This is a genomic window from uncultured Adlercreutzia sp. (genome assembly GCF_958431955.1).
Lineage (GTDB): Bacteria > Actinomycetota > Coriobacteriia > Coriobacteriales > Eggerthellaceae > Adlercreutzia.
The window spans coordinates 1-56,529 of the sequence record NZ_CAUASN010000010.1; the positions used below are offsets into that span (position 1 = coordinate 1).

A 56,529-nucleotide genomic window follows, 5' to 3' on the forward strand; every position below is an offset into this window, starting at 1 on the left:
GAGCATCACCTTGCCAAGGTGAGGGTCGCGGGTTCGAATCCCGTTGTCCGCTCCAGAACTTCCAAGCTCCCTTCGGGGAGCTTTTCTTTTTCCGCCGGCTTCTCGCGCGCCGTGCGGGCCGCGCACGCTCGCGCCGACGGGCTGGGGCGCCATGCCGCGGCCTGGTGCAACCCCTACCTGGAGCCCCGCGCACGTTTGCGCTGGCGGCCCGGGGCGAAGGGGGCGGCAGGGGATCCCCGCGTCTGGCTTCTCGTTCCATTCTTCCTTGCTCACGCGCACAAAAAACAGGGGGACGCTGTGGTACCATGGCGGTAGAGAACCGATTCGGCCGTGAGAGGCGGTGCCCGATGGAGACGAGCAAGGTGAAGTGCCGCGAGTGTAAGACGCGCGCGACCCAGTACGAGGGGATGCTGCCCACGGCGGGCATCGCGAAGGTGCTCGTCGCCGGCATCGCCATCTACGTGATCGGCCTGTGGGTGCTCGTGGCCCTCGCGGGGATAACGACCGGCAACGAGGCCGAGGCCGGCTTCATGGACATGCTGATACTGCTCGCGGTGGCCGTGACCGCCGCCACGGCGGGCGTGGTCTGGTGGATGGTGCGCCCCAAGTGGGGGAAGGTGGTCATCTGCGACAAGTGCGGCGCCCGCTACGCGGTCACGTTGCCCCCCAAGTACGCCAACGACTGGGCCTACGACAAGATAGCCCCGTCCAAGGCCCCCGAGCTGCCCGAGGGTACCGATGCCGAAAATTTCCTTTGACAGCGAATGACTTTCTGTTAAACTACTATCTCGCTGCAACGGAGACGTTGCGCGTGCCCTGAATGCGCGATTAGCTCAGGGGGAGAGCACTACCTTGACACGGTAGGGGTCACAAGTTCAAATCTTGTATCGCGCACCATGAAACACCAGGTCGGAAGGCATTTCTTCCGGCCTTTTCTTTTGCCGAAAATCGCCCTGCTGCGAAAAAACTACGAATTTTCGCGGAGGTCACCAGTCCACCACCTTCAGGGCGTTCTTCTTGTCCTCCATATCGACGTGGTTGTAAATGTCCATGGTTGTGGAGAACTTCGCGTGCCCTGCGATGGTCTGGAGCACCTTCGGATCTACCTTCCGCCGCGCCAGCTCCGTGATGTAGCTGTGTCGCAGCTCGTGCAGCGTCCATCTCTCCAGGCCCAGTCCCTTGCGCTCGCGCGTCCACCATCGCGTGGAGGAGTGGGGGGAGCATCCTGTTTCCCAGCCCGTCGCCCACGAGCGGGGTCTCAGGCCCAAGCACGGGGCCGTCCGTCTTGAGGCGCTTGCGGGTGTTGCGGTAGCGGCGCTCGATGTCGGCGATGCGGGCGTCGATGTCCGCCAGGGCGCTCTCCGTGAGGGGGGGAGGTCGCGGACGCCCGCCTTCGTCTTCGGCTCCTTCAGGTTGCCTCCGTCGTCGTAGCTGTGGCGGATGCGCAGCGCCATGGCATCCCTGTCCACGTCGCCAACCGACAGCCCGTGGGCCCTTCCGCGCCTGATGCTGGTCTTCACCATGAGCCGCATGGCGAACTGGATCGGATCCTTGGGGCTCAGCTTCTCCACGAGCGCCACGATGCCGTCCCGGCGCATCGCCTTGCGCTCCACGGTGTCCAGCGACGGGGCGTCGGCGAAGCCGCAGGGGTTCGAGGCCATGTGGCCGTCCTTCACCGCCTAGCGGAACATCCGGTGCAGCGTCACGTGGATGCTGTTGACGTAGGTGCCAGACAAAGGCCTTCCAGAGGGGCTGTGGCCGTCCAGGAGGGCCTTGTACGTCTTTTCGAGGGTCCTGGGGCCGTATCTCGCCAAACGGGCCTTGGAGAGGTGCATCTTGGCGCATTTCATCTGACTGCAATTCTTGAGCCACATCCCGTGGGCGCAGCTCTTGCGCCGCTCCTCCAGCCAAGCATCGGCGTACTCGCCGAAATCCATATCCGATCTGCGCTGCGCGTTGCTCCGCTCGATCTCGGCGATGAACTCCCTAAGGGCGCGGTTGGCCTCCGACGGGGTGCCGTTGAGCTTCCTGGTTCTTGGAGGGTACTTTCCGGTGGCGAGGTCGCGCCCGACGCTCACGCGCAGCTCCCACTTCCTGCACCGGCTCCTCGGCACCGACTTGTCCAGTTGGACGAAGGTGCCCTTTCCGCGCACTTTCACGCCAGCCATGGTGTAGAATTCACCTTGCCTTCCGTTTATTCGGTTGGTATCTCTTTTGAACCCCGCCTCCGTCGCCAAACTGATGCGGGGTTCTATTTTTTGCTTGGTGCTTAGTTGAATTAGCCGAAAGGGGTTCGACTTGAGGCTACGCCAAAGTTAACTCAAGAGGAGAGCGTGACGGTATTGCTATCGATGAGGGGCGCTGTCCGTACTTCCGCCTGAAACCCTCGATCTCGATGCCGACAACATCGTCCCTGCGCTCGGTGTCGTAGGCGTAGAGCAGATGCACGCCAGGATAGATCTCTTCCTCGTCCGAGAACGGCGACTCGCCGAGGCGGAAAAACATCACGTCAGTGGCGTCGTCGTAAACGGCGTCGTCGAATCTGGCGCTCAGCCTCATCATTTTTCGAGTCCTTTCTTGAATTCCTGGCCCATGTGTACTATAGCACCATCGCTTGAGTACTTGCTGGTTCTGAACGCACTTGTAAGAACACCGGGGTCTTCGCCGTGCTCTACGACCGCTTTCATAATGGGCGGCCCCTGCTCCCACGGCATATGCTTGTAGTATACCAGACGTTTAGCGTGCTCCTCTTCCTCGTGTCCGGTTTTGGCTACGATGTCCGGATCTTCTATGCACTGGATCAGCTCGCCGTCGGTGAACGGCTGCGGATGCTTCAGTCGGTGGGCCGTCAAGGTGGATTCGTAGACCACCACGGTGCTGCTCGTCACGGGGGAGGAGGCGGTCAGAACCACCTTAGGCATTGTCACCCTCCGCGCCTCCGTCGAAGTGCCTGTTCAGCAGGTCGCGCAATTCGGCAAGTTTCTCCGAGGTCATGATTACACGGGATACCACTTTGGCCGGGGCCTCCATTGTGTCAATGTTGGTGTGCGCGAGATCGATGTACATGAAGTCTATCCTTGACTCTCCGCTGTTGGTGTACATCTCGAACCCGTTGGAGAACACTCCGCCGAAATCCGATATGTCCATGTTGATGGCAAGGCTGATCTGCTTCACTTCGTTTACGGTTTCTTCTCTTGCGTCCATGTCTCTTCCTTTCTCTCTTTTCTTCCGGAACGCTGGCGCTAGCTCACGCGCTCAAGCCGCACCGTCTTCGTGGTGCCCATGGCGGACGCCTCGTAGCTGATCTGCCCGTCCTCGTAGGTGAACGCCTTGGTCTCGTCACCGGACGCGAGCATGGCCTTGCTGGTCTGCTCGGTATCGTTCACCGAGTCCCATGCGAACACGTCCTCCACGGTCTTGCCGTCGGTCGGATCGACGGTGCCCGCCCAGTAGAGGGACTTCGTGTCCCCGCCGTCGCTCACCCAGTTGATGGTGATGGTGCCGCCGTCGATGACGGCCTCCTGCCACGAGTCCTCGGACTCGTTGTTGACGGACTTCCATGTGCCGTCCAGGCTCAGCGCCTCGGCCTCCGGCTCTTCCTTCGCGGGCTCTTCCTGCTGGGGGGCGGCCTGTTGCTCGGACGGTGCCGTCTGGGGTTGCTCGGCCGCGGGCTTCTCCTCGGCCCCGGAGCATCCGGCGAGCGCCAGAGCGAGCGCGCCCGATGCGGCGATTGCTACGATCTTCTTCATGGTCTCTTCCTTTCTCGTTTTGCTTGCTATTTGGTAAGGGATCGCTTTAGATTTGCTCTGATTTTTCTGTTCTACAAGTTGATTTTCCCCGGCAACTAATCTGACATACCGCTATTGATCCATTCGTTCATGTTGGTCATGACGACATTGCAGTATCGGGCCCCGAACATAACTGAGTCGCATCGGTGAAACCAACTCTCAGGACTCTTCTCAGGTATGCGCTTATTGTATTCGTCTATAAGGTTAGAATAAGCCATGCTGGACAGGAAGATGCGGCTGTAGCCGTTCTTGTCGCCGTAGCTTGAAAGCTTTGCCGCCTTCGACACGGCGTCTCCCATCCATACAATCGAGTTGATCCCCGTGTCTTTTCTCCCCGCCTTTATGACATGGTCGTTTCCGACCGCTACGCCGATGCCGGCTCGAATCTTGCCGAGGTTTCTGCGTGTCAATATCTTGTTGAGCATATTGATATAGGTGTTAACCCAAACAGCTTTGTCGAATACCTCGTAGATGTCGCTTTTGAGGGGTGTGGTGTAGATCGCGTAAACGCAATCTCCGCGAATGCCCAGTTCCCGTTCCCGGTCGTCTCCCCTCAGTATCTCAATTACCTCGGAAGTGAATGAGCGCACCACTTTTGCGACGTACTCCTGATCCTTATTCGACATTAGCTCAGTCGAGTTACGTATATCGACAAAGATGGCCATTATCCACGAATGGTAGGCGTTATCAAACGTGAAGCTGTCTCCTGATGGAAGCGAGCCTTTCTCCACCACTTCCATCTTGCCATCAAAAATAGCCTCGACGCGTTGTTTTCCTTTTTTGTAGTCATACACCACCATCAAACTCCAATCGCATAGAAAATTGAGAATATGATAAGCGCTCCTATCAAGAAAAGTAGCGCTATGGTTGCCCGCCGGTTCCAGGTAGTCTTTCGTTCGAATATTCTTGAATTTTCGTATATTTGAGAAGCAATGTCGTCATCTAGGCTGTAATCGTTTCTTGCTAACGAATCGAAGTATTTGTCAGCGCTTCCAAGCTCTGCGATCTTTCCCGCGTATATCGAAGAACTGCTGGGACACTTGGATCGAGGGACAATTGAAGCGAGCAGGGAGCCGACAACCAAGACAGTGGCGATTGATGCAATGACCATGGCGAGCATCGCTAGTGCTCTCATCGAAGCAAAAGAGTCGTAGACGGCTTGCGAGAACGACTCGTTTGAGAACAATATCGCCGCGATGCCGGCGAGAACAGCGGTGATGATGCCGTTCTTGGAATCGATGCATCTAACGGCTTCCGTTGTTCTGTCGAGAACCCATTTGAGGTCTGAAGTGTCCATTAATCTATCTCCTTGCTTGCTTGGAACCACACCACTGTGCCGATAAGCTCAACGCTATGCTCGTCACTGGCGGTTATCACGATATCCTCGTGCTCCGGGTTGGCTAGGGTTTTGCTGGTGGTTTGCTTATTCCATCAACCCCATCACGTGGTAATCGAACACTCGCGGGTCGAAAACGAGCATTCCCTCGTCGATGCTGGCGAGACGTATCTCAAGGGGGCAGTTTGTGCCGCCGATCTCCTTCGTGTGCGACTCCACGAGAGCGGGATTCGCGTCGATGGCCGAACGGGCCTCGTCGCTGAGGTTCCATATCGTGCTCATGTCGCCGTGCAAGTCCGTCTCGATGACGGATCCTTCCATTTCCGCAAGAACGCCGGGGTTGCGCTCCTCGATGACGCGCGTCCAACCGCTGCCCGCCGGCTCGATGAACGGGCCGGAGTAGTAGCACATGGCGACGATGAACCTCGCTGTAGGCTCAAGGCCCTTGATCTTCCTCACCATGTCGGCTTCCCGCTGGCGGGCCTCCTCCCGCCCCCGATCCGCGATGTCTCCCAGCCTCTCGTTCTCGGCCTCAAGTTCCGCGATGCGCTCGGCGCTCTTCGCCGCCGACTCCTCCAGCTCCTTTATGCGGGCGTCCCTCTTGCCCAGCTCCCTCGCCGCCAGCAGCTTCCTGACGTTCCACCCCGCCAGGAACGCGAGCGCGGCCACGAGGATCGGCCACATGACGAAGAGCACGTCGTAGGCCTGCCCCCCAACCATCTCCGGCGATATGCCGATCCATGCGAAGAGCCCTATGGGGAAGCCCAGCGATCCGATGATCGCGAGGGCAAGCGCAAGGCCCTTGCTCTCCTTGGCCCGCTGCCACGATCCTTTCTCTTCCTTCCCGCTCACCTACGCGCTCCTTTCCACCGGGGGCGGTACTCGTACATCCCCCGGCTTTTTTGAACGCGCACGGCGTTGCCGTCTGCCGCCAGCTCGGCGATGCCGAGAAGCCGCTCGCGTCCGTCGGCGTTCATGGACTCCCAGTAGCCGTTCAGCGCCTCCTGAGCCGGATCGGAGTAGGACACGGGGGGAGTGTAGCCCGCTATGGCGTCGATGGAGCAGCCGAGGATGACCGCGCAGTCGTAGGCCTGCTTGAGAGACAGCATGCGCTCGCCTCTCTCCCGTGTGCCATATCTACTGGTTTTCACCCCTAGCTTCTCGGCCATTTCGTCTTGAGAAAGACCTTTGAGAGTTCGCAGCTTTTTCAACTGTAAGTCCATCTTCTGCCCGTTCCCTTCAGCGCAAATCATACATGGATATTCGAATGACTTCAGCAGAAAGATAAAATTATTGCTTAACATTCCATCTTTATATTAATTTGATCTGAAATACTTTATCAGAAAGCTGAAGTATCAAGGAGATCCGTGTGAGAAGGAGCAGCATGGGAAAAAGAATCGGCGGAATATCGTCGCCTTCGGCATAGGGGGGTGCTCGGGCACCCTCGCGTTGGCCGCCTTCGTGCCGGCGTGGCCGGTCTTCTTTCTGGCCTCGCTGGCCCTCGTCAGCTACCGGATCGGGAGAGGGGGTGAAGGCAAGTGAGCTACGGCAACGAGAAGGCGGCGCGCAACCTCAAGGTCGAGCGGGCCAAGCGCGGCTGGAGCCAGGAGGAGCTGGCGGAGGCGTGCGGCGTCGGACAGAACAGCATCGCCTGCTACGAGATGGGCGGAACCACGCCCGGCTTAGATCAGGCGCTCAAACTCGCGGAGGCTATGGCATCTCCATTGATGCCATAGTCGACTGGCAACCGCCAGAGGAAACCGGAGAAGACAGCGAAGTGATGAGCAAGATCGCAGCACGGTAGAGGTCACAAGTTCAAATCTTGTATCGCGCACCATGAAACACCAGGTCGGAAGTTTGAACGCTTCCGACCTTTTTTCTTCTCTCCTTTCCTTTTGGAAACAGCGTGGAAGCGAGATCCTGTTCCAGGGAATAAGCTCACCTTCTCCGTCATCTGTTACGCGATGGTTACTTGGCCAAATTGTGGCGATGCTGTGACTGCGCCTGGGGTATCATGGTGTGCAATGTATTCCTATCGAGGAGTTGGTCTTTCCATGAGCAATGAATCTCTGACCACCGGGGGCGCCGCGGCACCGCAGGCTTCCCAAGACGGCGTGACGAATCCGAACGGCATCGGGCTGTTCCGCCTCGTCACCACGGTCATCACCCTCATCGTCGGCGCCGGCGTGTTCACCCTGGCCGGCGATCAGGCCGCAGGAGGGGCGAGCGGCGCGGCCATCATCACCGCCTGGTCCATCTCGGCCATCGGCGTGTTCTGCCTGGTCATGACGTTCTTCGCGCTCTCCCGTGTGAAGCCCGACCTGAAGGGCGGCATCTACACCTACGCGAGCACCGGCTTCGGCGACTTCCTCGGCTTCAACTCCGCCTGGGGCTACTGGATCAGCGCGCTTCTGTGCACCGTCAGCTTCTCGGCCCTGCTCTTCGGCGCCCTGTCCTACTTCTTCCCGATCTTCGGCACCGGCACCGACCTGGCCGCCGTCATCGGCGCGTCGGTCATCATCTGGTTCTACGCCTTCCTCGTGAGCCGCGGCATCAGCGAGGTGACGCTCATTAACGCGGTCATCACCATCTCGAAGTTCGTGCCCCTGCTCATCGCCATCATCGCCATCATCTTCCTGGGGGCCTTCAACCCCGAGATCTTCATGGCCAACCTGCAGACCGGCGCCGATCCCGAGCTCGCCTTCATGGACCAGGTGCAGTCGGCCATGATGGTGACCATCTGGGTGTTCATCGGCATCGAGGGCGCGGTGGCCATCTCCGGGCGCGCCCGCAAGTCGAAGGACGTGGGCAAGGCCACCATTATCGCGTTCGTGTGCGTGCTCACGCTGTACATGATGGTGTCGCTTTTGTCCATGGGCGTCATGCCGCTCTCCGAGCTCGCCAACCTGGAGAACCCGGCGCTCGCCTACGTGATGCAGGCGGCCGTGGGCGACTGGGGCGCCATCCTCATCAACTTCGCCGTGTCGCTCTCGCTTATCGGCGCCATGCTCGGCTACACGGTGCTCGCCAGCGAGTCGCCCTTCGAGGCGGCCGAGGAGGGCGTGTTTATCAAGGCCTTCGCGAAGACCAACGATAAGGGCGCGCCGGTGGTCACGCTCGTGGTGACGAACTGCATCATCGAGCTGTTCCTCATCACGTGGCTGTTCACCGACTCCACCTACCAGTTCTTCTACACGCTGTCGGCCGGCATGATCCTTCTGCCCTACCTGCTGTCGGCGGCCTACTTCGCGAAAGTGGCCTTCAAGGAGCCCGAGGCCTTCCGCGGCAAGCTCGCGGCGCCGCTGTGGTTCTGGCGTATCCTCGGCGTCGTCGGCGTCATCTACAGTCTGTTCTTGTCCTGGGCCGCCGGCGTGCTCGGGCTCATCCTCATGTGCCTTCTGTACCTGCCCGGCGTGATCATGTACATCTGGGGCAAGCACGAGCGCGGCGAGAAGTGCTTCCAGAACACGCGCGACAAGGTGGTGCTCGCCATCATCGTGCTGGCGGCCTGCGTGTCGGTGTACCTGCTCGTCACCACGCCCGGGCTCGTGTAGCGCCGAGGCGCCCGCATCCCGTAAACACAGCGAGGCCCCGGATGATCCGGGGCCTCGTTTGCGTTCTGGCTCGGGTGGGCGCGGGGTGCGCTCGGGCGGCGCAAAGTGGCCGGCGTTTGACGTTGGGGAGTCGCGTGCGGCGGCCGGCGCGTCCCGGCGCCTCTAGTCGAGCCGCAGCGGCTCGGCGCTCTCCTCGTCGTAGAGGGCCAGGCACTCCTCGCTCACCACGAAGCGCGCCGCCTCGGGCAGCATGCGGGCGGTGAAGGGGGTGGCGGTGCCGGTCACCTCGCCGTCGTACTGCACGGCCAGCGGCGGCGTGGCCTCCACGGTCACCTCGCGGCCGCGGTAGACCTGCAGGCTGCCGGGGCGCGTGGGGAACTCCCCGCCGCGGTCGAGCATGCAGCTGAGCAGGGCGGGGATGAGCCCCACCGCATCGTGGGTGTTCATGACCACGATGTCGAACATGCCGTCGCGGGGCATGTTCTCGTGGACCACCGAGATGTCGAACTGCAGCTTCGAGAAGTTCACCACGAGCACCCCCACTCCCTGGGTCTTGATGCGCTCGCCGTCGACGGTCAGCGCGATCTCGGAGAACTGCGGCGAGGGGTTGGCGAAGGCCGAGGTGAAGTAGGCCATGGGGCCGAGCAGCTTCTTCGAGGCCTCGGCGCCTTGCATGATGGTGGCGTCGTAGCCGGCCCCGGCGATCATGGTGAAACCGCGGCGCGTGCCGTCGGACAGCTCTATCTCGCCGATGTCGAAGTCCATAAGGCGGCTCTCGCGCATGAGCTTGGCCAGGGCGTGGGGCTCGGCCGGCGAGGCCAGGTTCAGCGCCAGCAGGTTCGCGGTTCCGGCGGGGAAGGGCAGGAGGGGGATACCGGTCTCGGCCAGGAGGTAGGCGGCCGTGGCCACGGTGCCGTCGCCGCCGGCGGCCACCACGGCGTCGAAGTCCTCGGCGTCGCAGAGGAAGTCGGCCAGATCGGTGCAGCCGCTCGTGCACCGCACGCAGATCTCGTCTCCGTCGCGGCTGAAGGCGCGCATGAAATCGTAGATGGCGCCGTCGCGCAGCCCCGAAGACAGGTTGTTCACGATGAGCAGTTTCACACAAGTCCTTTCCCTTTGCTATCATGGGATGGTACTACAACCGACACCGCGACGAACAAGGACCAACGTGGAATACATTGCGAACCAAGAAAACCTCGAGGCCTTCGCCCGCCGGGCCGCCTCCTCTTCGGTTCTGGCCATCGATACGGAGTTCCTCCGGGAGAAGACCTACTACGCGAACTTGTGCCTGCTGCAGCTGGCCACCGACACGGAGGTGGCCGTGGTGGACCCGTTCGCCGTCGAGGACCTCTCGGTCGTCGTGCCCCTGCTGGAGGATCCCACCATCGTGAAGCTCTTCCACGCCGGCGGCCAGGACCTCGAGATACTCTACCGCGAGCTCGGCGTGCTGCCGAGCCCCCTGTTCGACACCCAGGTGGCCGCGACGCTTCTGGGGCACACCCAGCAGATCGGCTACGGGCCGCTCGTGCACAGCCTGTGCGGGGTGAACCTGAAGAAGAGCGACTCGTTCACCGACTGGTCGCGCCGCCCTTTGTCCGACTCGCAGCTCGAGTACGCGGCCGACGACGTGGTGTATCTGCCGAAAATGTACCGCATCATGCGGGAGCGCCTGGAGGCGAAGGGGCGCCTGTCCTGGCTCGACAACGACTTCGCGTCCATGGCCGACCCGGCCAACTACGTGAGCGACGCGGGCGAGCGGTTCCGGCGCCTGAAGCGCGTCGGCCAGCTCAGCCGCCGGCAGCTCTCGGCGGCCCGCGAGGTGGCCTGCTGGCGGGAGCTTGCGGCCCAGGAGCGCAACCTGCCCCGCAAGTGGGTGCTCACCGACGAGCAGGTGGTGGAGGCGTGCCGGCGCGAGTCGCGTACCATCGACGAGCTGTTCATGGTGCGCGGGGTGCGGGAGAAGCTGTGCACACGGGACGCCCGCGCCGTGGTGGCCGCCCTCGCCCGCGGGCTGGACGCGCCGCCGGAGAAGTGGCCGGAGCTCGACAAGTGCCTGAAGAGCGAGCCGAACGTGGACGCGGAGCTCGACCTCATGGAGGCCCTCGTGCGCCTGCGGGCGAAGGAGAACGACATCGCCATGCAGACCCTGGCGAGCCACGGCGACTTGGCCAAGGTGGCCCGCGGCTACCGCGAGGGGATCGACGTCCTGCACGGGTGGAGGCGGGCCATCGTGGGGGAGGAGCTGCTCGATCTCCTCGCCGGCCGCATCGCCTTGTCGCTGGGCCCCGACGGCCTCGTCGTCACGCCCGTGGGAGCCTAGCCGCTCGCGCGGGCGCGGCGCGCCCTTTACGTATCTTTCACGCATTCGCCGCCGAGCGGGCCGCCGGCCGGGGCGCTTGTCTATAATAGCGTCCAAACATTTTCGGAAGCGTACTTCCCAAGGAGTGAGAGACGATGATTTCCAACAGCTACCTCATGCTCGTCGTGGTGACCCTGATTATCGGCCTGGGCGCCCAGTGGTATGTGAACCACAAGCTGAAGACCTACAACCACGTGGCGAACTCCACGGGGCTCACCGGCGCCGAGGCCGCTCGCCAGATGCTCGCCTACTACGGCATCACCAATGTGCAGGTGTTCCGCGGCGGCCCCGGCCAGGACTACTTCGACCCGCGCAGCAACTCGGTGACGCTGTCGCCGGAGGCCTACGACGGGCGCACCATCACGGCCACGGCCACCGCCTGCCACGAGGTGGGCCATGCCTGCCAGTACGCCCAGGACTACGCCCCCATGAAGATCCGCGGGGCCATCGTGCCGGCGGTGAATTTGGCCTCCAACGCCTGGATCTTCCTGCTCATGGCCGGCATCTTCCTGCATATCTCGGGGCTGACCACGGCCGCCATCGTCATGTACGCCGTCGTGGTGCTCTTCCAGCTGGTCACGCTGCCGGTGGAGTTCAACGCCTCCCAGCGCGCCATGGTCTACATGGGCCAGATCGGGCTGCCGGCCGACGAGCGCAAGGGCGCCTTCGACGTGCTGCGTGCTTGCGCCTTCACCTACCTGGCCGCGGCGCTCACCTCCATTCTGCAGCTGCTCTGGCTGCTCGGCCAGCGCGAGGACTAGGCGCGGTCGGGGCGGTCCGATGGCAGACGCGGCGGAATCCGTGGCAACTGAAGAGGAGGCCGAGCCGGCGCTGTCGGTGTCGGCCGCCATGGGGCTTGCCAAGGGCGCCCTGGAATCGGTGGTCGTGCGCCTGGTGGGCGAGGTGTCCGAGGTGAACGACAAGCCGGGCTACAAGGCCGTCTACTTCACGGTGAAGGACGAGAAGGCGTCGCTGCCCTGCATGATGTGGATGAACCGCTACCAGGCCGCCGGCGTGCAGCTCGCCGTCGGCGCGCTCGTGGAGATGACGGGGCGCTTCTCGCTGTACGCGGCGAAGGGCCGCATGAACTTCGACGTGTTCACGGTAACGCTCGCCGGCGAGGGGCAGCTGCGCCTGCAGGTGGCCAACCTCGCCCGGGAGCTGGAGGCCATGGGCCTCATGGCCGCCGACCGCAAGCGCCCCCTTCCCGCCTACCCGGAGGTTATCGGCATCGTTACCTCGCCGCGCGGCTCGGTCATCCACGACATGCTCCGCACGCTGCGCCGGCGCTACCCTTTGGCGAAGGTGCTCTTCGCCGGGGTGCCCGTGGAGGGCCCCGGCGCGGCGGATGCGATGGTGGAGGGCCTGGCGAAGGTGGTGTTCGCCGGTGCCGAGATGGTGCTTTTGGGCCGCGGCGGCGGCTCCTTCGAGGATCTCATGCCCTTCAACGACCGGCGGCTCGCCCGCACCATCGCCGCGTGCCCCGTGCCCGTGGTGACCGGCATCGGGCACGAGCCCGACACCACCATCGCCGACATGGTGGCCGACGTGCGCGCGAGCACCCCCACCGCCGCCGCCGAGGCCGTGGCCCCCGCGCGCGAGGAGACCGACGGGCGCCTGGCCGCGCTCGGCCGCGCGCTGCACCGGGCCGAGGAGCGCCGCCTCGAGGGCGCCGCCCGCGCCGTCGAGCGTCTCGGCGCCCTGCCGCTGTTCCGCGAGCCGACGCGCCTGTTCGACGCCGAGGCGCTCGCCCTGGATGACCTGTCCGACCGCCTCTCGAGGGCGCTGCCCGCTATGCTCCGGGAGGACCGGCACCGGCTCGAGCTGCTCTCCTCGGCGCTCTCCCGCATGCTGCCCGGGCTGCTCGCCGGACCCACCGGCTCCCTCGGCGCCGCCCGCGACCGCCTGGCGCTGCGCGGGGGCACCCTCGTCGAGCGCTTCCAGACGGCGGTGGCCGACGATCGGCGGCGGCTCCTGAGCGCCGGGGAGCACCTTCCCGAGCGCTTCGGCGCGGCGCTCTCGGTGAACGCCGCACGCCTGCACGACCTCTCGCCGCTCGCGGTGCTCGCCCGCGGCTACGCCATCGCCCGCGACGGGGAGGGGGCCGTCGTGCGCTCGGTCGGGCAGGCAGAGCCCGGATGCCCGCTTGTCGTGGCCGTCTCCGACGGCACGATCGACTGTACCGTGAACGCCGTTCGCCGGGAAGGCGATGCGGCCGAATGACGAAAGGAACGTCCATGACCGAACAGGCAACCGAGGGCGCCGCTGCGCGCCCCGTCGACGAGCTCACCTTCCGCGAGGCCTTAAGCGAGCTCGAGTCCATCGTGGCGGTGCTTGAGAGCAACACGCTCGAGCTGGAGGAGAGCCTGGCCAGCTACGAGCGCGGCGTGGTGCTGCTCGGCTCGCTCCAGAAGCGCCTCGCCGGCGCCGAGCAGCAGGTGGAGGTGCTCATGGGCGAGCTCGTGTCCGCTCCCGACGACGCGGAGCGCGATACGACGCTCTCCTAGTTGCGGATGGCGCCGTCTGCGGGGGTTATCCGCGCTCGATCGGCAATCGAACGTCCGCTCGCCGATGGGGGCGCATCCCGCCGCGGGGCGCTTTCGCGGTGCTCCTACAATAGGTGAATACCCATTGATTAGGAGGTAGGTCCCGTGAACGTCCTCGTTATCAACGCTGGTTCCTCGTCGCTGAAGTACCAGCTCGTCAACGTCGAGACCCAGGAAGTGCTCGCCAAGGGAATCTGCGAGCGAGTCGGAAGCGCCGAGGCGTTCCACAAGCACGGCATCGATGAGAACGAGCTCGTCATCGACGAGCCCATGGAAGACCACAACGCCGCCATGGCCGTCGTGCTCGAGGCGCTCACCTCGGGTCCGAACAAGGCCATCGACTCGCTCGACGATATCGACGCCATCGGGCATCGCGTCGTGCAGGGCGGCAAGTACTTCGATCGCTCCGTCGTCATCGACGACGACGTCATCGCCAAGATCGACGAGTTGGCCGAGCTCGCGCCCCTGCACAACAAGGCGGCGCTCATGGGCATCGAGGCCTGCCGCACCCAGATGCCGGGCAAGCCCATGGTGGCCGTGTTCGACACGTCGTTCTTCCAATCCATCCCGCCGAAGGCCTACATGTACCCGCTGCCTTACGAGCTGTACGAGAAGCACGCCATCCGCAAGTACGGCGCCCACGGTACCTCGCACCGCTACATCTCCGAGCGCGCGGCCGCCATCATGGACGAGCCCATCGAGGACTTGAAGCTCATCACCTGCCATCTCGGCAACGGCTGCTCGGTCTCGGCCATCGACCACGGCGTGGCCGTGGACACCTCCATGGGGCTCACCCCGCTCGACGGCCTCATGATGGGCACCCGCTGCGGAGCCATTGACCCGGCCATCGTGCCCTTCATCATGGAGAAGGAGAACCTCACCACCCAAGAGGTGAACGACCTCATGAACAAGAAGAGCGGCCTTTTGGGCATCTCGGGCATCTCCAACGACCTGCGCAGCGTGCGCCAGGCCTCCGAGGAAGGCGACGAGCGCGCCCAGCTCGCCTACGACATGTACTCCAACTCCGTGAAGAAGTACATCGGCCAGTACATCGCCGTCATGGGCGGCGTGGACGCCATCGTGCTCACCGCCGGCGTGGGGGAGAACTGCGACAAGATGCGCCGCATGATCTTCGCGGGCCTGCAGCCGCTCGGCATCAAGATCGATCCCGAGAAGAACAAGCTGCGCGGCCACGAGCGCGAGATCTCCACCGACGACTCCGAGGTGCGCATCATCGTCATCCCCACCAACGAGGAGTACATGATCGCCCGCGACACCTACCAGCTCGTGAAGGAGGGCTCCCTGGAGGTGTCCGAGCTGGCGTAGGACCATCTGATATACCGCGATCTTTCCGGTCCCGAGAGCACGCCCCCTGTGCGCTCGGGGCTTTTCTCGTGCTGGGACGGATCGGCTGTGCATGGGAGGGCGGCCTCCGCGCGCCGCACACGACAAAGGAAGCGGAGCCTGCGTGGGCGGGCTCCGCTTCCAGTGGGGAGGGAGGGGGCTGAGTTTCCCGCCCCCTTTATCGCATCAGGCTACTTACTTCACCTGGGCGAGGGCGTTGTTCACGGCGTCCTTGAGGGCCGTGCTCGAGACGGTGGCGCCGGCCACGGCGTCCACCTCGGTGGACTGGGTCTCGATGATCTGGGCCGGCAGGGCGTCGAGGGCCTTGCTGCCCACACCCGCGGTCTCCTGCTGCTGCACGATGTCGATGGCCGCGATCTTGTCGCCGTCCATGGTCACCTTCACGGCCAGCTCATTGCCCATGCACAGGGTGGAGGTGCCCAGGTACTCGTTGTCGCCGAGCTGCACGGACTGCGCCGGGTCGGGGTCGACCTGGTGGCTGCCGCTGCCGGCGGTGTAGACGATGTTGGACTCCACGCCCATGGGCAGCACGGGCAGCGGGTCCTTCTCAACCGCGGCGTTCGCACCGGCGATGCTGCCGAAGATGAGGCACTCGGCCATGTTGCCGCCGCCGTTGTACTGATACGGGGTCATGCCGCCGAACTCGCCCGCGGAGTAGAGGTGGGGGATCGGCTCGCCGTCGGTGCCCACGACCTCGGCACGGGCGTTGCGGCGGGCGCCGCCCTGGGTGTTCAGGAAGGCCTGGATCATCTCGATGGCGTAGAAGGGGCCGTCGCCGAAGGCGCGCATGGTCTCAGCGGCGCGGTAGAATGCCGGGTCGTAGCCCTCCTCGGCCATCTTGTTGAAGTCGGTCACGGTCTGCTGGAGCTTGCCGGCCGGGATGCCCAGGGCCTCCTCCAGCTCGGCGATGCTGTTGGCGCTCACGACCTGGTCCTCGAAGCCCGCGGGAATGCCGTGGTACTCCTCGGTGATGGCCTTGTTCTGGGCCGCGTCCCACACCATGTAGGTGTTGCGCGGACGCTTGGGGCTGATCCAGTCGCCGTTGCTCGGCACGTGGCCGTGACGGTTGTACACGTCCTCGCGCAGGTAGCGCTCGCCGCCGTTGCCCACGACGATGATGCTGCCGGACAGGTTGCGCAGGTCGTTGAAGGTCTTGGCGTGCTGGTCCTCGGGCACCACGAAGGAGATGCCGCCCAGGGCGAAGCAGTTGCCCTCGAAGGCCTCCATGTGCCACAGATCGGCGCCCACGCCCATGGCCATCTTGATGCCGTCGCCGGTGTTGAACAGCGTGCCGGCCGGGCTGCTCTTGGTCAGGCCCAGGTAATCCTCGACCATTTCCTTGTTGTTCTCAAAGCCGCCCATGGTCATGACGACGCCGTTCTTGGCGCGCACGTTCACGGTCTCGCCGGCCTTGTCGATCTCGACGCCGATGACGGCCTTGCTCACCGGATCCTGGATGAGGTTCATGCCGGGAGCCATGTACCACACGTCGATGCTGTCGGACATGGACATGACCTTGTTGCGGTACACCTTCCACAGCGCGGAGTTGCACACGTTGTCGCTCACGGTGAGCACGTGCAGGTCCTCGCCGCCCTCGAGCTCGGGATACTCGGGCGCGAACATGCCGATGAGCGGCTGGGCGGAGGAGTCGTACTTCCAGTCGAGGAAGTTCTCCTCGGGCACGCCGAAGAAGTCGCGCAGCATGTTCTTGGTCTGGGTGAGGCCCTCGGCGTACACGTCGAAGAGCTCTTCATCGATGGAGAAGTCGCCGGCCATGGCCTTGTTGTAGGCGAGCATGGACTCCTTGTTGTCGGAGTTCAGGATGATCTGGCCGCAGAAGCGCGAGTTGCCGCCCTCCATGCCCTGGGGCGCCTTGTCGACCAGCAGCACCTTGGCACCGGCGTCGGCGGCGTAGCAGGCGGACACAGCGCCGGCGGCGCCGAAGCCGATGACGACGACGTCGTACTCGCCGTCCCAGGCGATGGTGTCGGCGAAGGTGGAACCCTCGCCGGTGGCGGCCATAGCCGAGCCGCCCTTGCCCTCGGGCGCGCAGCCCGCCAGGCCGAGACCCGCGATGGCCGCGACGCCGGCGGCCGAACCCGTGAGGAACTCACGACGCGAAAACTTGCTCATTTCCACTCCCTTACGTTCGTAGGTTTCGGTCGCCCCTCCCTATAAGTTGCGACCGGTTGAGGGCGGGAGGCCCTCGAGACGACCTCACTATAGCGAGCAGGCGGCGGTTACCGTGAGAGGTAACAGCAGGGTAACAAGAGGTAGAATTCGCTAACCCACCCCGCTAACCCACTGCTCACCCGTGGTATTCCGCGGTAAAGTCAAGGGTGGTAATGGGCTTTCCTTTATGGTTTGATGAAGGCCGCTTATCAAGGGAGGGAACTATGAACCGTTTGGCATCGGCGGCGGCGTCCCTGCGCGCGGGATTCGAGGAGCAGTTCGCGACTCCCGGCGCGGCGAGCCTGTTCGTGGGGCTCGGCTGCAACCTGGCCTTCGTCGGGCAGGTGTACTTCTGGCCGGCGATGTGGCACACCTCCGCGCTCATGGTGTCCTATACCGACGCCACCTACGTCGCCGAGCTCTTGTGCGCCTTGCTGCTGGTGCTGCGGTTGAGGGATACGGCGCGGCCGCCTTTCGGGCGCGCGGCGGTGTGGCTGCTCGCCGCTCTCGTGCAGGCAACGCTCGTGCTGTACTGCGTCCTCTTCGGGATGGGGGTGGAAATTCCCCAAGCGTTCAACTGGGTATGCGGGGCCATCTTCGGGCTGTACCTCCCGGTGGTCATGCTCGCCTGGTTCGCGGTGCACCTGCGCTTGGGCGCGGCACGCATCGTGTGGAACATCATGCTGTCGGCCGTGTTCGCCTCGTTCGCCATCTGGGTCTTCTCGGGGCTCGAGGCGGTGAAGATCTGCGTGTGCATGGGGGTTTTGCTGCTCATCGGCACGTTCGTGCTCACGCGGAAGCTGGCCGCCCTGCCGGCCGCCGCCGAGGCCGCAGATGCCGCCGAGGCGGGCTTCAGCTATCCGCCCTCGGCGACGTTCCTGTTCAGCTTCGCGTTCATCACCGCCATCTCCTTCGCCGGCATCGGCGGCGAGAGCGCGTCGTTTGCCACCGGGGCCTTCTTCGCCCCCATGCTCGTCGTGTGCGCTGCGGCGCTGCTGCTCAACGTCTCGTCGTTCCCGCTGGCAAGCGTGGCCGTGCCCGCCATCGTGATGGCCACCATCGCGGCCTCGTCCCTGAACCTCGATCCCGCCATCTCGTTCGACTTGGCGGCTTTGGGCATGTTCTTGTTCTTGACCTATGCCGTGGTGCTGCTCGTCGCGGGCATGCAGGGGCGCCCCCGCGAGGCGGCCCGGGCGTTTCTGGGGCTTATGGTCGCCTTCGCCGCCGGCTGCATCGCAGGGCGCGTCGTCATGGCGCTCTGCATCGTGTTCGCGGGCTCCTGGTCGTCGGACATCCTCATCATCTTGTCCATCGTCGCCGCCAACGCGGCCATGGTTATCCTCATCCGCCGCGGCGTCACTCCGCGCCGGGCCGAGGAACTGCTGTCACGGGAAGAGAGCGACGGGAGCGGCGGAGCGGGGCGGCTTCCCCTCGCGCAGATCGACCGTATCGCGGCCGAGCGCAACCTCGGCGAGCGCGAGCGGGAGGTGCTCGTGCTCTTGCTGGAGGGGAAGTCGGCTGCGGAAGTGGCCCGGGAAATGGTCGTGGCGAACGGGACCGCGAAGTCGCACATTCGCCACGTGTACAAGAAGCTCGGCGTCCACAGCCGTGACGAGCTCTTCGATATGTTTGGCGTGAGCCGGGGCTCGGTTACTTCCCCTGAGCCTGGACGGCGGTGATGGCCACCACGCCCACGATGTCGTCGGCCGAGCAGCCGCGGGACAGGTCGTTCACCGGCGCGGCGATGCCCTGGAGGATGGGGCCGTAGGCCTCGGCCTTCGCCAGGCGCTGCACGAGCTTGTAGCCGATGTTGCCGGCATCGATGTCGGGGAACACGAGCACGTTGGCGCGCCCGGCCACGGGGGAGTCGGGGGCCTTCGCCGCGCCGATCTCGGGCACGATGGCGGCGTCGAGCTGCAGCTCGCCGTCTACCGTAAGCTCGGGCGCGAGCTCCTTCACGAGCGCCGTGGCGCGCACCACCTTGTCGGCGTCGTCGTTTTTGGCCGACCCGTAGGAGGAGTGCGACAGCATGGCCACCACCGGCTCGGCGCCGTCGATGAGGCTTCTCCAGGCGGCCTCGGCGTTGATGGCGATCTGGGCCAGGCGCTCGGCGTCGGGCTGCACCTCCAGGCCGCAGTCGGAGAACAGGAAGGTGCCCTTGTGCCCCAGCTCGCAGTCGGGCACGTTCATGACGAAGAACGAGCTCACCATCGACGCGCCGGGCGCGGTCTTCAGGATCTGCAGGGCCGGGCGCAGCACATCGCCGGTGGAGTGGCAGGCGCCGGAGACGAGACCCGCGGCCTCGCCCTCCTTCACCATCATCATGCCGAAGTACAGCTCGTTGTCCATGAGCTCCAGGGCCTGCTCGTACGTCATGCCCTTCTTGGCGCGCAGCTCCGCCAGGCGCGCGGCGTAGGGCTCGCGCAGCTCGGAGGCGAGCGGATCCACGATGCGGGCGCCCGCAAGGTCGCAGCCGGCCGCGGCGATGTCGTCGGGGTTGCCGAGGATGATGAGGTCGGCGATACCCTCGGCGAGGATCTTCTCGGCGGCCTGCAGGGTGCGGATGTCGTTGCCCTCGGGCAGCACGATGGTCTTCTTGTCGGCCTTCGCCTGGGCGATCATGGTATCGAGGAATGCGCTCACGGGCATCTCCTTTCTCCGGTGGGGATGAGTCCGCCTCCCATGATAGGGCACCGCCGCCCTTGCGCGGCCGTGTGGCGCGATGCACAGCCGGCGTGAGGTTCATATATTCGGTTTGTATGTGAACCTTTCCGCCGCCAGGCGGGGGAGTAGGTACAATATCGGCTGAGAACATCTGCCCCGACGCGCCCTGCGCCGCGGATTCCACCGAGACAGACCGAGGAGCCGCCCATGTCCGTGAACTACGCCGATTTTCGCGCCATCGCCATCGCCGACTTCGACGCGGTGGTCGTCGGCTCCGGATTCGCCGGCGCCGTGACCGCCCGCCAGCTGGCCGAGCAGGGCGGCCTGCGCGTCCTCGTCATCGAGAAGCGCCCGCACATCGCCGGCAACGCCTACGATGCCTACGACGAGGCGGGCATCCTCGTGCACCGCTACGGGCCGCACATCTTCCACACGAACAGCCGCGAGGCCTACGAGTTCCTCGGCCGCTTCACGAAGTGGTCGAGCTACCAGCACCGGGTGCTCGCCGACTGGTACGGCACCTACATGCCCGTGCCCTTCAACAAGAACTCCATGGAGATCGCCTTCGGCGACGAGAAGGCCGCCGTCCTCATCCAGAAGCTCATCGACACCTTCGGCGACGAGCGCAAGGTGACCATCAACGAGCTGCGCGCCCAGGACGACCCCGATCTGGCCGAGGTGGCCGACTTCGTGTACCAGAACGTGTTCCTCTACTACACCCAGAAGCAGTGGGGGCTCACCCCCGAGGAGGTCGATCCCTCGGTGACCGCGCGCGTGCCGGTGTTCATCTCGCGCGACGACCGCTACTTCCAGGACGAGTTCCAGGGGATGCCCGAGGACGGCTACACGCGCCTGTTCGAGGAGATGCTCTCCCACGAGCGCATCTGCGTGTGCCTGGACACCGAGGCCGAGAGCGTCTTCGAGCTCGTGTTCGAGAGCGGCGCCGAGGACGCGCCCCTTTCCGCCATCCGCATCAAGGGGGAGGCCTTCGACGGCCCCATCGTGTACACCGGGCCTTTGGACGAGCTCTTCCTCGCGCGCTTCGGGCGCCTGCCCTACCGCTCCCTCGAGTTCGTCTACGAGACCTTCGAGGAGAACTACCACCTGCCCTGCGGTACAGTGAACTACACGGTGACCGAGGACTTCACGCGCATCACCGAGTTCAAGTGGCTCACCGAGCAGAAGGGGCCGCGCACCACCATCATGCGCGAGTATCCCCGGGCCTACGAGGACCCGGCCACCCAGATTCCCTACTACGCCATCATCAACGACGAGAACACCGCGCGCTACGAGCGCTACCGGCGCCTGACCGACGCGCTGCCGAACTTCTACCCGCTCGGGCGCTTGGCCGAGTACCGCTACTTCAACATGGACAAGGTGGTCGTCGACGCCCTGGCCGCCTCCGAGCGCATCCTGTTCGCGCTCGATCACCCCGACGCGCCGGAAGCTGACGCCACTTCCTCTGCCACCCCCGCCTGCTAGGAGCCGCCGCCATGAAGACCATCACCTTCGCCGTGCCCTGCTACAACTCGGCCGCCTACATGGACCACTGCGTGGAAACGCTTCTGGCCTGCGGCGACGACATCGAGATCTTGCTGGTGGACGACGGCTCCACGAAGGACGACACCGCCGAGATCGCCGACCGCTGGGAGCGCGAGCACCCCGGTATTATTCGCGCCATCCACCAGCTCAACAAGGGCCACGGCGGCGCGGTGAACACGGGGCTTGCGAACGCGACCGGCTTCTACTTCAAGGTGGTCGACTCCGACGACTGGCTGGATGCGGCGGCCATGTTCCCGCTCATGGAGTACATGCGCAGCCAGGTGGAGGCGCCGGTGCCCTGCGACATGGTGGTGGCCAACTACGTCTACGAGAAGGTGGACGAGGGCGTGCAGAAGGTCATGGGATATTCCAACGTGCTGCCCGAGGGCTACGAGTTCGGCTGGGACGAGGTGGGCACCTTCCTGCCGAGCCAGTATTTGCTCATGCACTCGGTGTACTACCGCACCGAGATGCTGAAGAAGATGCACCTCACGCTGCCCGAGCACACCTTCTATGTGGACAACATCTTCGTCTACGAGCCGCTCGTGCACGTGCGCACCATGCGCTACTTCAACGTGGACGCCTACCGCTACTTCATCGGGCGCGAGGACCAGTCGGTCAACGAGAAGGTGATGATGGGCCGCATGGACCAGCAGCTGCGCGTCACCCGCCAGATGATCGACAACGTGGACCCGCAGGCAGTGCGCAACCGCCATTTGCGTCACTACCTGCGCAACTACCTCTCCATGATGATGTGCATCTGCTCGGTGTTCCTGCGCATGCGCGGCGGCGAGCAGGATGAGGAAGACCTCAAGGGCATCTGGGCCTACCTCAAGGAGCAGAACCCGTCGCTGTACCGGCGGGTGCGCACCAACGCGCTGAATTTGGCCACGAACCTGCCCACCGAGGCGGGCGAGCAGATCGGCCTCAAGGGCTACCGCATCGCCCAGAAGATCTTCAAGTTCAACTAAGTGTTCCGCTGGTTCGCAGGCCGCGGGCGTCTCTGAGGGGTGAGGACGATGGATCTGATTCTGGCCATCGACATTCGCAACACGCATACGCGGCTCGGCCTGGCCACGGGCGGGGTGCTCGCGGCCCAGTGGTCGGTGGGGACGGACGCCGGCTGTACGGCCGACGAGGCCGTGGCGGCCGTGGCCACGTTCTTCGACGCGGTGGACTGCGGCCTGACGCCGCTCGCGCCCGATGCGGCGCTCGCGCCGGGTGATCTGCCCGCCCGGGCGCCCCTGGCCGACGGCGCCATCATCGCCTCGGTGTTCCCCTCGCTTACCGAGGTGTGGGTGGAGGCGGCCCGGCGCCTGACCGGGACGCGCCCCCTCACGGTGGGGCCCGGGCTCAAGAGCGGCCTTAAGATGGCGTTTTCGGATCCCTCCTCGGTCGGCGCCGACCGCGTGGCCGAGATGGTGGCCGCGAAGTCGGCCTACGGGGCCCCGGTGCTCGTGGTGGACTTGGGCACCTCCACCACCTTCGAGCTGCTCGATGACGAGGGCTCGTTCAAGGGCGGCATCATCGCCCCGGGCATGCGCCTGGGCGCGGCGGCCCTGGCGAGCGGCGCCGCCCAGCTTCCCGCCGTGGAGCTGCGAGCGCCCCGGGCGCTTCTGGGGCGCACCACCGAGGCGGCCATGCAGGCGGGCATCGTGATGGGCGAGGTGGCCCGCATCGACGGGCTCATCGATATGATCTGGGAGGACGCCGGCTACAGGACGCCGGTGGTGCTCACGGGGCGCGGAGCGGAGTCCATTGCGGCCCTCATGGCCCACGAGGCCTCGGTGGACCAGACGCTCGGCCTGCGGGGGCTCGTAGAGCTCTACGCCCTGAACCGCCGCTAGGGCGCGCCGCCGCGAGCGCCCCCCCCTGCCGCCGGGACCGCACACTGCTGACGCGGCTTGCGCTACTTGTAGTCCTCCACGTTCTTCGACGAACTGCCCGTGGTGTTGCCCTCGTTGCGCAGCTCGAAGCCGAAGCGCACGGTGGCGTCGCCGAAGCGGTCGCGCAGGGCGTCGGTGGCGGCCAGAAGCTGGCGGCGCTTCGCGTCGTCGGCGATGAGGGGCGTCGCCTCGCGCGCGGCAGGGGAGCTCTCGCGCCCGTCCAGCCCGTCGGCGTCGAAGAGGCTCTCCTGCACCGGTCCCGTCTCCTCCTCGAAGCGGCTCACCGCCACGCCGAGCAGGCGCACCTTCGCGCCCGGCACCCAGATGTCGTCGATCATGGCGTGGATAAGCGGGGTGAAGGCGATGTCGTCGTCGGTGGGACGGGGCAGCTGGCGCTGCACCGAGTGGGTGGTGCGGTCGGCGAAGCGCACCTTCACGGCGACAGTGCGCCCGGCGAGCCCCTTCCGGCGCAGCCGGCGGCCCACCTTGGCCGCGATGGTGGAGAGCGCCGCCTCGATGTCGGCCCGCTCGGTGAGGTCGCGGGCGAAGGTGACCTCGTTGGAGACCGACTTCACCGTGTCGTCCTCCTCCACGGCCGATCGGTCGCGGCCCAGGGCGCGCTCGCGCATCATCTCGCCGTTCTTCCCGAACACGCGCCGCAGAAGCGAGGCGTCGGCGCGGCCCATGTCGCCCAAGGTGCGGATGCCGTGGGCCGTGAGCACCCGCTCGGCGGCGGCGCCCACGCCGCTTACGGTGCGCACGGGCAAATCGGCCAGGAAGGCCTCCTCGGCGCCGGGCCACACCACGGTGAGGCCGCGGGGCTTGTCGGCATCGGAGGCGATCTTGGCCACCGACTTGGTGGCGCCCACGCCCACCGAGCAGGTGACGCCGAGTTCTGCCACGCGGCGCTGGATGCGCTCGGCTATGCGCACGGGGTGCTCGGTGTTCACGGCGGTGGGGGAGACGTCCATGAAGGCCTCGTCGATGGAGACCTGCTGCACGTGGGGCGTCTCGTCGCGCAGGATAGCCATGATGGCCGCCGACACCTCGCGGTAGCGATGGAAATTGCCGTGGGTCCAGATGGCCTCGGGGCACAGCTCGCGGGCAAGTGAAGCCGCCATGGCGCTGCGCACGCCGAAGGCGCGGGCCTCGTAGGAGCAGGTGGACACCACTCCGTGGGCGTCGGCGTCGCCGCCCACGATGACGGGCTTGCCGCGCCAGCCGGGATGGTCGAGTTGCTCCACCGAGGCGAAGAAGGCGTCCAAATCCACGAGCAGGATGGCCGGCCCCTCCCAGGGCGGAAGCGTTATGTCGATGGCGTCGTCCATGGGGCCATTGTAGCGCATGGAGGATGAGAAGGGTACATCTGTTCTGAATGTGGCGAAAAAGAGAGCCGGCCCCGCGGCCAGCTCCCGGTGCCTAGCGCTCGCTTGCCAGGAAGAACAGGGCCATGGTGCCCGGGCCCGAATGGGCGCCGATGACCGGGTCCACCCAGTTGATGAGGATATCGCTCACGCCGAAGCGCTCGCGGACGAGGTCGGCCACGTACTCGGCGTCTTCCAAACAGTCGCCGTGGGTGATGAACACCGTCTGGTCGGCCACGGGTGCTGTGGCCGTCTGCTCCATGTGGTCCACGAGCGCCTTGAGCGACTTCTTGCGGCCGCGCACCTTCTCGAGCGGGATGAGATGCCCCTCGTCGTCCACGTGCATGACCGGCTTGATGTTCAGAAGCGTGCCCGCCCAGGCGCTCGTGCGCGAGACGCGGCCGCCGCGGAACAGGAACATGAGGTCGTCCACGGTGAACCAGTGGGCCAGGTGCAGCTTGTTGTCCTCCACCCAGTCGCGCACCTCCTCGATGGTCTTGCCCTCCTCGCGCATCTTCGCCGCGTAGTAGACGAGCAGGCCCTCGCCGAGGGAGGCGGCGAGCGTGTCCACGGAGGCTACCGTGCGGTCGGGGTAGAGGCCGCCCAGCTCGGTGAGCAGAAGCTCGATGGCCTGGTAGGTGCCGGAAAGGCCGCTGGAGAACCCCAGGTAGAGCACATCGCGGCCCTCCTTCAGCAGCGCCTCGATGGTCTCGCGCGACTCCTTCAGGTTCGGAAGCGACGTGGTGATGACCTTGCCCTCGCGCATCATGGTGTAGAACTGGGACAGGTCGGTTTTCTCGCCCTTCAGGTAGCTGCGGTACTCCTCGCCGTCCACCATGAAGGTGAGGGGCAGCACGGCCAGGTCGTACTGGTCGATGATGTCCTCGGGCAGGTTGCTCGAGGAGTCGGTGACAATGGCAAAGCTCATGGGCGCTCCTATCGGGTTCTCGGGCCGCGTCTCCTCGGCGCGCCCGCGTTTCGCTGGCGCTATTCTAGCGCATGGAGCGCGGGGGAGGGCGGCGGGAGGGGAAGCTGTAACCTAAGCCGCGCCGCCCTTCGGCGGTTTTTACGCGCAGAGGGTGCCGCGACCTGTTCACGGGCGCCTTTCCTTGCCGTATACTAGACCAGTTGCACTTCCGGGCGCACTGTACCGGTGCGCCTTTGGATCATAGCCGGATGCGAGACGGGAAGAAGAGGTAGTTAACGGTGGCAAGCAACTACAAGGACACGATGAACCTGCCCAGCACCGATTTCCCCATGCGCGGGAACCTGCCGGCGCAGGAGCCCAAGCGCCTGGAGACGTGGCAGGAAGAGGACATCTACCGCCGCGTGCTGGAGAAGAACGCCGACGGCAAGCCCTTCATCCTGCACGACGGGCCGCCCTATGCCAACGGCCCCATCCACATCGGCCACGCCTTCAACAAGATCCTCAAGGACTTCGTGGTGAAAAGCCATGCCCAGCGCGGGTACTTCAGCCCCTACATCCCCGGCTGGGACTGCCACGGCCAGCCCATCGAGCACATGGTGGAGGTGACCATCGGGCCTGAGCGCATGGCCGAGATCACCCAGCCTGAGCTGCGCCAGCTGTGCCGCGAGTGGGCCGAGAAGTATGTCGACATCCAGCGCGAGGGCTTCAAGCGCCTCGGCGTGAATGCCGACTGGGAGCATCCCTACCTCACCTTCATCCCGAACTACGAGGCCGGCAACGTGGAGATCTTCAAGGACCTGTACCTGAAGGGCTCGGTCTACCGCGGCCGCAAGCCCATCCACTGGTGCACGAACTGCCACACCGCCCTGGCCGAGGCCGAGATCGAGTACGGCGACGAGGTGTCGCCGTCCATCTACGTGAAGTTCAAGCTGGATGCCACGCCCGGCATCTTCGAGGCGGCCGGTGCCGAAGGCGACGCCTTCATCCTCATCTGGACCACCACCCCCTGGACGCTGCCGGCCAACACCGCCGTGTCGCTTGCGCCCGAGGCCGACTACGTGATGGTGCAGGTGGCGGGCGACAACCTCATCATGGCCAAGGAGCTCGTGGAAGCGGTGGCCGAGGTGGCCGGCTGGGAGGACTACGCGCTTGTGGCCGACGGTGCTGGCGAGCCGGTGACCATCAAGGGCAAGCAGCTGTTCGGCCTCACCTACACCGCGCCGGTGCGTCACGACATCAAGGGCACCGTCATCTACGGCGACCATGTGACTCTCGACACGGGCACCGGCGCCGTGCACACGGCTCCCGGCCACGGCCAGGACGACTACCTGGTGGCGCTCGAGTTCGACATCCCGCTGCTCATGCCCGTGGACGACAACGGCATGTTCACCGACGAGGCCGGCCGCTTCGCGGGCCTTTCCACCGACGAGGCCAACCCCGTCATCATCGACTGGCTGCGCGAGCAAGGCACGCTCGTGGCCGAGAAGAAGATCAACCACTCCTACCCGCACTGCTGGCGCTGCCATCAGCCGGTCATCTTCCGCGCCACCGACCAGTGGTTCGTCTCCATGGACAAGAACGCCCTGCGCGAGCGGGCGCTCACGGCCATCAACTCCGAGGTGAGCTGGGTGCCGGCCTGGGCGAAGAACCGCATCGGGTCCATGGTGGCCGACCGTCCCGACTGGTGCATCTCGCGCCAGCGCAGCTGGGGCGTGCCCATCCCCGTGTTCAAGTGCGCCAAGTGCGGCTCCACCGTGGCCACCGAGGAGACCTTCGACGCGGTGATCGAGCTGTTCAACACCAAGGGCGCCGACGCGTGGTTCACCATGGAGCCGTCCGAGTACCTGCCGCGCGGCACGAAGTGCGAGGTGTGCGGCTGTACCGAGCTTCTGCCCGAGAAGGACATCCTGGACGTGTGGTGGGAATCCGGCGTGTCGCACACGAGCGTGTGCCGCCACCGCGCGAGCGAAGGGCTGCGCTTCCCGGCCGATCTGTACCTGGAGGGGTCCGACCAGCACCGCGGCTGGTTCCAGTCGTCGCTGCTCACCTCCATCGGCGCCTTCGGCGTGCCGCCGTACCGTTCGGTCATGCACTGCGGCTTCACCGTGGACGAGGAGGGCCGCAAGATGTCGAAGTCGCTCGGCAACGGCATCGACCCGGTGGAGATGTGCGAGAAGTTCGGTGCCGACGTGCTGCGCCTGTGGGTGTCGTCCTGCGACTACTCCCAGGACGTGTCCATCTCCGACGGCATCTTGAAGCAGGTGTCGGACGCCTACCGCCGCTTCCGCAACACCTTCCGCTTCCTTCTGGGCAACCTGGATGACTTCGGCCCGGCCGACTTCGTGGAATGGGACGATTTGGAGCCCATCGACCAGTGGCAGATGGTGCGCACCCTGCAGCTGCTCTCCGAGGTGGAGGCGGCCTACGAGGCGCTGAAGTTCAACGCCGTGTACCGCGCCCTCTACGAGTACGTGAACGATCTGTCGGCCGTGTACATGGACGTGACCAAGGACCGCCTCTACGCCGAGGCGCCCGCATCGCCGCGCCGTCGCGCCGTTCAGACGGTGCTCATGAACATCTTGGAGGTGCTCGTCCGCGTGATGAGCCCCATCTTGTCGTTCACCACCGACGAGGTGTGGGATTGCTACCCGCCCGCGTGGCGCGAGGAGGAGGGGCGCCCCGTGTCGGTGCAGCTGGCCGGCTGGCCCACCGCCGCCGACTTCACGCCGGCGGTGCCCGCCGACGGCGCGGAGCGCGTGGCGGCCTTCGAGGAGATGATGGCCGTGCGCGAGGTGGTCACCAAGGCCCTCGAAGATGCCCGCGCGGCGAAGATCATCGGCAAGAGCCAGGAGGCGGCCGTCGCGATCACCGCGCCCGCTGCCGTGGTGGCCACGGCGCGCACCCTCGATGCCGCTGTGTTCGAGGAGCTGTTCATCGTGGCGTCGGTGGCCTTCGAGGAGGGCGCCGACGACGAGGTGAGCGCTACGGTGACGGTGGCCGCGGGGGAGAAGTGCCCGCGCTGCTGGAACATCCGCGAGCTCGGCGGCGACCCGTCCCATCCCGACGTGTGCGCGCGGTGCGGGGCGGCCCTGGACGCCATCGGGTACGAGGGCGAGTAGATGCGCCGCCGCAATCTGTGCGTGTTCGCCGCCGTGGTGCTTTTGTGGCTGGCGGCCGATATCGCCACGAAGGCGGTCTGCAACGGCTATGGGCTCGGCGAGGTCATCGCCGGGCCCTTCCTCGGCCTCATCCAGTTCCGCCTGGCCCACAACACAGGAGCCGCCTGGGGCATGTTCGGCGACTCCACCTTCGCCCTCGGCGTCATGTCGCTTCTGGTCTGCGCGGCGCTTACGGCCTACCTCATCGCCACGGCAAAGCGGGCGAACCTTGCGGAGGTCATTGGCGTCGCGCTCGTGGTGGCCGGCGGCCTCGGCAACGCGCTCGACCGCTTCAGCTTGGGCTATGTGGTTGATTTCATCGACACTACGTTCATCGAGTTCCCCACCTTCAACGTGGCCGACATCGGCGTCACCTGCGGGTTCGCGCTGTTCTTCATCGGCATGCTCTGGGGTATGCGGCGCGACGAGCGTGCAGCAGTGCCGGCGGCCGCGAAGCCGGCGGCCTCCGACGGCACGGACGAGCCGTCCGGCGATGTAGCCCGAACGGGCGATGCGCCGGGCCCCGAGGGTCGGTAAGGTGGGTTCCATGACACGATCGCTCTGCCATATCGTTGCCGCCGAGGATGCCGGCAGCCGCCTGGACGCGCTGGCCGCGGCCCGGGGCCTGTACGCCTCGCGTTCGGCGGCGGCGCGCGCCATCGAGGAGGAGCGCGTGTTCGTGAACGGCGCCACCGTCTCCAAGAAGCACGCCGTGGCCGCCGGCGACACCATCGTCTACGAGGTGGACGACGAGCCGGAGTCCGTTGTGGTGTACGGCGAGCCCATCGACCTGGACATCCGCTACGAGGATGCGGACATGCTCGTCATCTCCAAGCAGGTGGGCCTTGTCTGCCACCCCTCCGTCGACCACGCCCACGGCACGCTCGTGAACGCGCTCATCTGGCATTGCGGCGAGGAGAACCTCTGCAACGTGCAGGGCGAGGAGGCCGACCGCCTCGGCATCGTGCACCGGCTCGACCGCGATACGAGCGGGCTCATGCTGGCGGCCAAGACCGACGAGGCCGGCCGCGAGCTCATGGCCCAGATCCAGGACCGCGCGGTAGACCGCCACTACCTGGCCCTCGTCCACGGCATCATGGCCCACGACACCGGCATGATCGACGCTCCCATCGCGCGCTCGGCCGACGAGCGCTGCCGTATGGCCGTGCGCGACGTGCCGAGCGCCCGCGAGGCCATCACCACCTTCCGGGTGCTGGAGCGCTTCGAGGCCGGCCCCAAGGACGACGGCTACAGCCTCATCGAGTGCAAGCTGTTCACCGGGCGCACCCACCAGATCCGCGTGCACATGCAGTACACGCGCCATCCCATCGTGGGGGATCCGGTCTACAACGCCCACGGCCCCCGCGACGCGCGGGCCCAGCTCGGCCTCGAGCGCCAGTTCCTCCATTCCTACAGCATCGCCTTCGAGCATCCCGTCACCGGCGAGCCCATGGCCTTCGCCGACCAGCTGCCGGCCGACCTGCGCCGCGCACTGGATGCCCTGGCCGAGCGCTCGGTCGGCGTGACCGAGGCCGGCCGCGAGGTGTTCGCGCTCATGGAGGCGTCGCCGGTACCCTCGGTGGAAGGGAAGGTGCCCCATGACTAAGAAGACCGCGCCCGTGCCGGGCAAAGTGGGCGTCATCATCGCGAACACGGGCACGCCCGCGGCGCCGACCAAGAAGGCCGTGCGCAAGTACCTGTCCCAGTTTCTCATGGACCCGCGCATCTGCCCCATGCCGCGCCCGGTGTGGTGGCTTTTGCTGCACGGGCACATCCTCGGCAAGCGCTCCGCGGCGTCGGCTGAGAAGTACCGCGCCATCTGGACGGCGGCGGGATCTCCCATGACCGTGGCCTACGAGGCCCTCGAGCGCGGGCTGACCGACTACTACGCCGAGCGCGGGCTTGACGTGGAGGTGCGGGCCGCCATGAGCTACGGGAAACCCTCGCTCAAGGACGCCGTGCGCGAGCTGAAGGAAGCGGGCTGCTCGCGGCTCGTGGTGCTGCCCATGTACCCGCAGCAGGCGCGCTCCACCACCTCCTCGGTGGCCGATGGCATCGCCCGCGCCGTGCGCCGGGCCCATTGGCGGCACCCGGTCGACTTCATCGACGACTACAGCGAGGACCCCGTCTACGTGCGCGCCATCGCCGCATCCATCCGCAACGCCGGCTTCTCGGAGGAGCGCGGCGACCGCCTGCTGTTCTCCTACCACTCCATTCCGCTGAAGGACATCGAGGCGGGGGACGTCTACGAGCTGCAGACCGGTGCCACGAGCCTGGCCGTGGCCGGCGAGCTGGGGCTCGACCGGCGGGCGTGGACCATCAGCTACCAGAGCCGCTTCGACAAGGGCCGCACGTGGCTTTCCCCCTTCACACGTCCCACGCTGGTGCGCCTGGCGCGGGCCGCCGAGCCGGGCAGCCGCCTGTTCCTCGTGTGCCCGAACTTCGCGGTGGACTGCCTAGAGACCCTCTACGACGTGCCGTGCGAGCTGGAGCCGATCTATCGGGCGGCGCTCGCCGGCGAGCTGGTGGATGCCGACGAGGAGCCCGGCGCCTTGGAGAACACCGGCAAGAAGAGCGCCCAGTGCGATGCCCATCTGCAGGCCCACCGCGACGTGGCGCGCACCGTGCGCATGAAGCGCGCCGCCGAGGATTTCCGCCGCGGCGCCCACCGTCAGCCGGGCGATGACGAGCCCTTCGTCTACGTGCCGTGCCTCAACAAGTCGCGCGCCCACCTGAAGGTGCTCGCCCACGTGCTCGCCCCCTACGTGGGCGACACCGAGGCGTAAGTTCTTTCAAAACCTTCGTCCCTTGATAAGGAAAGCCCCCGATACCGGGGGCTTTCTTGTGGAATATGCCGTGGCAGGAGGGAGGGTGCGCTGCCGTGGCGGAAAAGGCTCGTCGCGTTACGCGGCTTAGGCCTCGGCCAGCTCGTGACCGAGCATATAGCCGAAGGTGATGCAACGGCCGTGGGAGTTGCCGGCCACGTTGATGGGGTAGTCCACCGCAGTGATGTCGCCCATGATGTTGCCGAGCACGTAGAGGCCTTCGATGACCTCGCCGTTCTCATCGAGGCACTGGAAGTCGTTGTTGCACTTCAGGCCGCCGCAGACGGCGAGCAGCGCCGGACCGACCTTCAGCGCGTAGAAGGGGCCCTCCTTCACGGGGGTGAGGAACACGGGCTTCTTGTAGTAGTCGGTGTCCTCGCCGGCCTCGCACATGCCGTTGTAACGCTCCACGGTGGCGCTCAGCGTGGCGGCATCGCAGCCAATCTGGGCCGCCAGATCCTCGATGGTGTCGGCCTCGTAGGCGATGCCCTGCTTCACGTACTCGGGGATCTGGGTCTTGAAGTACTCGGGAGCCAGCTCGAGGTCGCTGCCGTAAGGGCGGAAGCTGTCCCAGAACATGCCGCCGCCGTAGGGCAGGCCGTTCACGAGGTCGGTGGGCCAGTTCGCGTCGAAGATGGACCACGCCTCGCCGTTGGGCTGCTTGTTGATGGCCAGCGACTTGCCCTGCACCCAGGTGTCCTCGCACATGAAGCGTTCGCCGTTGTCGTTCACGAACAGGAACGGTCCGTGGAACCAGCAGAAGGCCTGGGGATGCATCATGGTGGGAAAGGGCAGGTCCTGCAGCTGGGCGCCGATCCACATGCCCATCTTGTGGCCGTCGCCGGTGTTCACGCCGGCCGGGGTGTACTGGCTGCGGGGCTGGCCGTACTCGGCGCAGATGGGGGCGTAGGCCTCGCACATCTCCAGGCTGCCGCCGATGTCGCCGGTGGCCAGCACGACGCCCTTGGCGGCGTTGTACTGCACATAGCCCTCGCCGGTCTCGCAGATGCAGCCGGTCACGCGGCCCGACTCGTCCTTCACGAGCTGCACGGCCGGGGAGTCGAAGACGAACTCGGCGCCGTCGCGCACGGCGTCCAGGTAGCACAGCTCGGCGCCGGCGAAGCCGGTGGAAGTGAGGCCGGCCTCCTCGGGGATCATGAGCATGTGGTAGCCCGGCTGCTCGGCGTACACGTCGTCGTGGCTGTAGAAGGCGCCCACCATGGCGGAGCCGCCGAGGGCCTCGCACTTGTCGAGCAGCCAGTTGGAAGCCTCCTCGGAGTTGTTGAAGAACTTCACGATGAGGTCCTCGTTCACGCGGCTGGCGCACTGGGCGATCCAGTGCTGCTTGGCGTTCACCTTGTCCACCGTCACGCCCAGCTCCTCCATGTAGCGGGAGTTGATGGCGCCGAAGCCGCCGCCACGTCCGTTGAAGCTCGCGGTCTTCTCCACCACGGTCACCTTGCCGCCCTTCTCGGCAGCCGCCGCCGCGCAGGCGCAGCCGGCCAGACCCGCGCCGATGACGAGGATGTCGGTGTCGACGGTGGAGGCAACATCGGTGATGGGCTCGGGAGCGATCTCCCACTCGTAGGCGGCCTCGCCGGTGGCGGCTATGGGCGCATCGCCGGAAGCGGGGGCGCCCCCCTCGGCCGGAGCCGCCGGCGAGCAGCCGGCCAGGCCCATGGCGGCCGCACCTGCGGCGGTTGCGGCGCCCAGGCCCAGGAACGCACGGCGGGACAGGCCCTTGGAATTCATGTCGGTCATAGGTTTCCCTTTCTTCTCAGTGCGGAGCCCTCCGCTCCGCCTCTGGTCCTAGGGAGTGCCGTCTCGCTTGGGTTCGCGCTTGCGACGGCACCGCCCTCCCGTCGTCTATCTTGGCAAAAGTGACGTTTGGATAACATCTGACGATTTGACCTATTTTGCCCGATCAAGTAAAAATGGGCCGAAGTGGCCCATAGCATTGGGCGCGCATTTTGCTACGGTTGAGCGTGGGTAGATGCGCTTGTGGCATCGCGCTTTTTAGGGAGGGACAATGCGGGAATCGAACGAGGGCCCCTTTGCCGACTGGCGGCTTTTGGGGCTCGGCTTCTGGCAGGCGTGGCAGATCGTCACGATGTGCACGAGCACCGTGGCGCCCAATGAGGGGCTGCTCTTCTCCGAGGGCAACGCCCTGCTCGGATTGCTCGTGCTCATGACGATCGGCTACGGTGCCGTCGTGGTCATGTCGCGGTGGTTCGCGCCCTTCGCGGCGCGACGCCTTTTCTATATCGTGGCCGCCGGCGCCATGGCCTTCGGCACTGTTGTCATGCCCCTGGCGGTGCTCGCCGGCACAGGCGCGCTCGGCTGGGCGCTGTTCATCGCCGCAGCCGCTGCCGCCGCCCTCGGCAATGCGCTTCTGCTCATCATGTGGGGCGAGCTGTGGAGTGCGTTGGCCACCGGGCGGGTGGGTCGGCATCTCTACGCCTCCTACACCTTCGCCTTCGTGCTCTTCTTCCTCGTCTACGCTCTGCCGCAGCCGGCGGCCGTAGGGGTGACGGCGCTGTTTCCGGTGGCGTCGGCGGCCGTGCTGTACGCCTGCCGCCGCGAACCCCGCCGCGAGCCTTCTGTCGTGCCGCTCGATGTGCGCACGATCCCCGTTGGGCGCCTGCTCGTCTGCCTCTTCGTCATCAGCGTCATATGGGGCCTGACCCAGGGCATGGTGGTCACCTTCGCCGAAGGCGATCCGCTCGTGGTGCCCAAGGCGCTTCTGCTGGCGGGGGGCGGTATCGGGGCCATTACGCTTTCCATGATGGTCACCTCGTCGCCTTCCGAGGCGCTCACCTTGTACCGGCCCGTCATCCCCGCAGTGCTCGCGGGTATTGTCTTGCTGCTGCTCGAGCCGGAGGTGTATCCCTTCTTGGGAACGGGGCTCATTATCATGGGCATCTACTGCTTGGACATGCTCATGATGCTCGTCTCCACCGATGTGGCCTTCCGCGGCCGCATTCCCGTGGCCCTCTCCTTCGGTCTTGCCGTTCTGGCCACGCGGGCCGGCACCCTCGTCGGATCGGTGGGAGCCGATTGCCTCATATTCTCGCCCTGGTGGTCGGCCCAGCTGCGCCTTGACGTGTGCCTCATCGCCATCCTCCTGCTCGCGGTCATCGGCATGCTCTTCTTCACGGTGGCCGACGTGCAGAAGATCTATGTCACACCGCGCCTTGCGCGCACCGACGAGTCCCTGGAACAGAAGTGCGCGGCGATGGCGGCCATGTGCCATCTGACCAACCGCGAATCAGAGGTCCTCGTGCTTTTGGCCCGCGGGCGCACCGTTCCCTATATCAGCGACGAACTCTCCATTGCCCAGGGCACCGCGAAGCACCATGTGAGTAACATCTACCGCAAGGTGGGGGTGTACGACCGCCAGGGGCTGCTGGACGCCATCGAGCAGGGCGGCGTGGGAAGGTCTGCGCTGGGGGACGATCGCCTTTAAGGACCGGGTTGACTCGCGCGATGGGCTCGCAGCCGAGTCCGCGATGCTCGTTCGGGGGGGGGTGCTGGGGCAATAGTCTCTCGATTGCGGAAAGTCGCCCTTTGATGGAACGGTTTCGAAAACACGCCCCTCGATTGCGGAAAGTCGCCCAACAGCGGGCGACTTTCCGCAATATAGAGCCCGATACGGCCTATGCACTCACTCTGAAGTCGTAAAGGGCGGTGGCACGCGTTCCTTTATGGCGACTTTCCGCAATTTCAAGGCGTGTTTTCGCACCTGCTCGAGTCTAGCGGCGGTTTTCCGCGATCAAAGCGACGAGGGCGTCCAGCTCTGCGGCCTTGCCGAAGCCGTCGGCGATCTCGCGGGCCACCCGCCGGGCGGCCTCGGGCATATCGGGCCGCACGACGAGCACCGAGCTCAGGGAGAAGGGCGCGTTCGCGAGGGGCCGGAGGCAGATGCCGTTCGTCACGAGACGCCGCGCGTAGCCAGTCTGGATGATGAAGACCTGGCGGCGGCTGGACACGTGGGCGAGCATGAGGTTGCGGTCGGGGGCGATGGGGTCGACCTCGATGCCGTGGGTGCGGAAGATGTCCGCGTAGAGCCGCTCCTTGTAGGGGCTCGTCTGGACCACCGTGCGCCCGCGCAGATCGCAGGCGAAGTCCACGGCGTCCTTGCGCGCCAGCTCGTCGTCGCTGGCGACCAGGACGGACAGCGTGTCGTCGGTCAGCCGGACGAAGGGCACCTCCATCTGGCGCGGAGGCGCCATGGTCACCGCGCATTCCGCCTTGCCGTCCGCCACGGCGCGCCACAGCTCGTCGTGATCGCCGTCGATGATCGAGAGGCTCAGCGCGGCGTCGTCCTCGAAGCGGGCGAGCAGCTTGCGCTTCTCGTCGTAGCCCACGAACATGCTGAGCAGCCCCACGCGTACGACGGCCGGATCGGCGCCGTCCAGGGAGCGGATGCGGGCGAGGCACTGCTCCCATGCGCGGTCCTCCTCCCGCAGGTGTCGCAGGAGCGTTCGCCCGGCCAGCGTGGGTGCGACGCCTCCCTTCCCGCGGGTGAACAAAACGGCGCCCACCGCCTCCTCCAGCGACCCCATGCTGCGGGAGAGCCCCTGGCGGGACAGGTAGAGGCTCTGGGCGGCCCGGGTGATGTTCCCCGTGGCGCACAGCTCGTAGAAATAGCGCCGCTGCTCGGCGCTCAGGCGAAACGTGGTCATGGTCTTCCTCTCTTGGGGACGGCCGTGCTGTCGTGGTCGCCTCATGGCGAAGGGGCCACTATAGGGCCTGGCCGTGCCGGGCGCAAGGCCCTCTGTTCCCGATATCGATGCCGCCGGTCCATGCCGACGCGGCCCGCAAGCACTCCGACCTGGCCTTCGTTGGAAGTGCAAACGGGAAGGTTGCGGATGGTCCGGGCCAAGTGTTGCCCTTCAGGACGGCGGGCGGCGGTTTGTGCATTCCCCATACCCTCAGCGGTCGGCTCGGCGTTTGCCCGGCCGGTAGTGCTACAATGCGCCTTACGCTTGTACCTACCAGGAGGTTTCCGCATGCTCTCAGAGCGCCTGCTCACCACCGTCGTCCGCACCATGACCGATAAGACGCTGGCTTTGCACCCCGTGCCCACGGGCACCCTGCCCGACCCGGTGCCGGGGCGCGCCTACACGCTGTACGTGCACGTTCCCTTCTGCGAGCGTCTGTGCCCCTACTGCTCGTTCAACCGCTTCCCGTACCGGGAAGAGCGGGCACGCACTCACTTTAAGGCCTTGCGCGAGGAGATGCGCCTTCTGAAGGAGAAGGGCTACGACTTCGAGAGCGCCTATATTGGCGGCGGCACACCCACGGTTGACATCGACGAGCTGTGCGAGACCATCGACTATGCCCGTGATCTGTTCTCCATCAAGGAGATCAACTCCGAGACGAATCCGAACCACCTCATCCCCTCGTACCTGGAGAAGCTCAAGGGCCGCATCCAGCGTCTGTCGGTGGGCGTGCAGTCCTTCGACAACGAGCTTCTGCGCCAGATGGACCGCTACGAGAAGTACGGCAGCGCCGAGGAGATCTTCGAGCGCATCGGCGAGGCCGCGCCGTACTTCGAGTCGCTCAACGTGGACATGATCTTCAACTTCCCGTCCCAGACCGAGGACATCCTCATCAACGACTGCGAGAAAATTGCCACCTGCGGCTGCCATCAGACCACCTTCTCGCCGCTGTACCAGTCCCACGCCACCACGCGCAAGATGGAAAGCGTGCTCGGGCGCATGGACTACGACAAGGAGCGCCGTTTCTACCACATCCTCGACGAGATCTTGAACGAGGGGGAGCGTCCGCTGTTCGAGCGCCGCACCCTGTGGACTTTCAACCGGCTCGACGAGAACCTGCGCCGGCGCCAGAACCTGGAGGTGGACGAGTACGCCGTGGCCTACGAGGAGTGCGTGGGCGTGGGATCGGGCTCCATTACCCATTTGGGCGACAACCTGTTCGTGAACACCTTCAACCTGGAGGAGTACGCGCAGATCGTGGGGGAGGGGCGCCTGCCGCTCATGGGCTGCACCGATCTGCCGCGCCGCGATCTCATGCGCTACAAGTTCCTGCTGCAGCTGTACAGCCTGCGCTTCGACAAGCGCGAGTTCGAGCGCGATTTCGGCGTATCGGTAGAGCGGGGGCTGCCCGTGGAGATGGCCTTCATGCGCGCCAACGGGGCGTTTGCCACCGACAACGACGAGGAGCTCACCCTCACCCGCGCCGGCCGCTACCTCGTGGTGGTGCTCTACCGCCAGTACCTGGCGGGCCTGAACAACCTGCGCGAGCAGGCCCGCAGCGAGCTTAAGGGCCTGGAGCACGACCTTCTGTTCGGCGACGGCACCGAGAAGTAGGGCATCGGCCGCGAGCTGCATTCAAGATGCGCGACGAAGGCTCCCCGCGGGAGCCTTCGTCGTTGGGAGGGGGTGTGGGGGTCGGGCCCTACTGGCCGCCGCACAGCTCGACGAGCTCCTTGCGGCAGTGGACGTCGCATTTCACGTAGATGTGCTGGATGTGCGCCTTCAGGGTACCCGGGGCGATGAACAGCTCCCGCTCGATCTGCGGGTTGGTCTGCCCTTGGGCGATGAGCCGGCAGATCTCGTCCTCGCGGGGGCTGAGACGGTAGCGGGCCGTGACGGCGTCGCAGCGCTCGGCGATAGTCTCGGCGCGGCGGCCCTCCTCGGCCAAGTCGTCGGTCTCCAGCAGGCGGATGCCCCAGCGGCTCGCCAAGTCCTTCTCCGAGAGCAGCATGAGGGTGCTCGCCAGCACGAGCATGACCACGGCGGCGGTGATGACGATGGACTGCACGCCTGGGGCCAGTCCGCTCGTATCAAGTAGATCGGCGCAGGAGCCGCCCCAGATGGTGAACAGGGAGTTCACCCGCATGATGCCCGTGAGCGCGATGATGGCGATGCCCATGCGCTTGGACAGGTCGTAGAACAGAAGAGATATGAGCAGCGACATGAGGGTCATGCCCATGGAGATGAGGTAGCCCGCCGCCGTGGTTCCGAGCAGCCCCTCGGCGGGAATGAGCAGAAGCCCGCAGATCATGAGCAGGAGCGGCGAGCGGAACAGGGCGCTCACGCTGAAGCGATCCGAGAAGAAGTAGACCACGACGAAGAAGGCGCCCATGACCAGCGCCGTCGAGAGCGACGAGTGCACGCCCGCCCCCTCGGGCAGCTGGTGGGTGCGCAGCCCGTAGGCGAAGGCGTAGATGCACAGCACCGCGAGCGGTTTCACCGGGTAGGAGAACTTCGGATACGCCCGGGGCGCGAGGTCGCGGGCGGGAAGCTGGCGGAAGGCGAGGACGAGGCAGCCCACGGAGATGAAGGGCAGAAGCACGAGCACTGCGGCGAGGCGCTCGGCATCGAGGCCCTGGCACAGGTAGGTGATGGGCACGGCGATGAAGCGGGAGGCCGCGGTGTACAGGGCGATGCGCATGAGGCTCAAGGGCACGATGGCCTCGTTGTACATGAGGAGCACCGCGCAGAACCCGAAGGCGCCGAGGACTGCCGCCGCAATGCCCAACCCTCCGGCGAGGTCGGGAGCCGCCGGGGCCGAGACGATGCACAGCGATGCGACGAGCATGGCGGCGCAGGCCGCGGGCTTGGCCCAGGGCTGGCTGTGCAGGGGAGCGAGGCGGCGCGCGAAGATGGTGGCGGCGATGCCGAGGGCCGCGTACACGTAGTCGAAGACCATATGGGGGTCGAAGGCGAGCGGGACGGGCATGCCTGCGGGCGCGGCGAAGGTGAGGGTCATCCAGGTGCGGGCGCAGCCGAGGGCGAACAGATAGGGGATCATCTGCTCCAGGTGATCGATGCGGCGCCAAGGGCGCCTTGTGCGCTCGGTGGTATCCATGGGAATCATTATACAGGCTCCAGCGTGCTGTCGGCGCGTGCCCGCTTCGCCCCTCTGCGCCCTTTCGCTCGCGGCCGATGCCGCAGACGCCGGAGCGCCCGCCAGCGGGGAGGGAAGCTGGCGGGCGCGCAGAGAGGGAGGGTGCGGGAGCGTTTGGGTGGCAGCCCTACAGGGCGGCCACGTAGCGGCCGGTCACGTAGCCGGAGGTGATGGCGCGGCCGATGGAGAGGCCCTCGACATCCATGGGGTAGTCCACGCCGCCGTAGAACTGGCCCGAGGCGTTGCCCACGGCGAACAGGCCCTCGATGGGCGCGCCATCGGCGTCCAGGCACTGCTGGTTCTCATCCACCGTCAGGCCGCCGAGCACCGCCGGCACGGAGTTCGCTCCGCGGGGCACGGCGAAGAACGGCCCCTGCTCGATGGGCACCAGGTAGTCGGCCCGCTTGCCGAACTGGCCGTCAGCGCCGGTGGCGCACAGCGCATTGTAGTCCTCGATGGACTTTACGATAGCGGCCTCGTCGATGGGGTCGATGTGCCACTCCTCGGCCTCCATGTAGGCGTTGATGTTCGCGGCCAGCTCGGCGAGGGTCTCGCCGCGTACGAACTGGTCCTCGGGGGGCACTTTCATGTTGCCCACGCCGAACTTCACCTCGTCGGGATGGGCCGCCGCCCACTGCTCGCCGATCTCGACCCAGTTCGCCGGCATGATGGTGAAGAACTTCGCGGCCATCGGGTTCTCGAAGTCGTACTCCTCCAGATAACCGCGCATGAGGTTGTTCAGGTAGGCGAAGGACAGCACTTCGTTCATGAAGCGCTCGCCGTGGATGTCCAGGTTCAGGAAGGGCAGCTCCAGGCGGGTGAGCGCGCCGCCGCCGTGGACCATCTTCGAGTGGTTCACCGGCGTCATCTGGGCACCGGCCCAGATGCCGGCCATCATGCCCATGCCGTCGCGGAAGGGGCTCATAGTCTTGAAGCCGCGCAGGTCGGGGCAGTAATAGTCGCGCATCTCCTGGTTGCCGGAGCAGTCGCCCGAGGCGAGGATGACGCCCTTGGCCGCCCTGAACAGCACGTTGCCCTCCTCGGTGGAGCAGATGACGCCGGCCACCCGGTCGCCTTCCTTGTACAGCTGCACGGCAGGCGAGTTGAAGAAGAACTCCACGCCCTCGGCGGCCACGGCGTCGCACACGGCCAGGGCGGCGTCGTTGTGGGCGCCCTCCAGGTGGTTGTAGGTGTTGGCGTGCAGATAGTAGGTGTAGCCGTTGTGCTCGCGCTCGGAATCGTAGGGCTTCGACTCGGCTCCGCCGGCCGCCGCCGTGTCGGCCCACCAGGTAACGGCCTCGAAGGAGTTGCGCGCCCAGGCCTCCAAAAGCTTGCGGTTGGAACGGTAGGCGTTCTTCTCCATGAGGAAGGCCACGCAGGCCTGGATGCCGGCCTCGTCGGTCTTGGTGGTATCCACCGAGGCTCCCATGTTGCCGGTGGTCTGGGCCGTGCCGATGTTCTGCACACAGGCTACCTTCGCGCCGGCCTCGGCGGCGGTGTGGGCGGCCGAGAGGCCCGACTCGCCGGCCCCGACGACCACGACGTCGAACTCGCGGGTGTCGGCGAACTCGGTGATGGGCTCGGGTGCCTGCAGGAACTCCGGCAGCGACGAGTCGGCAGCTCCGGTCTCGGAGAGCGCGGCCGAGTCGGACGGGGCCTTCGGGGCGCAGCCGGCGAGGGCTCCGGCCCCCACGATGCCCGCGGCGGTGAGGCCGGAGAGTTTGAACAGATCGCGACGGGTGACTTCCATGGTTTCCCTCCTGAAGACATGCGGCGCTTTCCTGTCGCCGCGTTCCCTGCGCCGGACGGTGCACTGCGATGTGGCGACCCTCTTTTTCGGATGGGATTGCCGCTTCCTGCACTGCCAGCGCCCTTGACGGCCCGCATCATGCCGCAACGGGTTCGGAGGGCGCATCGGGCCAGAGGGAAAATTTGGGTTAAATGCCTAACCCAAGCCATAACCCAAGGCGATGATCAGGCAAGACTCTCTCCCTGCCTTATCTCCTTCCTCGTTTTCGAAAATTGGCCAAAAACACCCTCGAGTGCGCTCGATGATCCGCTTTCTCGCCTCCCGCGAAGAGAATGGCCTTCTGAAAGTAACGAATAACGTATAATTTATCGATCGATCTTCGGCCAATGCGACGAATCGAAGGTCAAGGGAGCGCACTCGAGGGTGTTTCTGGCCAAATATTCCAAACGACTCCTGCGAACCGCCGAGAACCGACTGGCGGTAGGCTCGGTATCAACCGGCGCTGCGACTTGGCTGATCGCCTGAGCCTTTAGGGGTCCGGCGCTCGTTACGATGCCGTTGGGACGAATTTGGCAAAATTTCTCTTGCAATGTCTTGGAGGTAAGGGTACTATAAGCAAGCTGTTTGGGCGCGAGCCCGAAAAGCACGAACGGGTTGTGGCGCAGTTTGGTAGCGCACTTGACTGGGGGTCAAGGGGCCGCAGGTTCAAATCCTGTCAACCCGACCAGAATTGAGAGAGCCGGCTTCAAGCCGGCTCTTTTTTTATTGACTTATAGGATTCTCCGATACGTGCGCCGCAAGCGGAAATGCTAGGCTTCTCCTATCGAGTGAAGGGAGTTCCCATGCAGACGTTTCTTGCCGTCGATCCCTGCGATTATGAGATTCGCAGCCTCTACCGCTTCGCCACGCTGAAGCCGGAGACGGGGCTGCTGGAAGCCTTGAAGCCGGTGTGGCCGGCCAATCCGCGCCTGCTCATGATAGCTGCCGACTCCGATGACGCAACGACGACCGAGAACCTCGCCCTCGATCTGGCGTCGGCCCTCTCCAAAGCGGGTCTGGAGGTGGGGGAGGTTCGCGTGCTCGAGGCCGACACCGCCGAGCATGCGGCGCAGCTCATGCCCGGCGCCCAGGTGGTGGTGCTCGCCGATGGCGATGCCGAGAAACGCTCTGCCTTCTTTGCGGCCGTCGACGCCGCCCGTCTGCTCGGTGAGCTCGCTGACGACACTGTGGTCATCGCCCTGGACGAGGCCGCCCTCGCGGCGGCGGGGCTTCGCGTCGATGAGGGGCGCCGGTTCGGCTGACGGCTCGCAGGTGCCCGATCGCCGGCGAGCGTGACGCTCGTGACGATTCCGTGCCGCTTTGACGCTGAATCCGTAACCGAGCGGTCGATGCGTCATCATGATCGCTTCGCCTCGGCGACAATGGGCGTCAAATGTGGACGGAAACGGTCAGGGAGGGTGCCATGAACAAAGACGCGCTCGTGGTGGGCTTGGCGCTGTTCGCCATGTTCTTCGGAGCCGGAAACCTCATTTTCCCGCCGTTTCTCGGCATGGAATCGGGCTGGGAGTGGCCGCTCGGCCTTATCTGCTTCGTCTTCGTGGACGTGGTGATCTCCTGCATCGGCATCGTGGCCATCAACCAGGCCGGGGGCTCCATCCTGTCCATCGAGGGCGTCCTCGGAAAGCGCCCGGCGCTCGTGCTGAACACGGCGGCCATCCTGTGCACCGGCGTGCTCATCGCGAGTCCCCGCACGGCGGCCACCACCTACGAGATGTCCATCGCGCCCTTGCTGGGGGACTGGATCGGGCTGCTTCCCTTCTCGCTGCTGTTCTTCGCCGTGGTGCTGCTGCTCACGCTGCGCCCCACCCGCATCGTGGACATCGTGGGCAAGGTGCTCACGCCGGTGCTCGTGGCCGGTATCGCGATTATGGTGGTCGCGGGCATCGTCTCGCCCTTGGGGCCGGTGGTGGCTCCCGAGTCGGCCACGGTGGTGGCCGACGGCATCTCGGCGGGCTACCAGACCATGGACATCCTGGCCGTCGTGGGCTTTGCCATCATCGTCCAGGAGTCGGTGCGGGCCGCCGGCTATGCCGACGGGAAGAGCCAGCTGGCGGTGACGGCCCGCGCGAGTCTAGTGGCCTGCGTGCTGCTCGCTCTGGTCTACGGTGGTCTTACCTATCTGGGTGCCACGGCGGCCACCGTGGTGCCCCACGACGTGAACCAGGCCACCCTCATCACCCTCATCACCGAGCAGCTTATGGGCCGTGCCGGGCTCGTGGTGCTCGGCGTCGTGGTGGGGTTCGCCTGCCTGACCACGGCCGTGGGCCTGTGCGGCGCCACGGCGGCGTACCTGGAGCGCATCAGCGGTCGGCGCTTGAGCTACCGCGCGGCCCTCATCTCGGTGGTGGTCGTCGCGCTCGCCATCTGCAACCTGGGGCTCACCGCCATCATCAACCTGGCCGCGCCAATTCTCTCGGTCATCTGCCCGCCGTTCATGATCACCGTCGTGCTCATGCTCTTCCGGCGCCGCATCCGCAGCACCTGGACGTTCAAGGGCGCGGCCTTGGCGGCGGTGGCGGCGAGCCTTGCGCTGACGGTGCACGACGTGACGGGCCTGCTCCCCTTCGTGGAGGCGGCACCGCTGTACGCCTACGGGTTCAGCTGGCTTCCCCCGGCGCTCGCCGGCGCCCTCGCCGGGACGCTCCTGGGGCGCCGCTTCGACCGGCGGGCGCTTCCGTCGGCGGCGGCCTGATCGGCCCTCGGCGCCGGCGGCATTTTCGTGCAAGTGCACAACTAACCTTACCCTTTTACCGAACGATAGCCCCTCCACCTGGGACGGCGGCCGGCGCGGGGCGGCTTCTTTGCTATGGTAGGGCGAAGATCATCGCGATCTCGCCTCTGCGGGCGGAGCCTGCCGCCTTGCGGGGCCAAGAAGAAGGGTAAGGAGGATCCTGCATGGAACTCAGTCTCGGACTGCTCGGCTTCCTCATCGTGTTCCCCCTGATCGTGGCCGCCGTGCTGCTCGTCGTGCGGCAGGAGGCCCCGCGGCGCATCGTCGTCGTCGCGGCCGCCGTCGTCATCGCCGTGGCATCGGTCGCGCTGGTGCTCGGGAACCTGGGGGCGCCGCGCGTGTCGTTCGCCTTCGCGAGCGAGGTCGTCGACTTCCTCTGCACGGGCGTCTCGATCGCCATCGCCGCGGTCATCATCGCCTTTTCCGTCCGCTATAAGAATGTGTGGGCGGCCGCGCTCGCCGCGGTGCAGATCGCGGGCACGCTCGTGCTCGAGTTCGTCTTCGCCCACGAGATCGAAGTGCCCTTCGGGCTGTACTTCGACTCGCTCTCGCTGCTCATGGCCTTCATCATCGGCGTGGTGGGCAGCGGCATCTGCGTGTACGCGCTCGGCTACATGGAGGACTTCCAGGCCCACGAGCCCGAAGGGGCCCCCGACCGGCGCCCGATGTTCTTCGCGCTCATGTTCGTGTTCCTGTCGGCCATGTTCGTGATCGTCTTCTCCAACAACATGGAGTGGATGTTCACCGGCTGGGAGGTCACCACGGTGTGCTCGTTCCTCCTCATCGGCTACACGCGCACCGACGAGGCGATTGCCAACGCCTTCCGCCAGATCATCATGAACCTGGCCGGCGGCCTCGGCTTCCTCCTGGCGCTGTACTGCTGCGCCATCAGCGTGGGCACCTTCGCCTTCGACGAGTTCCTCGCCCTCGGCGTGGCCTATCCGGCCGTCACGGCCCTCCCGGTGACCGCGCTCGCCTTCGCGGGCATCACCAAGGCCGCCCAGATGCCCTTCCAGACTTGGCTTCTGGGGGCTATGGTGGCCCCCACGCCCACGAGCGCCCTTCTGCACTCGTCGACCATGGTGAAGGCGGGCGTCTTTTTGCTCGTGAAGCTCGCGCCGGTGTTCTCCGTGTCCCCGGCGCCGGCCATCATGGTCATGCTCGTGGGCGGCATCACCTTCGCGCTCTGCTCCTTCATGGCCATCTCGCAGTCCAACGCCAAGCGGGTGCTGGCCTACTCCACCATCGCGAACCTCGGCCTCATCTGCGCCTGCGCCGGCGTGGGCACACCTGAGGCGGTGTGGGCGGCGTGCTTCCTCATCCTGTTCCACGCCATCGCGAAGTCGCTGCTGTTCCTGTGCGTCGGCACCGCCGAGCACCACATCGGCAGCCGCGACATCGAGGCCATGGATCTCCTGTTCGACCGCATGCCTCGCCTGGCCCGCTTCATGATGCTCGGCATCATGGGCATGTTCATCGCGCCCTTCGGCATGCTGCTGGCGAAGTGGGGCACGCTCGTGTCCTTCGTGGACGCCCGCCAGGTGGCCCTCATCGTGATCCTCGCCTTCGGCAGCGCCGCCACGTTCATGTTCTGGGCCAAGTGGCTCGGCAAGCTCGCGGGCATCGCGGGCGAGCCGGAGAACGTGGAGGTGACCGTGAAGCCCACGGAGTGGGCGTCGCTTCTGCTCATGGCCTGCCTGTTCGTGCTGGGCTGCGTGTTTCTGCCCCTCATCTCCGCCGCGGTGGTGGAGCCCTACCTCTTCTCGGTGTACGGCGCGGCCGCCCGGGACATCTCCGCCGACAACCTGTGGCTCGCCTCCATCTGCACCGTCGTGGTGGTGCTCGTGCTGTTCGCCGGCGTGGGCGCGAAGCCGAAGGGGCGGCAGGTGGACGTGTACCTCGCCGGCGTCAGCCGCGACAGCGGGGCGCGCACCTTCCAGAGCGCCCTGTCGGGCACGGCCGAGGCCAGCGCGCGCAACTGGTACATGGAGGCCGTCTTCGGCGAGGGCCGCATAGCCCCGGTGGGCGTGGTGTTCAACACGCTCATCATGGCCGCCGCCTTCCTCGTGGCCCTGTTCACCCCGATCGTTCTCTAGAAAGGAGCGTGCAATGTCTTTGATCTCAACGCTCATCGGCACCCTCCTGTTCGCGATCCTCGGACCGGTCGTCGGCTGCCTTCTGGCCGGCCTCGACCGCATCGTGAGCGCCCGCATGCAGGGGCGTGTGGGACCGCCGCTCCTGCAGCCCTACTACGACGTGCGCAAGCTCTTCGAGAAGGAGCGCGCCTCGGTGAACTCCGTGGAGCGCGTCTACGTGGGCGCGGCGCTCCTGTTCGCCCTCATCGCCGGCGGCGTGTTCTTCTCCGGCGGCAACCTGCTTTTGTGCGTGTTCGTCATCACGCTGTCGAGCCTGTTCTTCATCATGGCCGCCTACTCCACCCGCAGCCCCTACGCCGAGGTGGGAGCCGCCCGCGAGACGCTGCAGGTGATGTGCTACGAGCCCATGGTGCTGCTCATGGCCGTGGCCTTCTTCCAGGTCACCGGCTCCTTCGACGTGGCCGCGGTGCTGGGCATGCCGCACCCGGTAGTGTGCACGGCGCTGCTCGTGTTCCTCGGCGTGCTGTTCATCCTCACCATCAAGCTGCGCAAGTCGCCCTTCGATTTGGCGCTGTCCCACCACGCCCACCAGGAGATCGTCCGCGGCGTGACCACCGAGATGAGCGGCCCCACCCTCGGCATGGTGGAGATCATGCACTGGTGCGAAAACGTGCTGTTCATGGGCTGGATCGCGATGTTCTTCGTGTGGGGCAGCCCTATCTCCGCGATCGTGGCTATCGTCGCCGTGGTGCTCGTGTACTTCCTGGAGATCTGGATCGACAACAACTTCGCCCGCGTGAAGTGGCAGTTCATGTTCAACTCGGCGTGGCTGGTGGCCCTTGTGGCCGGCGGCGTGAACATCGCGCTGCTCGCGTTTCTGTAAGGAGGTGCCGACATGGCATTCGCTTCTAAATCGCCCTGGGTCATCCACTACGACGGCTCCAGCTGCAACGGCTGCGACATCGAGGTGCTGGCCACGCTCTGCCCCGGCTTCGACGGCGAGCGCTTCGGCGTCATCAACACCGGCAACCCCAAGCACGCCGACATCTTCCTCGTCACCGGCAGCGTGAACGAGCAGAACATCGAGGTGGTGCGCGAGATCTACAACCAGATGCTCGAGCCGAAGGTGGTCGTGGCCTGCGGCATCTGCGCCTGCTCGGGCGGCGTGTTCCACGACTGCTACAACGTCATCGGCGGCGTGGATAAGGCCATCCCCGTCGACGTGTACGCCCCGGGCTGCGCGGTGCGCCCCGAGCAGCTCATCGACGCTATCGTGGCCGGCGTGGCGAAGCTCGACGAGAAGTCGGCGGCGATGAAGGCCGCCCGGAAGGGAGCGTGAGCGCCCATGGACAAGTTCAGCCAAGCATTCAACGAGGTGGCACTCGCCGAGGTGCACGATTTGGCCGCCAAGCGCGCCGAAGAGGGCTGGCGCTACGTGCAGATCCTCGCGGTGAACACCGAGAACGGCGTTGACCTCGTGTACTCCTACATGAAGGACGGCCTGCTCGAGAACGACACGGTCGTCGCGGTTGGGGAGGGGGATACGGTCCCCTCCATCACCGACCTGTTCCTGGAGGCCTTCGTCTGCGAGAACGAGATCCACGACCTGTACGGCGTGGCTATCGAGGGCATGGCCATCGACTTCGGCGGCATGTTCTACCAGCTGGCCGAGAAGGCTCCCATGACCGTGGTGAGCCCCGAGCAGCTGGCGGCCCGCGAGAAGGCGAAGAAGGTGGCCGCCGCCAAGGCAGCCAAGGAGGCCGCCAAGAAGAAGGAGTCCGTCGAGCCCGATGCGGCCGGCCCCTCCGAAGAGGAGATCCAGGAGAAGATAGCGGGACTCGACCCGGAGAAGGCGGCGAAGGTGCGCGCAGCCATGGAGGCCAAGGCGAAGAAGGCAGCTGCGGCCAAGGCCGATGCGGGCGCCGCCGCCGCGCCGACGGGCCTGACCGAAGAGGAGATCCAAGAGAAGATTGCGGGCCTGGACCCCGAGAAGGCCGCCAAGGTGCGCGCCGCGCTCGAGGCCAAGGCCAAGAAGGCCGCGAAGGCAGAAGGGGAGGGGAACTAGCATGGGCAAGGCGACCGTCATTCCCTTCGGCCCGCAGCACCCGGTGCTGCCGGAGCCTCTGCACCTCGATCTGGTGGTGCAGGACGAGACCGTGGTGGACGTGCTCCCGCAGATCGGGTTCGTGCACCGCGGCCTGGAGAAGCTCGTGGAGACCCGCGACTACAACCAGTTCATCTACATCGCCGAGCGCATCTGCGGCATCTGCGCCACGGGGCACTCCATCGGCTACGCCGAGACGGTGGAGGCGCTCATGGGCGTGGAGATCCCCAAGCGCGCCGAGTACCTGCGCATCATCTGGCACGAGCTGTCCCGCGTGCACTCGCATCTCCTGTGGCTGGGGCTGGCCGCCGACGCCTTTGGCTTCGAGAGCATGTTCATGCACTGCTGGCGCCTGCGCGAGCGCGTGCTCGACATCTTCGAGAAGACCACGGGCGGCCGCGTCATCCTGTCCGTCGTGAAGGTGGGCGGCGTGGTGCGCGACATCGACGCCACCCAGATGGCCGAGATCATCTCGGTGCTCGACGGTATCAAGGACGATTACACCAAGATCATGAACACCCTGCTCACCGACACCTCGGTGAAGAACCGCACGGTGGGCGTAGGCTACCTCTCCACCGAGGATGCCCGGGCGCTTTCCATGGTGGGGCCGTTTGCCCGCGCCTCGAACCTGCCCTACGACGTGCGCTCCTTCGGCAAGGGGGCCTACGGCGACCTGTCCGACTTCGAGCCCATCGTGGCCACCGAGGGCGACTGCTACGCCCGCGTGAAGGTGCGCTGCCTTGAGGTGCTCCAGTCCATCGACATCATCAAGGAGCTGGCGGCCAAGATGCCCGCCGGCGACATCGAGGTGACCGTGAAGGGGGCTCCGGCCGAGGGCGCCCAGGCCTCCAACGTGCTCGAGCAGCCCCGCGGCGAGTGCTACTACTACGCCCGCGGCAACGGCTCGAAGAACCTCGAGCGCATGCGCATCCGCACGCCAACCTCGCAGAACCTCGCCGGCATGACAGTGGCGCTCAAGGGGTGCGACCTGGCCGACGTGAACATGATCATCCTGACCATCGACCCCTGCATCAGCTGCACGGAAAGGTAGGCGACCATGGGAAGCTTCAAACTGGGGGGCATGACCCTCGGATCGCTGTTCAAGAAGCCCGAGACCCTGCTGTACCCGGCCGAGCAGAAGCCGGCCCCGGCGGGGCTCAAGGGCCATATCGAGAACGAGGTCGCGCTCTGCATCCTCTGCGGCATCTGCGCCAAGGCCTGCCCGGCCGACGCCATCGTGGTGGAGAAGAAGGAACGCACCTGGTCCATCGACCCGTTCCGCTGCGTGCAGTGCGGCAGCTGCGTGCGCGCCTGCCCCAAGGCGTGCCTGCACATGCTGCCCACCTACACGCCCATTGCCACGGCCCAGTCGTGCACGGTGGTGGAGGTGCCCGATCCGAAGGCCTAGGGCTGCGCGAGGCCCCGGCGATGCACCGCTTTCGCCCGCAGCGGCCCCGGTGACGGAATCGTAAGGTGGACGCTCCGTTAAGTTTCGTGGGGATGCGTTGCATACGGCGCGCATCTGGTAAAATGTCAAAAATCTGGCACTATCGTCCGGACTCCGCCCACGGAGTCCGGATTTTTTGGGAAGGGGAAGGCGTCGATGGCCGAGATGGAGAAGCATGGGACGGGAGGGGCCGACGAGGTCACCCGCGATATCTTCACGCTCGCCAACGTGGTCTCCCTCGTGCGGCTGCTCATGGTGCCGCTCTACCTGGTCCTGCTCTTGAACGGGCAGAACCTCGCGGCAACCCTCGTGTTCGCCACGGCCGCGGCTACCGACTTCCTCGACGGGCAGATCGCCCGGCGCACCCACACCGTCTCCCGCCTGGGGCAGCTGCTCGACCCGGCTATCGACCGCATCCTCATGGTCACGGGCGTGCTCGGCGTGTTCCTCGTGGGGCGCATCCCCCTGTGGGTCATCGTCGTGGTGATCGTGCGGGACGCCTACCTGCTCATCGGGGGCGGCTGGCTCCTCTCGCGGCACCGCATCCGCGTGCCCGTCGTCTACCCGGGCAAGTTCGCCACCACGTTTCTGTTCATCGGCTTCTCGGGGCTGCTCTTGAACTGGCCCCTCATCCCCGGGCTGGGCTGGTGCGACCTCTCGTGGCTGCCCGGCTTCAACGGCGAGGCCGTCTCCTGGGGCATCTGGTTCATCTACGCGGGGCTCGCGCTGTCCCTCGGGGTGACCGTGTACTACTCCGTCAGCGCCGCGGGCAAGCTTCGCTCCGCGCTCGCCGCGGAAAGGCTCTCCGGACATGGCGCCGCGTAGGGACAGCGCCGAGCGCCCCCGTCCGACGCGCCGCGCCGCGGGCTCCCTCTCCATGCCTTCGGTGCGCGACGGGCGGACCGCCTCCGGTGCGGGCGAGCGCCCGTCAGGAGCTGCCGCGCGCGAGGGAGCCGGACGTCCGGCCCGCCCCGACCGGCCCTCGTCCCCGCGGCCGCGTCCCACGTCCTCCCAGGCCTCGGGGAGCGCTCCCCGGCACGGCCAGGACCGGCCGAGCCGCGCCGGCAGCCACGCCGCCGACGCATCCCGCGCGCGCCACGCGGGCGCGCGGCCGGAGCGTCCGACGGCGGCAGGCCGGCCCTCGCGCCCCGGCGCCTCGACGCCCCCGCCCCGACGTCCCTCGGCCTCTCCGGCACCCGCAGCGGGCCGCCGCGCCCGGCGGGGAGGCGCGCCCGACTACGCGAGCCCGCGCATCCAGCATTCTCCCATCGTGCAGCCCCGCCGCAGGCGCAAGCTGCCCGTCATCGCGGTCACCGTCGTGCTGCTCGCCGGACTTCTCGGCGGGGGCGCCTGGGCCGCCGACCGCCTCATCAACGACGCGCGCATCTACGCCGGCATCTCCATCGGCTCCGTCGACGTATCGGGCATGACCGTCGAGGAGGCCCGCGCCGCCGTGAGCGAGGCCTACGGCGACCGCGCCTCCCGCGGACGGGCCGTGGTGTACGCGAGCGAGGAGGCCCGCGCCTCGGTGGATGTGGAGGCCGAGCTGGCCGAGCAGGAGGCCCAGGCCGAGCAGCTCTCGGTGGAGGAGGCCCGCGCCGACAAGCTTCTGTGGGTGGCCGAGGCGGGCACCCTGGGCGCGCACCTGCCGGTCAGCGAGCTGGTGGACGAGGCCTTCGCCATCGGCCGGGACGGCGACGTGGCCGCCCGCATCGACGCGGCCCGGGAGGGCCGGTCGGTGCCCGTGCGCCTCGCCTTCGACGAGGAGGCCGTGGAGGCCCTCGCCTCGGACATCGACGCCACCATCGGCGAGCCCCGCCAGGACTGGGACGTGGCCGTGGAGGAGGGCCAGGCCCGCCTCGTGGAGGGCCACGAGGGCACCATCGTCGACCGTGCGCACTTCACCGATCTTCTGACGGAGGGCTTTCTGGGGGACGATCCCGAGAACGTCTCCTTCGTGGCCGAGGCCTCCTACGCGCCGCTGCGCATCGACGAGGCCGGCGCCGAGAAGGCCCGGGCCGCCATCCAGGCGGCCCTGGATACGGGAGCCTCCTTCTCCTTCGAGGGAACCTCCTGGACCCTTTCCGGCCAGGATCTGGGGAACTGGATCGCCACCGAGGTGCGGCCGGCGGGCGAGGGCTACGTGCTCGCCCCCGTGCTCGACGAGAAGACGGCCCGCGCCGATCTGATCGGCCTCATCCGCGACGCCGGGTTCGCCTCGGCGGTCACGGTGTCCTTTGACCGGGCCGACGGGGAGGTGTGGGTGTCCACGGGCGCCGGCAGCCGCTACCCGCTCGTCGCCGACGCGCTCGCGGTCGCCCGCGAGGCGCTCTTCGGCGAGTTCGACCGCTCGGGCACCGCCGTCTCGGGGGCGCCCTCCGTCGAGATCGGCTGGGGGGACGCGCCGGCCCGGGCCACCTTCGACGAGGCGGTCGATCTGGGCCTCATCGGCGAGATCGCCTCGTTCACCACCGAGTACAACGACGGGGCGGGGACCGCCAACCGCCGCCACAACATCCACCACGCCGCCGACCGGCTTACCGATTCCGTCGCGGAGGCGAACGGGGGCACCTGGTCGTTCAACGACGTCATGGGGGAGGCCAACGAGGCGAACGGCTTCCAGGCCGCCCACGCCATCGTGAACGGCGAGTACGAGGACGCCATCGGCGGCGGCATCTGCCAGGTGGCCACCACCGTGTTCAACGCCGTGTTCGAGGCGGGCTTCCCCGTGACCGAGCGGCGAAACCACTCCCTCTACATTTCCAGCTATCCCACCGGCCGCGACGCGGCTATCGCGTATCCTGATCTGGATCTTTCCTGGGTCAACGACAGCTCCTCCGACGTGCTCGTGCGCACGCGCTACACCGACACCACTCTCACCGTCACCCTCTACGGCATCGACCCGGGCTACGTGGTCACCGCCCAGACCGGCGACTGGGAGGAGGGCGAGGCCTACAAGACCCGCACGAAGGTGGACGAGAGCGAGCCGGCGGGAACCCGCTATGTGAAGACCAAGGGCGCCGACGGCCGCCGCGTGACCGTGCACCGCATCGTGCGCGACCGCGCGGGCAACCTGCTGCACGAGGAGGACTTCGTGTCGAACTACGCCCCCATCGACGAGGTGATCGTCGAGGGCCCCAACGCCCCCGGCGCCGATGCGCCCGCCGAGGAGGAGGCCGACGACGGCGAGGCCCACCCCGACGAGGGCAAGCCGTGGGACGAGATAACGAGCTCCGAGAAGCCCATCGAGGAGCAGGAGCGGGACCTGGAGAAGGAAGCCGAGAAGGACAAGGCCGAGGAATCGGACGACGATAAGGAGGACGCCCGTGTTTCAACCGGAGATTGAGGCGATGCCCCGCGAGGAGCTTCGCGAGCTGCAGCTTGAGCGGCTGCGCGAGTCGGTGCGCAACGCCTACGAGAACGTGCCGCTCTACCGCGAGCGCTTCGACGAGGCCGGGGTGACGCCCGACGACATCACCTGCCTGGAGGATCTGGAGAAGTTCCCCTTCGTGGTGAAGCAGGACATGCGCGACAACTACCCCTTCGGCATGTTCGCCCGCGAGAACGCCGACGTGGCCCGCATCCACGCCTCCTCGGGCACCACGGGCCAGGCCACGGTGGTGGGGCACACGGCCGCCGATCTGAAAAACTGGGGCGACTGCTTCGCCCGCGGCATCGCCATGGTGGGCGGCTCCCGCGAGTCCACCATCCAGGTGTCCTACGGCTACGGCCTGTTCACGGGCGGACTTGGGGCCCACGCCGGCGGCGAGGCCATGGGCTGCACCGTCATCCCCACCTCGTCGGGCAATACCAAGCGCCAGGTGCAGATGCTCAAGGACTGCAAGACCGATATCCTGTGCTGCACGCCTTCCTACGCGCTGCTCATCGCCGACACGGCTATCGAGATGGGCTACGACCCGGCTACCGAGTTCCAGGTATCGGGCGGCATCTTCGGCGCAGAGCCCTGCTCGGAGAACATGCGCCAGGAGATCGCCGACAAGCTGGGGCTGCAGTACTGCGACGTATACGGCCTATCGGAAATCATGGGCCCGGGCGTGGCCATGGAGTGCGCCGAGCGCGGCGGCCTGCACATCGCCGAGGACCAGTTCCTCTGCGAGATCATCGATCCCGAGACGCTCGAGGTGCTCCCCGACGGCGAGGTGGGCGAGCTCGTCATCACCACGCTCACCCGCGAGTGCTCGCCGATGATCCGCTACCGCACCCGCGACGTGACCACCATCAACGCCGAGCCGTGCGCCTGCGGGCGCACCCACCGCAAGATCGGGCGTTTGCTCGGGCGCACCGACGACATGCTCATCATTCGCGGCGTGAACGTGTTCCCCTCGCAGATCGAGCAGGTCATCACCGAGTTCCCCGAGATCGCGACCCAGTACCAGATCGTGCTCACCACCCGCGGCCCGCTCGATCATGTGGAGCTCCAGGTGGAGACCGAGCCCGATTTCCCCATCGACGAGGTGCGCCTTTTGGAGGACCTGCGCAGCCGCCTGGCCGCCGCGCTCAAGAGCAACCTGCAGGTGGCCGTCGACATCAAGTTCGTGGAACCCAAGACCATCGCGCGCTCGGAGGGCAAGGCCAAGCGCGTCATCGACCTGAGAGGGGAGGCCAACTAATGATCTCGCAGCTCACCGTTTTCCTCGCCAACGAGAAGGGGCGCCTGGCCGCCGCCAGCCGCACGCTCGCTGACGCCGGCATCAACATGCAGGCGCTGTTCATCGCCGACACGGCCGACTTCGGCATCGTGCGCATCTTCTGCGACACTCCGGCGCTGGCCGCCGCCACGCTCGCCGAGGCGGGCTTCCGCGCCACGCTCACGCCGGTCATCGCCGTGTCGGTGGCCGACGAGCCGGGCACCTTGGCGCGCCTTCTGGAGTTCTGCCACGAGTCCTCGATGAACATCGAGTACGGCTACTGCTTCGCCGCCGGAGACGGCCACGCCATCGACGTGCTGAAGATCGAGGGCGACGGCGCCGAGGAGGCGCTGGCCCAAGCCGGCTTCACCGTCCTCGCGCCGGAAGAGGTCTACGTTGTCGATCCGAGCTAGCCGCCAAGTGGCCGCCGCGCCCCCGAGCGGCCGCCTGACTCGGTACGCGCTCGCCCTCGCGCTGGCGCTCTCCCTCGCCTGGCCGCTCGCCGCGGCACCTGCGGCCTGGGCCGATGTGCGAGCCGAGGACGTCATCCTCGGGGAGACCGTGGAGGCGCGGGGGCTGCCGGCGGTGGCCTGCCCGAACGTGACGGCGCAGTTCGCCATCCTCGTGGGCGAGGACGGCAGCGTGCTGTTCTCGCGCGACGCCGACGCGAGCTCGCACATCGCCTCCATCACCAAGGTGATGACGGCCATCGTGGCGCTCGACTCGGGGCTGCCCCTCGACACCCTCGTCACCGTCACGCCGGAGGCGGCGGCGGTGGGGGAGTCCTCGGCGAACCTGCTGGCGGGCGACACCCTCACGCTCGAGGCGGCGCTCACCGGGCTCATGGTGCCCTCGGGCAACGACGCGGCCATCGCCATCGCCGAGACGGTGGGATCGTCGCTGGCCCAGCAGGGGCAGAGCCCCAACGACGCCTTCGTGGCCGCCATGAACGCCAAGGCCGCCGAGATCGGCATGACGCACTCGCTGTTCTCCAACCCCCACGGCCTCGACATCGACGAGTTCGACAACGAGATGTACTCCACGGCCCAGGACGTGGCCGTCATGTGCGCCTACGCCATGAAGAACGACACCTTCCGCTCCATCGTGGCCAAGCCGAGCGCCCAGATCGCCGTCACCCGCGCCGACGGGCAGGTGGCCACCCTCGACCTGACCTCGTCCGACATGCTCCTCGGGGTGTACGAGGGGGCCTGCGGCATCAAGACCGGCTACACCGAGGCCGCCGGCAACTCCTTCGCCGGCGCGTGCAACCGCGGCGGGGGCGACCTCATCTCGGTGGTGCTCGGCTGCCCCTCCGACACCGCCCGCTTCGACGACACGAAGATCCTCTTCAACTGGGTCTACGACAACCGCGTGAGCTACAAGCTGGCCCACAGCGACCGTACGGCGACCATGGAGGTCGACGGGGCGCGCCGCGAGGTGCCCGTCATCGCCGAGGTCCCCTTCACGGCCTGGCCCGACAAGCGCGTCCCGGCCACCCTGGCCGATCCCGACGCCGCCGTGGAGGTGTTCGCGCCGGCGGGCAACGTGAGCCAGGAGCTCGTCTTCGACGACCTGCCCGGCTCGGTGCGCGCCGGCGACAAGGTGGGTACCGCCAACTTCTACCAAGGCGGCCAGCTCATCGCCACCCAGGACCTCCTGGCCTGCGAGAACGCCGCAGCGCCCGACTTCTTCCAGGGCATCGGCATCTGGTGGGACCGCCTGTGGCACGGTCTTGCCGGCGAGGACCTCGTGGCCGAACCCGTGGTGGTGAACGAGTGCCCGCTCATCTACGACAAGTCGTCCACGCGGGGCGCCCAGTCGGTGGCCGCCCTCGCCTCCGGCGAGGAGGACGGCTCCGACGAGCCCCGAGACGATCAGCAAGCGGACCCGGCAGCCGGGTCCGGCGAATAAGGAGGACGGCCATGACCGAACTTTGCCCTGTATGCTCCCACGCGGTATCGCCCGAGGACGCCGTGTGCCCCACCTGCGGCTTCAAGCTGCTCGGCGCCACCCAGGCCTTCGAGCCGCTCGCCATGGAGGGCGATGCCGCCCCGGTGCGCGAGGCTGCCCCGGCACGCGCGTCGCTTTCGGTGGTGCGCGGGCCGAAGGTGGGCATGGCCTACGCGCTCGGCAGCGAGCCGGTCACCATCGGCCGCTCGCCCCAGTGCACCATCTTCCTGAACGACATGACCGTCTCGCGCATGCACGCCGCCATCGAGCCCGAGGGCGGCTGCTACGTCATCCGCGACGCGAACTCGTTCAACGGCGTGTGGGTGAACAACGAGAACGTGGAGGCGCGTACCCTGCGCCCGGGAGACTTCATC

51 protein-coding genes and 2 tRNA genes (1 of these 53 only partly in view) are annotated in these 56,529 nt (G+C 66.4%); 34 read left to right on the forward strand and 19 right to left on the reverse strand.

The genetic code is table 11. From position 1 onward, the window contains the following. The first annotated feature begins 347 nt into the window (after positions 1-347). Together Q5064_RS04630 and Q5064_RS04635 are read left to right on the forward strand one after the other, a co-directional pair. Positions 348-758 (forward strand): hypothetical protein, encoded by a 411-nt coding sequence (locus Q5064_RS04630; RefSeq protein ID WP_302962670.1) that lies wholly within the window; start codon positions 348-350, stop codon positions 756-758. A 64-nt stretch (positions 759-822) separates the two neighbouring features. Beyond that, a tRNA-Val gene (locus Q5064_RS04635) sits at positions 823-897 on the forward strand. A gap of 89 nt (positions 898-986) precedes the next feature. On the opposite strand, the gene Q5064_RS04640 is transcribed toward Q5064_RS04635, so the two are convergent. The 10 genes from Q5064_RS04640 to Q5064_RS04685 all read right to left on the reverse strand — a co-directional run bounded on the left by Q5064_RS04640 (position 987) and on the right by Q5064_RS04685 (position 6,428). Then, positions 987-1,661: a site-specific integrase gene (locus Q5064_RS04640; protein WP_302962672.1), complete on the reverse strand. Its 675-nt coding sequence runs from the start codon at positions 1,659-1,661 to the stop codon at positions 987-989. A gap of 18 nt (positions 1,662-1,679) precedes the next feature. After that, positions 1,680-2,168 (reverse strand): hypothetical protein, encoded by a 489-nt coding sequence (locus tag Q5064_RS04645; protein ID WP_302962674.1) that lies wholly within the window; start codon positions 2,166-2,168, stop codon positions 1,680-1,682. A gap of 136 nt (positions 2,169-2,304) precedes the next feature. After that, on the reverse strand, positions 2,305-2,562 hold the full coding sequence (locus tag Q5064_RS04650) for a DUF2283 domain-containing protein (RefSeq protein ID WP_302962676.1): 258 nt from the start codon (positions 2,560-2,562) through the stop codon (positions 2,305-2,307). Beyond that, positions 2,559-2,921: a hypothetical protein gene (locus tag Q5064_RS04655; protein WP_302962678.1), complete on the reverse strand. Its 363-nt coding sequence runs from the start codon at positions 2,919-2,921 to the stop codon at positions 2,559-2,561. Before Q5064_RS04655 ends, Q5064_RS04650 begins: the two co-directional genes overlap by 4 nt. Continuing rightward, a complete protein-coding gene (locus Q5064_RS04660; RefSeq protein WP_302962680.1) occupies positions 2,914-3,204 on the reverse strand; it encodes a DUF3467 domain-containing protein in 291 nt (96 codons plus the stop codon). The genes Q5064_RS04655 and Q5064_RS04660 overlap by 8 nt, the downstream gene beginning before the upstream one ends. Positions 3,205-3,242: 38 nt before the next feature. Continuing rightward, positions 3,243-3,749, reverse strand: coding sequence for a hypothetical protein (locus Q5064_RS04665; RefSeq protein ID WP_302962682.1), 507 nt, complete (start codon positions 3,747-3,749; stop codon positions 3,243-3,245). A 95-nt stretch (positions 3,750-3,844) separates the two neighbouring features. Next, positions 3,845-4,588, reverse strand: coding sequence for an adenylate/guanylate cyclase domain-containing protein (locus Q5064_RS04670; RefSeq protein ID WP_302962684.1), 744 nt, complete (start codon positions 4,586-4,588; stop codon positions 3,845-3,847). Beyond that, a complete protein-coding gene (locus Q5064_RS04675; protein WP_302962685.1) occupies positions 4,588-5,085 on the reverse strand; it encodes a Pycsar system effector family protein in 498 nt (165 codons plus the stop codon). The genes Q5064_RS04670 and Q5064_RS04675 overlap by 1 nt, the downstream gene beginning before the upstream one ends. A gap of 126 nt (positions 5,086-5,211) precedes the next feature. Further along, on the reverse strand, positions 5,212-5,976 hold the full coding sequence (locus tag Q5064_RS04680) for a hypothetical protein (RefSeq protein ID WP_302962687.1): 765 nt from the start codon (positions 5,974-5,976) through the stop codon (positions 5,212-5,214). Further along, entirely contained in the window at positions 5,973-6,428 is a 456-nt protein-coding gene (locus tag Q5064_RS04685; RefSeq protein ID WP_368389095.1) for a helix-turn-helix transcriptional regulator, read from the reverse strand. Before Q5064_RS04685 ends, Q5064_RS04680 begins: the two co-directional genes overlap by 4 nt. Before the next feature lie 234 nt (positions 6,429-6,662). Here Q5064_RS04685 and Q5064_RS04690 point away from each other — a divergent pair, with 234 nt between their 5' ends. Continuing rightward, positions 6,663-6,860, forward strand: a complete 198-nt coding sequence (locus tag Q5064_RS04690; protein WP_302962691.1) for a helix-turn-helix transcriptional regulator — start codon at positions 6,663-6,665, stop codon at positions 6,858-6,860. A gap of 318 nt (positions 6,861-7,178) precedes the next feature. After that, positions 7,179-8,678, forward strand: coding sequence for a basic amino acid/polyamine antiporter (locus Q5064_RS04695; RefSeq protein ID WP_302962692.1), 1,500 nt, complete (start codon positions 7,179-7,181; stop codon positions 8,676-8,678). Positions 8,679-8,840: 162 nt separating this feature from the next. Here the strand turns inward: Q5064_RS04695 and Q5064_RS04700 are convergent, their stop codons facing one another. After that, positions 8,841-9,779 (reverse strand): diacylglycerol kinase family protein, encoded by a 939-nt coding sequence (locus Q5064_RS04700; protein ID WP_302962694.1) that lies wholly within the window; start codon positions 9,777-9,779, stop codon positions 8,841-8,843. 67 nt (positions 9,780-9,846) lie between these two features. Here Q5064_RS04700 and rnd point away from each other — a divergent pair, with 67 nt between their 5' ends. From rnd to Q5064_RS04725, 5 genes are all read left to right on the forward strand, one after another. After that, positions 9,847-10,998 (forward strand): ribonuclease D, encoded by a 1,152-nt coding sequence (gene rnd / locus Q5064_RS04705; protein WP_302962695.1) that lies wholly within the window; start codon positions 9,847-9,849, stop codon positions 10,996-10,998. 134 nt (positions 10,999-11,132) lie between these two features. Continuing rightward, a complete protein-coding gene (locus Q5064_RS04710) occupies positions 11,133-11,798 on the forward strand; it encodes a zinc metallopeptidase (RefSeq protein ID WP_302962696.1) in 666 nt (221 codons plus the stop codon). A gap of 40 nt (positions 11,799-11,838) precedes the next feature. Then, positions 11,839-13,260 (forward strand): exodeoxyribonuclease VII large subunit, encoded by a 1,422-nt coding sequence (gene xseA / locus Q5064_RS04715; RefSeq protein WP_302962698.1) that lies wholly within the window; start codon positions 11,839-11,841, stop codon positions 13,258-13,260. Between the two features lie 14 nt (positions 13,261-13,274). Beyond that, a complete protein-coding gene (gene xseB / locus Q5064_RS04720) occupies positions 13,275-13,544 on the forward strand; it encodes an exodeoxyribonuclease VII small subunit (RefSeq protein ID WP_302962700.1) in 270 nt (89 codons plus the stop codon). Positions 13,545-13,688: 144 nt separating this feature from the next. Further along, the gene (locus Q5064_RS04725; RefSeq protein WP_302962702.1) at positions 13,689-14,909 is read left to right on the forward strand and encodes an acetate/propionate family kinase; all 1,221 of its coding nucleotides are present in this window, start codon (positions 13,689-13,691) and stop codon (positions 14,907-14,909) included. Between the two features lie 213 nt (positions 14,910-15,122). Here Q5064_RS04725 and Q5064_RS04730 read toward each other — a convergent pair whose 3' ends face one another. Beyond that, a complete protein-coding gene (locus Q5064_RS04730) occupies positions 15,123-17,081 on the reverse strand; it encodes an FAD-dependent oxidoreductase (protein ID WP_302962704.1) in 1,959 nt (652 codons plus the stop codon). A 263-nt stretch (positions 17,082-17,344) separates the two neighbouring features. Here Q5064_RS04730 and Q5064_RS04735 point away from each other — a divergent pair, with 263 nt between their 5' ends. Beyond that, positions 17,345-18,799: a LuxR C-terminal-related transcriptional regulator gene (locus tag Q5064_RS04735; RefSeq protein WP_302962705.1), complete on the forward strand. Its 1,455-nt coding sequence runs from the start codon at positions 17,345-17,347 to the stop codon at positions 18,797-18,799. Here Q5064_RS04735 and pta read toward each other — a convergent pair. Next, entirely contained in the window at positions 18,771-19,763 is a 993-nt protein-coding gene (gene pta, locus Q5064_RS04740; RefSeq protein WP_302962706.1) for a phosphate acetyltransferase, read from the reverse strand. The two genes, Q5064_RS04735 and pta, sit on opposite strands and share 29 nt — an antisense overlap. Positions 19,764-19,991: 228 nt before the next feature. On the opposite strand from pta, the gene glf reads away from it, so the two are divergent. Genes glf through Q5064_RS04755 form a run of 3 tightly spaced genes read left to right on the forward strand, consistent with a single transcriptional unit; the run spans position 19,992 to position 23,173 of the window. Next, on the forward strand, positions 19,992-21,266 hold the full coding sequence (gene glf / locus Q5064_RS04745) for a UDP-galactopyranose mutase (protein WP_302962708.1): 1,275 nt from the start codon (positions 19,992-19,994) through the stop codon (positions 21,264-21,266). Positions 21,267-21,277: 11 nt separating this feature from the next. Beyond that, positions 21,278-22,297 carry a glycosyltransferase family A protein gene (locus tag Q5064_RS04750; RefSeq protein ID WP_302962710.1) on the forward strand — a complete coding sequence of 340 codons (1,020 nt, stop codon included), beginning with the start codon at positions 21,278-21,280 and terminating at the stop codon, positions 22,295-22,297. Positions 22,298-22,345: 48 nt separating this feature from the next. Then, positions 22,346-23,173, forward strand: coding sequence for a type III pantothenate kinase (locus tag Q5064_RS04755; protein WP_302962711.1), 828 nt, complete (start codon positions 22,346-22,348; stop codon positions 23,171-23,173). A 62-nt stretch (positions 23,174-23,235) separates the two neighbouring features. Here Q5064_RS04755 and dinB read toward each other — a convergent pair whose 3' ends face one another. Next, on the reverse strand, positions 23,236-24,540 hold the full coding sequence (gene dinB, locus Q5064_RS04760; protein ID WP_302962714.1) for a DNA polymerase IV: 1,305 nt from the start codon (positions 24,538-24,540) through the stop codon (positions 23,236-23,238). Positions 24,541-24,631: 91 nt separating this feature from the next. Then, positions 24,632-25,504, reverse strand: a complete 873-nt coding sequence (locus tag Q5064_RS04765; protein ID WP_302962716.1) for a DegV family protein — start codon at positions 25,502-25,504, stop codon at positions 24,632-24,634. Positions 25,505-25,782: 278 nt separating this feature from the next. Between Q5064_RS04765 and ileS the strand changes: the two genes are divergently transcribed. The 4 genes from ileS to hemH are packed head-to-tail and all read left to right on the forward strand — an operon-like array spanning position 25,783 to position 31,448. Next, entirely contained in the window at positions 25,783-28,623 is a 2,841-nt protein-coding gene (gene ileS / locus Q5064_RS04770; protein WP_302962717.1) for an isoleucine--tRNA ligase, read from the forward strand. After that, positions 28,624-29,199 (forward strand): signal peptidase II, encoded by a 576-nt coding sequence (gene lspA, locus Q5064_RS04775; RefSeq protein ID WP_302962719.1) that lies wholly within the window; start codon positions 28,624-28,626, stop codon positions 29,197-29,199. It abuts the gene before it with no gap. Positions 29,200-29,209: 10 nt separating this feature from the next. Then, positions 29,210-30,268 carry an RluA family pseudouridine synthase gene (locus Q5064_RS04780; protein ID WP_302962721.1) on the forward strand — a complete coding sequence of 353 codons (1,059 nt, stop codon included), beginning with the start codon at positions 29,210-29,212 and terminating at the stop codon, positions 30,266-30,268. Continuing rightward, on the forward strand, positions 30,261-31,448 hold the full coding sequence (gene hemH / locus Q5064_RS04785; protein WP_302962722.1) for a ferrochelatase: 1,188 nt from the start codon (positions 30,261-30,263) through the stop codon (positions 31,446-31,448). The genes Q5064_RS04780 and hemH overlap by 8 nt, the downstream gene beginning before the upstream one ends. Before the next feature lie 126 nt (positions 31,449-31,574). On the opposite strand, the gene Q5064_RS04790 is transcribed toward hemH, so the two are convergent. Further along, positions 31,575-33,248 carry an FAD-dependent oxidoreductase gene (locus Q5064_RS04790; RefSeq protein ID WP_302962723.1) on the reverse strand — a complete coding sequence of 558 codons (1,674 nt, stop codon included), beginning with the start codon at positions 33,246-33,248 and terminating at the stop codon, positions 31,575-31,577. A gap of 268 nt (positions 33,249-33,516) precedes the next feature. Here Q5064_RS04790 and Q5064_RS04795 point away from each other — a divergent pair, with 268 nt between their 5' ends. After that, entirely contained in the window at positions 33,517-34,953 is a 1,437-nt protein-coding gene (locus tag Q5064_RS04795; RefSeq protein WP_302962724.1) for a LuxR C-terminal-related transcriptional regulator, read from the forward strand. Between the two features lie 286 nt (positions 34,954-35,239). Here the strand turns inward: Q5064_RS04795 and Q5064_RS04800 are convergent, their stop codons facing one another. Continuing rightward, complete coding sequence (locus tag Q5064_RS04800) at positions 35,240-36,172, reverse strand: LysR family transcriptional regulator (RefSeq protein ID WP_302962725.1); 933 nt, start codon at positions 36,170-36,172, stop codon at positions 35,240-35,242. A gap of 327 nt (positions 36,173-36,499) precedes the next feature. Between Q5064_RS04800 and Q5064_RS04805 the strand changes: the two genes are divergently transcribed. Then, a complete protein-coding gene (locus Q5064_RS04805; RefSeq protein WP_302962727.1) occupies positions 36,500-37,825 on the forward strand; it encodes a coproporphyrinogen III oxidase family protein in 1,326 nt (441 codons plus the stop codon). A gap of 88 nt (positions 37,826-37,913) precedes the next feature. Here the strand turns inward: Q5064_RS04805 and Q5064_RS04810 are convergent, their stop codons facing one another. Next, entirely contained in the window at positions 37,914-39,329 is a 1,416-nt protein-coding gene (locus Q5064_RS04810) for a LuxR family transcriptional regulator (protein WP_302962728.1), read from the reverse strand. A 166-nt stretch (positions 39,330-39,495) separates the two neighbouring features. Further along, on the reverse strand, positions 39,496-41,118 hold the full coding sequence (locus Q5064_RS04815) for an FAD-dependent oxidoreductase (protein WP_302962729.1): 1,623 nt from the start codon (positions 41,116-41,118) through the stop codon (positions 39,496-39,498). A gap of 650 nt (positions 41,119-41,768) precedes the next feature. Between Q5064_RS04815 and Q5064_RS04820 the strand changes: the two genes are divergently transcribed. The 15 genes from Q5064_RS04820 to Q5064_RS04890 form a co-directional block, all read left to right on the forward strand. Continuing rightward, a tRNA-Pro gene (locus Q5064_RS04820) sits at positions 41,769-41,845 on the forward strand. A gap of 115 nt (positions 41,846-41,960) precedes the next feature. Next, a complete protein-coding gene (locus Q5064_RS04825; protein WP_302962730.1) occupies positions 41,961-42,419 on the forward strand; it encodes a hypothetical protein in 459 nt (152 codons plus the stop codon). Positions 42,420-42,580: 161 nt separating this feature from the next. Beyond that, on the forward strand, positions 42,581-43,870 hold the full coding sequence (gene brnQ / locus Q5064_RS04830) for a branched-chain amino acid transport system II carrier protein (RefSeq protein WP_302962733.1): 1,290 nt from the start codon (positions 42,581-42,583) through the stop codon (positions 43,868-43,870). A gap of 203 nt (positions 43,871-44,073) precedes the next feature. After that, positions 44,074-46,005 (forward strand): NADH-quinone oxidoreductase subunit L, encoded by a 1,932-nt coding sequence (locus Q5064_RS04835; RefSeq protein WP_302962735.1) that lies wholly within the window; start codon positions 44,074-44,076, stop codon positions 46,003-46,005. A gap of 13 nt (positions 46,006-46,018) precedes the next feature. Continuing rightward, the gene (locus Q5064_RS04840) at positions 46,019-46,888 is read left to right on the forward strand and encodes a complex I subunit 1 family protein (protein ID WP_302962737.1); all 870 of its coding nucleotides are present in this window, start codon (positions 46,019-46,021) and stop codon (positions 46,886-46,888) included. A 12-nt stretch (positions 46,889-46,900) separates the two neighbouring features. After that, the gene (nuoB, locus tag Q5064_RS04845; RefSeq protein WP_302962739.1) at positions 46,901-47,344 is read left to right on the forward strand and encodes an NADH-quinone oxidoreductase subunit B family protein; all 444 of its coding nucleotides are present in this window, start codon (positions 46,901-46,903) and stop codon (positions 47,342-47,344) included. 6 nt (positions 47,345-47,350) lie between these two features. After that, a complete protein-coding gene (locus Q5064_RS04850) occupies positions 47,351-48,070 on the forward strand; it encodes an NADH-quinone oxidoreductase subunit C (RefSeq protein WP_302962741.1) in 720 nt (239 codons plus the stop codon). Between the two features lies 1 nt (position 48,071). Then, positions 48,072-49,160 carry a nickel-dependent hydrogenase large subunit gene (locus tag Q5064_RS04855; RefSeq protein ID WP_302962743.1) on the forward strand — a complete coding sequence of 363 codons (1,089 nt, stop codon included), beginning with the start codon at positions 48,072-48,074 and terminating at the stop codon, positions 49,158-49,160. A 6-nt stretch (positions 49,161-49,166) separates the two neighbouring features. Next, positions 49,167-49,517: a 4Fe-4S binding protein gene (locus Q5064_RS04860; protein WP_302962745.1), complete on the forward strand. Its 351-nt coding sequence runs from the start codon at positions 49,167-49,169 to the stop codon at positions 49,515-49,517. A 195-nt stretch (positions 49,518-49,712) separates the two neighbouring features. After that, positions 49,713-50,381, forward strand: a complete 669-nt coding sequence (locus Q5064_RS04865) for a CDP-alcohol phosphatidyltransferase family protein (protein WP_302962747.1) — start codon at positions 49,713-49,715, stop codon at positions 50,379-50,381. Then, entirely contained in the window at positions 50,368-52,902 is a 2,535-nt protein-coding gene (locus tag Q5064_RS04870; RefSeq protein WP_302962749.1) for a VanW family protein, read from the forward strand. Before Q5064_RS04865 ends, Q5064_RS04870 begins: the two co-directional genes overlap by 14 nt. A gap of 4 nt (positions 52,903-52,906) precedes the next feature. Beyond that, positions 52,907-54,187, forward strand: a complete 1,281-nt coding sequence (locus Q5064_RS04875; RefSeq protein WP_302962783.1) for a phenylacetate--CoA ligase family protein — start codon at positions 52,907-52,909, stop codon at positions 54,185-54,187. Continuing rightward, complete coding sequence (locus tag Q5064_RS04880) at positions 54,187-54,618, forward strand: amino acid-binding protein (protein WP_302962751.1); 432 nt, start codon at positions 54,187-54,189, stop codon at positions 54,616-54,618. The genes Q5064_RS04875 and Q5064_RS04880 overlap by 1 nt, the downstream gene beginning before the upstream one ends. Then, positions 54,602-56,116: a D-alanyl-D-alanine carboxypeptidase family protein gene (locus Q5064_RS04885; protein ID WP_302962752.1), complete on the forward strand. Its 1,515-nt coding sequence runs from the start codon at positions 54,602-54,604 to the stop codon at positions 56,114-56,116. The genes Q5064_RS04880 and Q5064_RS04885 overlap by 17 nt, the downstream gene beginning before the upstream one ends. A gap of 11 nt (positions 56,117-56,127) precedes the next feature. Beyond that, a protein-coding gene (locus tag Q5064_RS04890; RefSeq protein ID WP_302962754.1) for an FHA domain-containing protein crosses the window boundary here: on the forward strand, positions 56,128-56,529 show its 5' portion. Its footprint extends 39 nt past the window's final position; 402 of the gene's 441 nt are visible here — the first part of the coding sequence; its start codon is at positions 56,128-56,130; its stop codon lies beyond the right edge, outside the window.

Excerpts from the sequence above, each read along its gene's own strand:
- Q5064_RS04735 (WP_302962705.1), top strand. The coding sequence starts at position 17,345 with ATGAACCGTTTGGCATCGGCGGCGGCGTCCCTGCGCGCGGGATTCGAG.
- Q5064_RS04655 (WP_302962678.1), bottom strand. The coding sequence starts at position 2,921 with ATGCCTAAGGTGGTTCTGACCGCCTCCTCCCCCGTGACGAGCAGCACC.
- Q5064_RS04815 (WP_302962729.1), bottom strand. The coding sequence starts at position 41,118 with ATGGAAGTCACCCGTCGCGATCTGTTCAAACTCTCCGGCCTCACCGCC.
- Q5064_RS04865 (WP_302962747.1), top strand. The coding sequence starts at position 49,713 with ATGGCCGAGATGGAGAAGCATGGGACGGGAGGGGCCGACGAGGTCACC.
- Q5064_RS04780 (WP_302962721.1), top strand. The coding sequence starts at position 29,210 with ATGACACGATCGCTCTGCCATATCGTTGCCGCCGAGGATGCCGGCAGC.
- Q5064_RS04795 (WP_302962724.1), top strand. The coding sequence starts at position 33,517 with ATGCGGGAATCGAACGAGGGCCCCTTTGCCGACTGGCGGCTTTTGGGG.
- Q5064_RS04875 (WP_302962783.1), top strand. The coding sequence starts at position 52,907 with ATGCCCCGCGAGGAGCTTCGCGAGCTGCAGCTTGAGCGGCTGCGCGAG.
- Q5064_RS04850 (WP_302962741.1), top strand. The coding sequence starts at position 47,351 with ATGGACAAGTTCAGCCAAGCATTCAACGAGGTGGCACTCGCCGAGGTG.
- Q5064_RS04835 (WP_302962735.1), top strand. The coding sequence starts at position 44,074 with ATGGAACTCAGTCTCGGACTGCTCGGCTTCCTCATCGTGTTCCCCCTG.
- Q5064_RS04695 (WP_302962692.1), top strand. The coding sequence starts at position 7,179 with ATGAGCAATGAATCTCTGACCACCGGGGGCGCCGCGGCACCGCAGGCT.
- Q5064_RS04640 (WP_302962672.1), bottom strand. The coding sequence starts at position 1,661 with ATGGCCTCGAACCCCTGCGGCTTCGCCGACGCCCCGTCGCTGGACACC.
- Q5064_RS04660 (WP_302962680.1), bottom strand. The coding sequence starts at position 3,204 with ATGGACGCAAGAGAAGAAACCGTAAACGAAGTGAAGCAGATCAGCCTT.
- Q5064_RS04765 (WP_302962716.1), bottom strand. The coding sequence starts at position 25,504 with ATGAGCTTTGCCATTGTCACCGACTCCTCGAGCAACCTGCCCGAGGAC.
- Q5064_RS04855 (WP_302962743.1), top strand. The coding sequence starts at position 48,072 with ATGGGCAAGGCGACCGTCATTCCCTTCGGCCCGCAGCACCCGGTGCTG.
- glf (WP_302962708.1), top strand. The coding sequence starts at position 19,992 with ATGTCCGTGAACTACGCCGATTTTCGCGCCATCGCCATCGCCGACTTC.
- Q5064_RS04840 (WP_302962737.1), top strand. The coding sequence starts at position 46,019 with ATGTCTTTGATCTCAACGCTCATCGGCACCCTCCTGTTCGCGATCCTC.
- Q5064_RS04860 (WP_302962745.1), top strand. The coding sequence starts at position 49,167 with ATGGGAAGCTTCAAACTGGGGGGCATGACCCTCGGATCGCTGTTCAAG.
- Q5064_RS04790 (WP_302962723.1), bottom strand. The coding sequence starts at position 33,248 with ATGACCGACATGAATTCCAAGGGCCTGTCCCGCCGTGCGTTCCTGGGC.
- nuoB (WP_302962739.1), top strand. The coding sequence starts at position 46,901 with ATGGCATTCGCTTCTAAATCGCCCTGGGTCATCCACTACGACGGCTCC.
- Q5064_RS04730 (WP_302962704.1), bottom strand. The coding sequence starts at position 17,081 with ATGAGCAAGTTTTCGCGTCGTGAGTTCCTCACGGGTTCGGCCGCCGGC.
- Q5064_RS04675 (WP_302962685.1), bottom strand. The coding sequence starts at position 5,085 with ATGGACACTTCAGACCTCAAATGGGTTCTCGACAGAACAACGGAAGCC.
- Q5064_RS04750 (WP_302962710.1), top strand. The coding sequence starts at position 21,278 with ATGAAGACCATCACCTTCGCCGTGCCCTGCTACAACTCGGCCGCCTAC.
- Q5064_RS04880 (WP_302962751.1), top strand. The coding sequence starts at position 54,187 with ATGATCTCGCAGCTCACCGTTTTCCTCGCCAACGAGAAGGGGCGCCTG.
- Q5064_RS04630 (WP_302962670.1), top strand. The coding sequence starts at position 348 with ATGGAGACGAGCAAGGTGAAGTGCCGCGAGTGTAAGACGCGCGCGACC.
- Q5064_RS04810 (WP_302962728.1), bottom strand. The coding sequence starts at position 39,329 with ATGGATACCACCGAGCGCACAAGGCGCCCTTGGCGCCGCATCGATCAC.
- Q5064_RS04800 (WP_302962725.1), bottom strand. The coding sequence starts at position 36,172 with ATGACCACGTTTCGCCTGAGCGCCGAGCAGCGGCGCTATTTCTACGAG.
- hemH (WP_302962722.1), top strand. The coding sequence starts at position 30,261 with ATGACTAAGAAGACCGCGCCCGTGCCGGGCAAAGTGGGCGTCATCATC.
- xseB (WP_302962700.1), top strand. The coding sequence starts at position 13,275 with ATGACCGAACAGGCAACCGAGGGCGCCGCTGCGCGCCCCGTCGACGAG.
- Q5064_RS04645 (WP_302962674.1), bottom strand. The coding sequence starts at position 2,168 with ATGGCTGGCGTGAAAGTGCGCGGAAAGGGCACCTTCGTCCAACTGGAC.
- Q5064_RS04755 (WP_302962711.1), top strand. The coding sequence starts at position 22,346 with ATGGATCTGATTCTGGCCATCGACATTCGCAACACGCATACGCGGCTC.
- dinB (WP_302962714.1), bottom strand. The coding sequence starts at position 24,540 with ATGGACGACGCCATCGACATAACGCTTCCGCCCTGGGAGGGGCCGGCC.
- Q5064_RS04665 (WP_302962682.1), bottom strand. The coding sequence starts at position 3,749 with ATGAAGAAGATCGTAGCAATCGCCGCATCGGGCGCGCTCGCTCTGGCG.
- Q5064_RS04685 (WP_368389095.1), bottom strand. The coding sequence starts at position 6,428 with ATGTTAAGCAATAATTTTATCTTTCTGCTGAAGTCATTCGAATATCCA.
- Q5064_RS04870 (WP_302962749.1), top strand. The coding sequence starts at position 50,368 with ATGGCGCCGCGTAGGGACAGCGCCGAGCGCCCCCGTCCGACGCGCCGC.
- lspA (WP_302962719.1), top strand. The coding sequence starts at position 28,624 with ATGCGCCGCCGCAATCTGTGCGTGTTCGCCGCCGTGGTGCTTTTGTGG.
- Q5064_RS04670 (WP_302962684.1), bottom strand. The coding sequence starts at position 4,588 with ATGGTGGTGTATGACTACAAAAAAGGAAAACAACGCGTCGAGGCTATT.
- Q5064_RS04650 (WP_302962676.1), bottom strand. The coding sequence starts at position 2,562 with ATGATGAGGCTGAGCGCCAGATTCGACGACGCCGTTTACGACGACGCC.
- Q5064_RS04710 (WP_302962696.1), top strand. The coding sequence starts at position 11,133 with ATGATTTCCAACAGCTACCTCATGCTCGTCGTGGTGACCCTGATTATC.
- brnQ (WP_302962733.1), top strand. The coding sequence starts at position 42,581 with ATGAACAAAGACGCGCTCGTGGTGGGCTTGGCGCTGTTCGCCATGTTC.
- Q5064_RS04805 (WP_302962727.1), top strand. The coding sequence starts at position 36,500 with ATGCTCTCAGAGCGCCTGCTCACCACCGTCGTCCGCACCATGACCGAT.
- Q5064_RS04825 (WP_302962730.1), top strand. The coding sequence starts at position 41,961 with ATGCAGACGTTTCTTGCCGTCGATCCCTGCGATTATGAGATTCGCAGC.